The organism is Halomonas aestuarii, assembly GCF_001886615.1.
GTDB classification, from domain to species: domain Bacteria; phylum Pseudomonadota; class Gammaproteobacteria; order Pseudomonadales; family Halomonadaceae; genus Halomonas; species Halomonas aestuarii.
The window spans coordinates 1,802,900-1,856,286 of sequence record NZ_CP018139.1; the positions used below are offsets into that span (position 1 = coordinate 1,802,900).

At 69.1% G+C, this 53,387-nt stretch carries 55 protein-coding genes (2 of these 55 running past the window's edge); 18 read left to right on the forward strand and 37 right to left on the reverse strand.

Annotation, left to right across the window (positions count from 1 at the left end; genetic code table 11):
- The 3 genes from glnK to BOX17_RS08300 all read right to left on the reverse strand — a co-directional run.
- Window positions 1-201: the 5' portion of a P-II family nitrogen regulator gene (glnK, locus tag BOX17_RS08290; RefSeq protein ID WP_071943503.1), read on the reverse strand. 138 nt of this gene lie to the left of the window's left edge; the window shows 201 of its 339 coding nt (coding positions 1-201); the start codon lies at window positions 199-201; the stop codon falls past the left edge of the window.
- Window positions 202-354: 153 nt separating this feature from the next.
- The gene (locus BOX17_RS08295; RefSeq protein ID WP_071943505.1) at window positions 355-1,605 is read right to left on the reverse strand and encodes an ammonium transporter; all 1,251 of its coding nucleotides are present in this window, start codon (window positions 1,603-1,605) and stop codon (window positions 355-357) included.
- A 39-nt stretch (window positions 1,606-1,644) separates the two neighbouring features.
- Window positions 1,645-1,983, reverse strand: coding sequence for a P-II family nitrogen regulator (locus BOX17_RS08300; protein ID WP_071943507.1), 339 nt, complete (start codon window positions 1,981-1,983; stop codon window positions 1,645-1,647).
- 291 nt (window positions 1,984-2,274) lie between these two features.
- On the opposite strand from BOX17_RS08300, the gene BOX17_RS17165 reads away from it, so the two are divergent.
- Both BOX17_RS17165 and BOX17_RS08310 read left to right on the forward strand, forming a co-directional pair.
- Entirely contained in the window at window positions 2,275-2,676 is a 402-nt protein-coding gene (locus BOX17_RS17165; RefSeq protein ID WP_071943509.1) for an accessory factor UbiK family protein, read from the forward strand.
- A 73-nt stretch (window positions 2,677-2,749) separates the two neighbouring features.
- Window positions 2,750-4,252 carry a YifB family Mg chelatase-like AAA ATPase gene (locus BOX17_RS08310; protein WP_071943512.1) on the forward strand — a complete coding sequence of 501 codons (1,503 nt, stop codon included), beginning with the start codon at window positions 2,750-2,752 and terminating at the stop codon, window positions 4,250-4,252.
- A 37-nt stretch (window positions 4,253-4,289) separates the two neighbouring features.
- Here the strand turns inward: BOX17_RS08310 and BOX17_RS08315 are convergent, their stop codons facing one another.
- Window positions 4,290-4,772 carry a hypothetical protein gene (locus BOX17_RS08315; RefSeq protein ID WP_071943514.1) on the reverse strand — a complete coding sequence of 161 codons (483 nt, stop codon included), beginning with the start codon at window positions 4,770-4,772 and terminating at the stop codon, window positions 4,290-4,292.
- The gene (locus BOX17_RS08320; protein WP_083582115.1) at window positions 4,769-5,743 is read right to left on the reverse strand and encodes an alpha/beta hydrolase; all 975 of its coding nucleotides are present in this window, start codon (window positions 5,741-5,743) and stop codon (window positions 4,769-4,771) included. The genes BOX17_RS08315 and BOX17_RS08320 overlap by 4 nt, the downstream gene beginning before the upstream one ends.
- Window positions 5,744-5,976: 233 nt before the next feature.
- Between BOX17_RS08320 and BOX17_RS08325 the strand changes: the two genes are divergently transcribed.
- Window positions 5,977-8,151: a malate synthase G gene (locus tag BOX17_RS08325; RefSeq protein ID WP_071943516.1), complete on the forward strand. Its 2,175-nt coding sequence runs from the start codon at window positions 5,977-5,979 to the stop codon at window positions 8,149-8,151.
- 182 nt (window positions 8,152-8,333) lie between these two features.
- Complete coding sequence (locus BOX17_RS08330) at window positions 8,334-8,747, forward strand: PaaI family thioesterase (protein ID WP_071943518.1); 414 nt, start codon at window positions 8,334-8,336, stop codon at window positions 8,745-8,747.
- Here BOX17_RS08330 and BOX17_RS08335 read toward each other — a convergent pair whose 3' ends face one another.
- Window positions 8,748-9,128 (reverse strand): DUF423 domain-containing protein, encoded by a 381-nt coding sequence (locus BOX17_RS08335; RefSeq protein WP_071943520.1) that lies wholly within the window; start codon window positions 9,126-9,128, stop codon window positions 8,748-8,750.
- A 118-nt stretch (window positions 9,129-9,246) separates the two neighbouring features.
- Between BOX17_RS08335 and trmB the strand changes: the two genes are divergently transcribed.
- Entirely contained in the window at window positions 9,247-9,987 is a 741-nt protein-coding gene (trmB, locus tag BOX17_RS08340; RefSeq protein ID WP_071943522.1) for a tRNA (guanosine(46)-N7)-methyltransferase TrmB, read from the forward strand.
- 205 nt (window positions 9,988-10,192) lie between these two features.
- On the opposite strand, the gene BOX17_RS08345 is transcribed toward trmB, so the two are convergent.
- Window positions 10,193-11,107 carry an AEC family transporter gene (locus BOX17_RS08345; RefSeq protein ID WP_071943524.1) on the reverse strand — a complete coding sequence of 305 codons (915 nt, stop codon included), beginning with the start codon at window positions 11,105-11,107 and terminating at the stop codon, window positions 10,193-10,195.
- A 109-nt stretch (window positions 11,108-11,216) separates the two neighbouring features.
- On the opposite strand from BOX17_RS08345, the gene BOX17_RS08350 reads away from it, so the two are divergent.
- Window positions 11,217-11,726, forward strand: coding sequence for a hypothetical protein (locus BOX17_RS08350; RefSeq protein ID WP_071946769.1), 510 nt, complete (start codon window positions 11,217-11,219; stop codon window positions 11,724-11,726).
- Window positions 11,726-12,325: an SCO family protein gene (locus tag BOX17_RS08355; RefSeq protein ID WP_086830721.1), complete on the forward strand. Its 600-nt coding sequence runs from the start codon at window positions 11,726-11,728 to the stop codon at window positions 12,323-12,325. The genes BOX17_RS08350 and BOX17_RS08355 overlap by 1 nt, the downstream gene beginning before the upstream one ends.
- A 6-nt stretch (window positions 12,326-12,331) precedes the next feature.
- On the opposite strand, the gene BOX17_RS08360 is transcribed toward BOX17_RS08355, so the two are convergent.
- The 7 genes from BOX17_RS08360 to BOX17_RS08390 form a co-directional block, all read right to left on the reverse strand.
- Window positions 12,332-13,399, reverse strand: a complete 1,068-nt coding sequence (locus BOX17_RS08360; RefSeq protein ID WP_244272120.1) for an alpha/beta hydrolase family protein — start codon at window positions 13,397-13,399, stop codon at window positions 12,332-12,334.
- Window positions 13,392-14,078, reverse strand: a complete 687-nt coding sequence (gene bamJ / locus BOX17_RS08365; protein ID WP_071943528.1) for a BamJ family beta-barrel-assembly machinery protein — start codon at window positions 14,076-14,078, stop codon at window positions 13,392-13,394. The genes BOX17_RS08360 and bamJ overlap by 8 nt, the downstream gene beginning before the upstream one ends.
- Before the next feature lie 144 nt (window positions 14,079-14,222).
- Window positions 14,223-14,666, reverse strand: coding sequence for a universal stress protein (locus tag BOX17_RS08370; protein ID WP_071946773.1), 444 nt, complete (start codon window positions 14,664-14,666; stop codon window positions 14,223-14,225).
- A gap of 33 nt (window positions 14,667-14,699) precedes the next feature.
- Complete coding sequence (locus BOX17_RS08375; protein ID WP_071943530.1) at window positions 14,700-15,983, reverse strand: TRAP transporter large permease; 1,284 nt, start codon at window positions 15,981-15,983, stop codon at window positions 14,700-14,702.
- A gap of 30 nt (window positions 15,984-16,013) precedes the next feature.
- A complete protein-coding gene (locus BOX17_RS08380; RefSeq protein ID WP_071943532.1) occupies window positions 16,014-16,592 on the reverse strand; it encodes a TRAP transporter small permease in 579 nt (192 codons plus the stop codon).
- A 198-nt stretch (window positions 16,593-16,790) separates the two neighbouring features.
- A complete protein-coding gene (locus BOX17_RS08385) occupies window positions 16,791-17,807 on the reverse strand; it encodes a TRAP transporter substrate-binding protein (protein ID WP_071943534.1) in 1,017 nt (338 codons plus the stop codon).
- Between the two features lie 92 nt (window positions 17,808-17,899).
- Window positions 17,900-18,427 carry a TIGR02444 family protein gene (locus tag BOX17_RS08390; RefSeq protein WP_083582116.1) on the reverse strand — a complete coding sequence of 176 codons (528 nt, stop codon included), beginning with the start codon at window positions 18,425-18,427 and terminating at the stop codon, window positions 17,900-17,902.
- 54 nt (window positions 18,428-18,481) lie between these two features.
- On the opposite strand from BOX17_RS08390, the gene BOX17_RS08395 reads away from it, so the two are divergent.
- On the forward strand, window positions 18,482-20,428 hold the full coding sequence (locus BOX17_RS08395; RefSeq protein ID WP_071943538.1) for an ABC-F family ATP-binding cassette domain-containing protein: 1,947 nt from the start codon (window positions 18,482-18,484) through the stop codon (window positions 20,426-20,428).
- A 59-nt stretch (window positions 20,429-20,487) separates the two neighbouring features.
- Here the strand turns inward: BOX17_RS08395 and dtd are convergent, their stop codons facing one another.
- From dtd to thiD, 4 genes are all read right to left on the reverse strand, one after another.
- On the reverse strand, window positions 20,488-20,925 hold the full coding sequence (dtd, locus tag BOX17_RS08400) for a D-aminoacyl-tRNA deacylase (protein ID WP_071943540.1): 438 nt from the start codon (window positions 20,923-20,925) through the stop codon (window positions 20,488-20,490).
- Between the two features lie 71 nt (window positions 20,926-20,996).
- Window positions 20,997-21,620, reverse strand: a complete 624-nt coding sequence (locus tag BOX17_RS08405) for a chalcone isomerase family protein (protein ID WP_071943542.1) — start codon at window positions 21,618-21,620, stop codon at window positions 20,997-20,999.
- 82 nt (window positions 21,621-21,702) lie between these two features.
- Window positions 21,703-22,548 (reverse strand): universal stress protein, encoded by an 846-nt coding sequence (locus BOX17_RS08410; protein WP_071943544.1) that lies wholly within the window; start codon window positions 22,546-22,548, stop codon window positions 21,703-21,705.
- 83 nt (window positions 22,549-22,631) lie between these two features.
- Complete coding sequence (gene thiD, locus BOX17_RS08415; protein ID WP_425268708.1) at window positions 22,632-23,444, reverse strand: bifunctional hydroxymethylpyrimidine kinase/phosphomethylpyrimidine kinase; 813 nt, start codon at window positions 23,442-23,444, stop codon at window positions 22,632-22,634.
- 63 nt (window positions 23,445-23,507) lie between these two features.
- Between thiD and BOX17_RS08420 the strand changes: the two genes are divergently transcribed.
- A complete protein-coding gene (locus BOX17_RS08420) occupies window positions 23,508-23,939 on the forward strand; it encodes a YqaA family protein (protein ID WP_071943548.1) in 432 nt (143 codons plus the stop codon).
- Window positions 23,940-23,990: 51 nt separating this feature from the next.
- On the opposite strand, the gene BOX17_RS08425 is transcribed toward BOX17_RS08420, so the two are convergent.
- From BOX17_RS08425 to BOX17_RS08450, 6 genes are all read right to left on the reverse strand, one after another.
- The gene (locus BOX17_RS08425) at window positions 23,991-25,100 is read right to left on the reverse strand and encodes a TRAP transporter substrate-binding protein (protein WP_071943550.1); all 1,110 of its coding nucleotides are present in this window, start codon (window positions 25,098-25,100) and stop codon (window positions 23,991-23,993) included.
- A 215-nt stretch (window positions 25,101-25,315) separates the two neighbouring features.
- Window positions 25,316-26,719 (reverse strand): TRAP transporter large permease, encoded by a 1,404-nt coding sequence (locus tag BOX17_RS08430; protein WP_071943552.1) that lies wholly within the window; start codon window positions 26,717-26,719, stop codon window positions 25,316-25,318.
- Window positions 26,719-27,276 (reverse strand): TRAP transporter small permease subunit, encoded by a 558-nt coding sequence (locus tag BOX17_RS08435; protein WP_071943554.1) that lies wholly within the window; start codon window positions 27,274-27,276, stop codon window positions 26,719-26,721. Before BOX17_RS08435 ends, BOX17_RS08430 begins: the two co-directional genes overlap by 1 nt.
- A 117-nt stretch (window positions 27,277-27,393) precedes the next feature.
- Entirely contained in the window at window positions 27,394-28,230 is an 837-nt protein-coding gene (locus tag BOX17_RS08440; RefSeq protein WP_071943556.1) for an endonuclease/exonuclease/phosphatase family protein, read from the reverse strand.
- A gap of 1 nt (window position 28,231) precedes the next feature.
- On the reverse strand, window positions 28,232-28,864 hold the full coding sequence (locus BOX17_RS08445) for a thiol:disulfide interchange protein DsbA/DsbL (RefSeq protein WP_071943558.1): 633 nt from the start codon (window positions 28,862-28,864) through the stop codon (window positions 28,232-28,234).
- A 163-nt stretch (window positions 28,865-29,027) separates the two neighbouring features.
- Entirely contained in the window at window positions 29,028-29,648 is a 621-nt protein-coding gene (locus BOX17_RS08450) for a c-type cytochrome (RefSeq protein ID WP_071943560.1), read from the reverse strand.
- A 241-nt stretch (window positions 29,649-29,889) separates the two neighbouring features.
- On the opposite strand from BOX17_RS08450, the gene yihA reads away from it, so the two are divergent.
- Window positions 29,890-30,516, forward strand: coding sequence for a ribosome biogenesis GTP-binding protein YihA/YsxC (gene yihA, locus BOX17_RS08455; RefSeq protein WP_071943562.1), 627 nt, complete (start codon window positions 29,890-29,892; stop codon window positions 30,514-30,516).
- Here the strand turns inward: yihA and BOX17_RS08460 are convergent, their stop codons facing one another.
- The 7 genes from BOX17_RS08460 to argH form a co-directional block, all read right to left on the reverse strand.
- Complete coding sequence (locus BOX17_RS08460) at window positions 30,517-31,257, reverse strand: HAD family hydrolase (protein ID WP_071943564.1); 741 nt, start codon at window positions 31,255-31,257, stop codon at window positions 30,517-30,519.
- Entirely contained in the window at window positions 31,254-32,171 is a 918-nt protein-coding gene (locus BOX17_RS08465; protein WP_071943566.1) for a tyrosine recombinase XerC, read from the reverse strand. Before BOX17_RS08465 ends, BOX17_RS08460 begins: the two co-directional genes overlap by 4 nt.
- Window positions 32,168-32,884: a DUF484 family protein gene (locus BOX17_RS08470; protein ID WP_071943568.1), complete on the reverse strand. Its 717-nt coding sequence runs from the start codon at window positions 32,882-32,884 to the stop codon at window positions 32,168-32,170. Before BOX17_RS08470 ends, BOX17_RS08465 begins: the two co-directional genes overlap by 4 nt.
- 30 nt (window positions 32,885-32,914) lie before the next feature.
- A complete protein-coding gene (gene dapF, locus BOX17_RS08475) occupies window positions 32,915-33,748 on the reverse strand; it encodes a diaminopimelate epimerase (RefSeq protein WP_071943570.1) in 834 nt (277 codons plus the stop codon).
- The gene (gene lysA, locus BOX17_RS08480; RefSeq protein WP_071943572.1) at window positions 33,748-35,028 is read right to left on the reverse strand and encodes a diaminopimelate decarboxylase; all 1,281 of its coding nucleotides are present in this window, start codon (window positions 35,026-35,028) and stop codon (window positions 33,748-33,750) included. Before lysA ends, dapF begins: the two co-directional genes overlap by 1 nt.
- A 163-nt stretch (window positions 35,029-35,191) precedes the next feature.
- The gene (gene lptM / locus BOX17_RS08485; RefSeq protein ID WP_071943574.1) at window positions 35,192-35,389 is read right to left on the reverse strand and encodes an LPS translocon maturation chaperone LptM; all 198 of its coding nucleotides are present in this window, start codon (window positions 35,387-35,389) and stop codon (window positions 35,192-35,194) included.
- Entirely contained in the window at window positions 35,389-36,807 is a 1,419-nt protein-coding gene (argH, locus tag BOX17_RS08490; RefSeq protein ID WP_071943576.1) for an argininosuccinate lyase, read from the reverse strand. The genes lptM and argH overlap by 1 nt, the downstream gene beginning before the upstream one ends.
- A 261-nt stretch (window positions 36,808-37,068) precedes the next feature.
- Between argH and hemC the strand changes: the two genes are divergently transcribed.
- From hemC to BOX17_RS08510, 4 genes are read left to right on the forward strand one after another with little or no spacing between them, the layout of a single operon-like run.
- A complete protein-coding gene (gene hemC / locus BOX17_RS08495) occupies window positions 37,069-38,010 on the forward strand; it encodes a hydroxymethylbilane synthase (protein WP_071943579.1) in 942 nt (313 codons plus the stop codon).
- Window positions 38,010-38,804 (forward strand): uroporphyrinogen-III synthase, encoded by a 795-nt coding sequence (locus BOX17_RS08500; RefSeq protein ID WP_071943581.1) that lies wholly within the window; start codon window positions 38,010-38,012, stop codon window positions 38,802-38,804. Before hemC ends, BOX17_RS08500 begins: the two co-directional genes overlap by 1 nt.
- Before the next feature lie 6 nt (window positions 38,805-38,810).
- Window positions 38,811-40,358, forward strand: coding sequence for a uroporphyrinogen-III C-methyltransferase (locus BOX17_RS08505; protein ID WP_083582117.1), 1,548 nt, complete (start codon window positions 38,811-38,813; stop codon window positions 40,356-40,358).
- A complete protein-coding gene (locus BOX17_RS08510; RefSeq protein ID WP_071943583.1) occupies window positions 40,355-41,599 on the forward strand; it encodes a heme biosynthesis HemY N-terminal domain-containing protein in 1,245 nt (414 codons plus the stop codon). The genes BOX17_RS08505 and BOX17_RS08510 overlap by 4 nt, the downstream gene beginning before the upstream one ends.
- A 302-nt stretch (window positions 41,600-41,901) precedes the next feature.
- Here BOX17_RS08510 and ybiO read toward each other — a convergent pair whose 3' ends face one another.
- The gene (ybiO, locus tag BOX17_RS08515) at window positions 41,902-44,220 is read right to left on the reverse strand and encodes a mechanosensitive channel protein (RefSeq protein ID WP_071943585.1); all 2,319 of its coding nucleotides are present in this window, start codon (window positions 44,218-44,220) and stop codon (window positions 41,902-41,904) included.
- A 278-nt stretch (window positions 44,221-44,498) separates the two neighbouring features.
- Between ybiO and crcB the strand changes: the two genes are divergently transcribed.
- Window positions 44,499-44,888 carry a fluoride efflux transporter CrcB gene (gene crcB, locus BOX17_RS08520; protein ID WP_071943587.1) on the forward strand — a complete coding sequence of 130 codons (390 nt, stop codon included), beginning with the start codon at window positions 44,499-44,501 and terminating at the stop codon, window positions 44,886-44,888.
- Window positions 44,885-45,274 (forward strand): fluoride efflux transporter FluC, encoded by a 390-nt coding sequence (locus tag BOX17_RS08525; protein ID WP_071943589.1) that lies wholly within the window; start codon window positions 44,885-44,887, stop codon window positions 45,272-45,274. The genes crcB and BOX17_RS08525 overlap by 4 nt, the downstream gene beginning before the upstream one ends.
- Window positions 45,275-45,300: 26 nt before the next feature.
- On the opposite strand, the gene pgi is transcribed toward BOX17_RS08525, so the two are convergent.
- Genes pgi through pyk form a run of 3 tightly spaced genes read right to left on the reverse strand, consistent with a single transcriptional unit; the run spans window position 45,301 to window position 48,990 of the window.
- Window positions 45,301-46,992, reverse strand: coding sequence for a glucose-6-phosphate isomerase (gene pgi, locus BOX17_RS08530; protein ID WP_071943591.1), 1,692 nt, complete (start codon window positions 46,990-46,992; stop codon window positions 45,301-45,303).
- Between the two features lie 53 nt (window positions 46,993-47,045).
- Entirely contained in the window at window positions 47,046-47,525 is a 480-nt protein-coding gene (locus tag BOX17_RS08535) for a methylglyoxal synthase (RefSeq protein WP_071943593.1), read from the reverse strand.
- Entirely contained in the window at window positions 47,518-48,990 is a 1,473-nt protein-coding gene (gene pyk / locus BOX17_RS08540) for a pyruvate kinase (protein WP_071943595.1), read from the reverse strand. The genes BOX17_RS08535 and pyk overlap by 8 nt, the downstream gene beginning before the upstream one ends.
- A 380-nt stretch (window positions 48,991-49,370) precedes the next feature.
- On the opposite strand from pyk, the gene gap reads away from it, so the two are divergent.
- Together gap and BOX17_RS08550 are read left to right on the forward strand one after the other, a co-directional pair.
- Complete coding sequence (gap, locus tag BOX17_RS08545; protein ID WP_071943597.1) at window positions 49,371-50,369, forward strand: type I glyceraldehyde-3-phosphate dehydrogenase; 999 nt, start codon at window positions 49,371-49,373, stop codon at window positions 50,367-50,369.
- Between the two features lie 99 nt (window positions 50,370-50,468).
- The gene (locus BOX17_RS08550) at window positions 50,469-51,212 is read left to right on the forward strand and encodes a sulfite exporter TauE/SafE family protein (RefSeq protein ID WP_071943599.1); all 744 of its coding nucleotides are present in this window, start codon (window positions 50,469-50,471) and stop codon (window positions 51,210-51,212) included.
- Window positions 51,213-51,215: 3 nt separating this feature from the next.
- Here the strand turns inward: BOX17_RS08550 and BOX17_RS08555 are convergent, their stop codons facing one another.
- Together BOX17_RS08555 and nspC are read right to left on the reverse strand one after the other, a co-directional pair.
- The gene (locus BOX17_RS08555; RefSeq protein WP_071943601.1) at window positions 51,216-52,511 is read right to left on the reverse strand and encodes an aspartate kinase; all 1,296 of its coding nucleotides are present in this window, start codon (window positions 52,509-52,511) and stop codon (window positions 51,216-51,218) included.
- A 170-nt stretch (window positions 52,512-52,681) separates the two neighbouring features.
- Window positions 52,682-53,387: the 3' portion of a carboxynorspermidine decarboxylase gene (gene nspC / locus BOX17_RS08560; protein ID WP_071943603.1), read on the reverse strand. Its footprint extends 452 nt past the window's final position; 706 of the gene's 1,158 nt are visible here — the last part of the coding sequence; its start codon lies off the right edge, out of view; it ends in the stop codon at window positions 52,682-52,684.

The following is a 53,387-nucleotide window of genomic DNA, read 5'->3' on the forward strand; positions in this document are numbered from 1 at the left end:
GTCATCCACGGCCACCTCTAGCTTCACCTTGGGCAGGAAGTCGACGACATATTCGGCGCCGCGGTAGAGCTCAGTGTGACCCTTCTGGCGGCCGAAGCCCTTGACCTCGGTGACGGTGATGCCCTGGACGCCGATCTCGGAGAGCGACTCCCGGACGTCGTCGAGCTTGAACGGCTTGATGATGGCGGTCACCAGTTTCATGGTCTTGATCCTCGTCGTGTCCGTTGGTCGGTGGCGGTGGCCGCCACCCTGGCTGCGTTCATTGTGCCAGAGCATACACCCGCTGCGGGAGGAATAAAAAAGGCCCCCCGAAGGGGGCCGGGCGGAGCTTACGGGCTCGCGCGGGTCCTTGCCTCACTTCTTGGAGGCGCTGAACTCGGGGTAGGCTTCCAGGCCGCACTCGGCCAGGTCGACCCCTTCGTACTCTTCTTCCTCGGTGACCCGGATGCCCATCACGGCCTTGAGGATCAGCCAGACGATCAGGCTGGCCACGAACACCCAGAAGAAGATGCCGAGGATGCCGATGAGCTGCGGACCGAAGCTTGCTCCGCTGTTGGTCAGCGGCACGGCCAGCACGCCCCAGATGCCGACCACCCCGTGCACGGAGATGGCACCCACCGGGTCATCCAGCTTCAGCTTGTCCAGGGTCACGATGGCGATGACCACCAGCAGGCCGCCCACGACACCGATCATCACGGAGCCCAGTGCGCTGGGCGAGAGCGGATCGGCGGTGATGGCCACCAGGCCCGCCAGGGCGCCGTTCAGGGACATGGTCAGGTCGGCCTTGCGGAACCACAGCTTGGCCAGGATCAGCGCGGCGATCACGCCGCCGGCGGCGGCCGCGTTGGTGTTGACGAACACCTGGGCCACATTGTTGGCGGAGGACACGTCGGACATCTTCAGCTCGGAGCCGCCGTTGAAGCCGAACCAGCCCATCCACAGGATGAAGGTACCCAGGGTAGCCAGCGGCAGGTTGGCGCCGGGGATGGCGTAGATGCTGCCGTCCTTGCCGTACTTGCCCTTGCGCGGGCCGAGCACCAGCACGCCGGCCAGGGCCGCGGCGGCACCCGCGAGGTGCACGATGCCGGAGCCGGCATAGTCGGAATAGCCGACCTCGGCCAGCCAGCCACCGCCCCAGGTCCAGTAGCCGGACACCGGGTAGATGAAGCCGGTCATGACCACGGCGAAGGCCAGGAAGGCCCACAGCTTCATGCGCTCGGCCACGGCACCGGAGACGATGGACATGGCGGTGGCCACGAACACGACCTGGAAGAAGAAGTCCGAGCGCATGGAGTAGTAGGGGGCGTCATCGCCGCCGGCGAGCACCGCATCGACGCCGTTCTCGCTGCCGATCAGCGCGCCCAGGCTCGGCAGGATGCCTCCGGCCTCGCTGGAGTACATCACGTAGTAGCCCACCAGCAGGTACATGGTGCAGGCGATGGCGAACAGGGCGATGTTCTTGGTGAGGATCTCGGCGGTGTTCTTGGAGCGCACCAGGCCTGCCTCGAGCATCGAGAAGCCGGCGGCCATCCACATGACCAGTACGCCGCAGATCAGAAAGTAGAAGGTATCGAGCGCGTAGCTCAGTTCCGGAAGTTCACTCATGGGTGTCTCTCCACGTCAGGAATGGGAAGGGAGGGGCCGTCAGACGGCATCGGCTCCGCGCTCTCCGGTGCGGATGCGGATCGCGTCCTCCAGTGGCGTGACGAAGACCTTGCCGTCGCCGATCTTGCCGCTGTTGGCCGCGCTGCAGATGGCGTCTAGTACGGTATCGAGGCGCGCGTCGTCCACGGCGACCTCGACCTTGACCTTGGGCAGGAAGTCGACGACGTACTCTGCACCGCGATAGAGCTCGGTGTGGCCCTTCTGGCGGCCGAAGCCCTTGACCTCCGTGACGGTGATGCCCTGGACGCCGTTTTCAGCGAGTGCCTCGCGGACGTCGTCGAGCTTGAATGGCTTGATGATGGCGGTGATCAGCTTCATGTCGGATCTCCCCTACGGATGATGGGCGGCGCAATGCCACCGAGAAGTGGCTGCCCTGTCTTTGCGCAAACCGTGCCACTTTGCGGAATATTTTCGTGATTTCAGTGGACTGGGGGTGCATCTGGTGAAGGGAGGCGATGGGGTGCAGGAGGCCGATCGCGGTCATGCACTGTTCTGGTGCCATGTCGAAGTGCATCTGCACCATGGTCAAGCATAGCCGGATAATGCGCGGCGCCCGAGGCTTGCGTATCCTCTGGACAGGCATCCAAATCACGTTTCAGGAGAGACATCATGGTGAGCCACGACCGCATCAGCCGCCTGGCCCAGCAGATCGGCGACCGGCTGCAGGGCGCTTCCCAGGCCCCGGAAGAGGTGCAGAAGGGGATCCAGCAGGTGGTCAAGGGCGCCTTCGACCGCCTGGAGCTGGTGTCGCGGGAGGACTTCGACATCCTGATGGACGTGCTACAGCGCACCCGGGCCCGTGTCGAGGCCCTGGAGCAGCAGGTGGCGGCACTGGAGGCGGTGCTGGACACCGCCCCCGCGCGGGAGACGACGAGCGCATCGGCGCTGGCGCTGCCGGAGGAGCCGAGTGCGGCATCCACGCGCGAGCCGAATCAAGAGCCCGGCCCCGGTGCGAGCGCCGATGACGCGAACCCCGAGGAAGACGCCGGCGCCGGCGAGTCCAGCCGCTGATCCTCGCCCGGTATCGGGCGCCCCCCGCCGGCCTGGACTAGCCTGAGGGCAGACAGGCGGCGAGGGATCGCGCATGACGCTGGCAATCATCCACACCCGGGCGGGCCTCGGCCTCGAGGCGCCCGAGGTGCTGGTCGAGGTGCACCTGGCCAACGGGCTGCCCGGCATCACCCTGGTGGGACTGCCGGAGGCCGCCGTCAAGGAGAGCCGCGAGCGGGTCCGCAGTGCCCTGGTCAATGCTGGCTTTGACTTCCCCCTGCGACGCATCACCCTCAACCTGGCCCCCGCCGACCTGCCCAAGGAGGGCGGCCGCTTCGACCTGCCCATCGCCCTGGGGCTGCTGGTCGCCTCCGGCCAGGTGCCCCGCGAGGCCCTCGAGGGCGTCGAGTGCGCGGGCGAGCTGGCCCTGGACGGCCGGCTCAGGCCGGTGGCCGGGGTGCTGCCCATGGCCATGGCCACCCGCCATGCGCGCCGCCAGCTGATCGTGCCCCGGGCCAACGCCGACGAGGCTGCCCTGGCCGGGGACCTCGACGTGCTGCCCGCCGATCACCTGCTTGAGGTGGTGGCGCACCTGCTGGGGCAGGCGCCCCTTCTCCCGCACCGCTCGCCGGGCCCCGCCCCGGCGCTGGAACCGGGCCCCGACCTGGCGGACGTGAGGGGCCAGCACCAGGCCCGGCGTGCGCTGGAGGTCGCCGCCGCCGGCGGCCACAACCTGCTCTTCGCCGGCCCGCCCGGGACCGGCAAGACCATGCTCGCCAGTCGCCTGCCGGGCATCCTGCCCCCGCTCACCGAGCAGGAGGCCCTGGAGGTGGCGGCGATCCGCTCCGTGAGCGGGCTGCCCCGCGCCGAGCAGTGGGGGGTGCGCCCCTTCCGCGCTCCGCACCATACCGCCAGTGCCGTCGCCCTGGTGGGCGGCGGCTCCAAGCCGCGCCCCGGGGAGATCTCCCTGGCCCATCGCGGCGTGCTCTTCCTGGATGAGCTGCCGGAGTTCTCCCGGCACGTCCTGGAGGTGATGCGGGAGCCCATGGAATCGGGGCAGATCCACATCGCCCGGGCCAGCCACGAGCGACGCTTTCCGGCCGGCTTCCAGCTGGTGGCGGCCATGAACCCCTGTCCCTGCGGGCACCTGGGCGACCCGCGTCAGCCCTGCCACTGCACCGCGGCCCAGATCCAGCGCTATCAGGCACGGCTGTCCGGTCCGCTGCTCGATCGCATCGACCTTCAGGTGGAGGTGCCGGCGCTGGCACCCGAGCAGCTGACCTCCCGGGAGCCGGGAGAGTCCTCGAGGGTGGTGCGCGAGCGGGTGCTGGCGGCGCGGGCGAGGCAGGCGGCCCGCGGGGGGCTCAACGCGCAGCTGTCGGGACGGGCCTTGGAGGAGGCCTGCGCCCTGCAGGCGCAGGATCGGGCCTGGCTGGCCTCGGTGCTGGAGCGGTTGAAGCTGTCGGCCCGGGCCTATCACCGGGTGCTGCGGGTGGCCCTGACCCTGGCCGACCTGGCCGGAGAGGCGCGACCCGGGCGCGACCAGCTGATCGAGGCCATCGGCTACCGTCAGCTCGACCGGTTGCTCAAGGGGTGAAGGGCCGCGCGCTCACCGGGCGGTGATCATGGGGTGATCAGAGGGCCGTGGCGTCGAGGGCCCCGCTGATGTCGGTGCGCCAGGCGGGCTCGTCGCGTCCGGTGCGGCGCAGTTCCAGGCTCAGGCGATAGGGCAGCAGCTCGCGGTCCGAGAGCCGCAGGCGGGGGCCGTCGGCGACCAGGCGGGTCTCTAGGCGCCACTGGTTGTCATGGCCGCCCTCTGCCATGGCCTCACGCCACTCCAGGACCTGGGGTCCGCCCGAGACCGCCAGCAGGGCCCGGGTCAGGCTCTCGAGCAGGCGCTCGTCGGTGAGCCCCAGCCGCGCATCGACCTCCGGCATCGCCAGCAGCAGGACCTGATCGACCGCCGGGCTCGGCAGGGGCGGGGTCGCCGTGACCCGTTCGGCGGCGCGCTCGCTCAAGCCGAACAGGGCCTGGCGCACGGTGGTCGGCTGCTCCGGGGAGCCCGCACAGCCGGCGAGCAGCAGGGTCAACAGCAGCGGCATCAGGTGGCGCGTCATGGCGAATGCCGCTCCCCGACCGGGGCGCCGGCCGGCTCCAGCGTCTCGACGAAGCGGTCGAGCACCGAGAAGAGTTCGCGGCGAATCGGCTCGGCCTCGTTGACCAGGTGGTGGCGGGCCTCGGGATGGCGATGGATCTCCGCGTTGGGAAACTTGCGGGCCAGCACGCTGAGGTTCCATTCCCAGTCTACGGTGAGGTCCTGCTCGCCCTGCAGGATCAGGGTCGGGACCGGGCTCGGGGGCAGCGCCAACAGCTGCGGCATCCAGCGGCGCATGGCGCCCACCCAGTCCATCGCCAGGCGGTCGGCCTGGAGGGGGTCGCCCACGCGCAGGAAGTCCGCGAAGTCGGCATCCGTGGAGTTGGCGCGGAACTTGCGCGGGATCGAATCCACGAAGGGGCCCACCAGGCGGTGCAGCCAGCTCGACTGGTTCCAGCCCCAGGGGCGGACCAGCGGGGCCAGCAGCGCGAGTCCCGACCAGTGGCCGTCGTCTCCCCGGGTCAGGGCATCGGTGGCTAGGATTGCCGCGCCGGTACTCTGGCCGATGCCGAGCCAGGGACGGGGGGCCAGCCCCTCGTACTGCAGATGTTGCTGCAGGTGATGCAGGCAGCTGCCATAGTCATTGAAGTCGTCGATGGAGGCGCGCCGGCCGCTGGAGAGGCCATGGCCGGGCAGGTCCCAGAGCACGACCCGCCAGCCCCGCGCCAGCAGGCATTCCAGCAGGTGGCGGTAGAGGCCGAGGTGGTCGAAGTAGCCGTGCACCACGAAGGCCGTGCCGATGGGCGATTCGGGGCTCCAGACCTGGGTCCACAGGCGAAAGTCGCCGGCCTCCAGGTAGCCCACGTAGAGGCCCACCCGCTCGGCGAGCAGGGGCGCCAGGCCGTAGTGGCCCAGGTAGCGTTCCAGCTCCTGGCCGGACCGGTCGGCGGGGGCGAGGGGGCCCAGAGCCTGCAGGGGGGTGAAGTCGCTCATCGGTTTCTCCGCAATGCCCGTTCATGCTAGCGCCAAGGCGACGGCGCGACCAGCGAAGCCTTTGGCGACGGGCCATGGGCCTCATCATTTGGTCTAGCTTCCGGTGCCTCGAGGCGGCGATGGCTTTACATGTGGAAGTATTTTCCACAAAATTGACCCACGCAGTCATCTTTCCCTGTCCGGCCGGTCGGTGCCAGGGGGCACCGAACAGCCAAGCATGAGGAGTACGACCCATGACCCAACGCATCACTCGCCATCGCCTCCAGGTGGCCGCCGAGCTGGACCGCTTCATCAACGAACAGGCCCTGCCGGGGACCGGCGTCGATCCCGAGGCCTTCTGGCGCGGGGTGGATGCACTCTTCCATGACCTGGCCCCGCAGAACCGCGAGCTGCTCGCCGAGCGTGACCGCCTCCAGGAGAAGCTCGATACCTGGCATCGCGAGAACCCCGGCCCGGTCCGCGACATGGCCGCCTACCGCGCCTTTCTCAAGGAGATCGGCTACCTGGTGGAGGCGCCCGCCAAGGTCAGCGTGACCACGGCCAACGTCGATCGCGAGATCACCGCTCAGGCCGGCCCGCAGCTGGTGGTGCCCGTCAACAACGCCCGCTATGCCCTCAACGCCGCCAACGCGCGCTGGGGTAGCCTATACGACGCCCTCTACGGCACCGATGCCATCTCTGAGGACGATGGTGCCGAGAAGGGCACAAGCTTCAATCCGAAGCGCGCCGAGAAGGTCATCGACTACGCTCGCGGCGTGCTGGACCGTGCCGCCCCGCTGGCCACCGGCTCCCACCGGGATGCCGTCAAGTACGCCCTGCGCGACGGCCAGCTGGTGGTCTCCCTGGAGGACGGCCGCGAGACCGGCCTGCAGGATCCCGGCAAGCTGGTGGGCTTCAACGGAGATGCCGACAGCCCCGAGTCCATCCTGCTGGTCAACCACGGCCTGCACCTGGAGATCCAGGTCGACCCGAGCCACTCGATCGGCAAGACCGACCCGGCCGGCGTCAAGGACGTGATCGTCGAGGCCGCGCTGACCACCATCATGGACTGCGAGGACTCCGTGGCGGCGGTGGACGCCGAGGACAAGGTCGGCGTCTACACCAGCTGGCTGGGCCTGATGAAGGGCGATCTGGAGGAGCAGGTCGAGAAGGGCGGCAAGACCATCACCCGTCGCCTCAAGGCCGACCGCACCTGGCACACCACCGACGGTGGCACCGTCACCCTGCCGGGGCGCTCGCTGATGTTCGTGCGCAACGTGGGCCACCTGATGACCACCCCGGCGCTGCTCGACGCCGAGGGCAACGAGCTGCCCGAAGGGATCCTCGACGGCATCGTCACCGGCCTGATCGCCCTGCATGACCTGAGCAAGGGCGAGGGCGAGCCGCGCAACTCGCGCACCGGCTCCATGTACATCGTCAAGCCGAAGATGCACGGCCCGAAGGAGGTCGCCTTCGCCAACACGCTGTTCGGCCGGATCGAGGACATCCTCGGCATGACCCGCGACACCCTGAAGATGGGCATCATGGACGAGGAGCGTCGCACCTCCGCCAACCTCAAGGCGTGCATCGCCCAGGCGCCCTCCCGGGTGGTGTTCATCAACACGGGCTTCCTCGACCGCACCGGCGACGAGATGCACACCGCCATGGAAGCCGGCCCGATGATCCGCAAGGGCGACATGAAGCACAGCACCTGGATCCAGGCCTACGAGCGCAGCAACGTTCAGGTCGGCCTGGCCTGCGGCCTGCGCGGCCACGCCCAGATCGGCAAGGGCATGTGGGCCATGCCGGACCTGATGGCGGCCATGCTCGAGCAGAAGATCGGTCATCCCAAGGCCGGTGCCAACACTGCCTGGGTGCCGTCGCCGACCGCCGCGACCCTGCACGCGCTGCACTACCACCAGGTCGATGTCGGTGAGGTGCAGCGCGAGCTGGAGGCCCAGGGAGAGCCGGACCTGCTCGACGACCTGCTCACCATCCCGGTGGCCGAGAAGCCCGACTGGAGCGAGGAGGAGCTCCAGCAGGAGCTCGACAACAACTGCCAGGGCATCCTCGGCTACGTGGTGCGCTGGGTCGAGCACGGCGTGGGCTGTTCCAAGGTGCCGGACATCCATGACGTGGGGCTGATGGAGGATCGCGCGACCCTGCGGATCTCCAGCCAGCACATCGCCAACTGGCTGCGCCATGGGGTGGTCGACGCCGCCCGCGTCCAGGAGACCCTGGAGCGCATGGCCAAGGTGGTCGACAAGCAGAACGAGGGTGATCCGGAGTACACGCCGATGAGCGCCGACTTCTCCGCCTCCACCGCCTTCCAGGCCGCCAGCGACCTGATCTTCAAGGGCTGCGAGCAGCCCGCCGGCTATACCGAGCCGCTCCTGCACCACTGGCGCGCGGTGCACAAGGCCAAGTAAGGCCGTCCCACGCAGGAACGGGCCCACCCCGGGCCCGAACCTTCACGCCCCCATGGCGCTGCCATGGGGGCGTTTTCATGCGCACATGGCGTTGAAGCGCTCGACGTTTGGCGACTGTCGGGGGCGGGCGGGCTCCGCTATCGTGGGGGGCCGCCATCACCACCACCGCCTGGAGACGCGCCATGACCGTGATGACCGCCGCCGCCATCGAGGACTTCCTCGACGAGATCTTTCCCCAGCGCACCGGGACGATCGAGGGCGTCGACGAGATGCGCGCCACCATGAGCCTGGCCATCGAGGACGAGCACCTGCGACCAGGTGCCAGCGTCTCCGGGCCCACCCTGATGGGGCTGGCCGACGTCTGCCTCTATGTGGCGATCCTCGCCCAGATCGGCCCCGAGCCCATGGCCGTGACCAGCGACCTGCACTGCCGCTTCCTGCGTCGTCCTAGGGGCGATCGCGATATCATCGCCAACGCCCGCATCCTCAAGCTGGGCAGGCGCCTGGCGGTGGGGGAGGTGCAGCTCTTCTCGGCGGGCGTTGAGGCGCCGGTGGCGCTGGTCACGGCCACCTATGCGCTGCCGGACGGCGACTGATCAGGCGGGGCGGGCGCGTCCCGCCGCCGTCGCCAGGGTCAGCCAGCCGGCGATCAGCAGCACGCCCCCGAGCGGCGTGATCATGCCCAGTGACCCCAGGCCCGTGAGGGCCATGGCATAGAGCGAGCCCGAGAAGAGCCCCATGCCCGCTGCCCACAGCCCCAGGGCGAGTCGCTGGCCGGCCAGCGGCCGCGAGGCCCGCCAGGCCAGCACGGCGAGCAGGGCCAGGGTATGCCAGGCCTGGTAGCGCACGCCGGTCTCGAAGGCGGCCGCCAGCCGCGGCGCCAGCTGGCCCTCCAGCGCATGGGCGCCGAAGGCGCCGGCCATCACCACCAGGGCACCGGAAAGGGCGGCCCCGAACCACCAGCCTCGGTCCTGCATGGATGCGTCTCCGTGTTCTGGGTGGGTTGCCGTCTGGCCGCCCACCGTACCCCGGACGCGCGTTAGCCGCTACAATGTCGCCCCCGAATCACCCCTGGCAACGAGTTTCCTCCAGCCCATGAGCGACCCGCGACACGACGACAAGACGACCGGCCCCGAGGGGCCCGAGGCCCCGCTGCATCGACGCGGCATCAAGAGCTACGTGCTGCGTGCCGGCCGCATGACCCAGGCCCAGACCCGCGGGCTCGAGGAGGTCTGGCCGCGCCTGGGGCTGACCCTCGCCGATGGCCGCCAGGACCTCGATGCGCTGTTCGGACGCCAGGCCCCCCGGGTGCTGGAGATCGGCTTCGGCATGGGCGCCTCGCTGGTCGAGCAGGCCGAGCGCCATCCGGACACCGACTTCATCGGCATCGAGGTGCACGCGCCCGGCGTCGGCAAGCTGCTCGACGAGGCCGACAAGCGCGACCTGACCAATCTCCGGGTCTATCGCGAGGATGCCCTGGCCGTCCTCGAGCAGTGCCTGCCGGAGGCGAGCCTCGACACCCTGCAGCTCTTCTTCCCCGACCCCTGGCCCAAGAAGAAGCACCACAAGCGGCGCATCGTGCAGCCGGCCTTCGTCGAGCTCGTGCGCACCCGGCTCAAGCCGGGCGGCACCCTGCACATGGCCACCGACTGGCAGGCCTATGCCGAGTGGATGGCCGAGGTCATGCAGGCGGCCCCCGGCTTCGCCAACACCGCCGGCCCCGAGACGGCCCCCTTCGTGCCCCGCCCCGACTTCCGCCCGCTGACCAAGTTCGAGGCGCGCGGCGAGCGGCTCGGCCATGGCGTCTGGGACCTGATCTTCCGGCGGGTCGACTGACCGCTCGTGCCCCAGGCAGAAAAACGCCGCCCGGGAGGGCGGCGACAAGAACCGTGACTAGCAATGAGAGGGAGAAACCGGGGCAGGAGACTGGCGGGTTCCTGCCCGGCGTGGCGCCTCATCAACGCCACATAGAGAGGATAATCATTCTCGTTTGTTGCGTCAATGCAGACGAGACTTGTTCTCGTTTATTGTAGGGTGGCGCTTACCCGGCCAGCTTCAGCCAGAGTGGCAGGGTCACCATGGCGAGCAGCGTCTGGCCGGTGATCAACGCCGCCATCAGCTCGGCGTCGCCCCCCAGCTGGCGTGCCAGGATATAGGCCGAGGTGGCGGTGGGTAGGGCGGCGAAGAGCAGGGCCACGTCCCGAGTCACCGGGTCCAGGCCGAGCAGCAGGGCCAGGGCGAGCACGGCCGCCGGCATCAGGGCCAGCTTGACCAGGTTGGCGGCCCAGACCCCGCGATCGAGGCGCAACAGTGCGGCGGGGCGCAGGGCCACGCCCACGGCCACGAGGCCCAGCGGCAGGGCGGCGCGACCCAGCAGCTCCACTCCCGGCTGGCTCCAGCCGGGCAGGCCGATGCCGCTGAGGTTCAGGCCGATGCCGGCCAGGCAGGCCAGGATCAGCGGGTTGCGGGTCAGGGCGGTCAGGCTCTGGCCTAGGCTGGCCGAGCCCAGGGTGCCCGCGGCGATGAAGCTGGTCACGCAGAGCACGTTGACCACCGGGACCATCAGCGCCACGGCGACCGCCGCCACCGTGGTGCCAGCGCTGCCATGCAGGGCGGCGGCGCCCGCCACCCCGACATAGGTATTGAAGCGCAGCGCGCCCTGGAAGGCCGACGTGAAGGCGGGCGCCTCGAGCCGCAGTCGGTGGCGCAGGCCCCACAGCAGCAGCCCGAACAGGCACAGGGCGCCGAGCAGGGTCAGGGCGAGCCTCGCCACCGGCACCTGGCCGACATCGGCGGTGGCCAGGGTCGATACCAGCATGGCGGGAAACAGCAGGAAGTAGATCAGCCGCTCCATGCGGGGCCAGAAGTCGCCGCCCGGCTGGCGCCACCAGCCGAGTCCGGCCCCCAGCAGGATCAGCAGGAACAGGGGTCCCAGTGCATTGCCCACGCCTTCCATGACATCTCCTCGTGATGGCTGCCCTGCGACATCCTTGCGCACTTCGCCGCAGGCAAATGCTGATAAGCTTACCTGCAACCTGCCACCGATGGAGGCCCCGCTCTCCGCCATGCCCCAGCGTACCCTGTCATCGAGCGGCGCGGCCCGCCTGCCGTTGCTGCGCCTGCTGATCACCGTCACCCTGCTGACCCTCGCCGTGGCGCTCTGGTACCTGACCAGCTATAGCCTGCGTGACGAGGCCGAGGTGCGCTGGTATCCCCCCGCGGTGGACGACTGCGACCTGCACGCGGCGCCCTGCACCGCGCGACTGGGTGAGGGGGGCGAGCTGAGCCTGTCGGTCGCGTCGAACGGGGCCATCCGCCCCCTGGAGCCCCTGCCGCTGGAGGTGCGCGTGTCCGGGATGCCGGCCGAGTCCGTGCGGGTCGATTTCGTGGGACGTGACATGGACATGGGGCTGCATCGCTTCCCCCTCGAGGCCGAGGGGGAGGGCATCTTCCGAGGGGTGGGGCAACTGTCGATCTGTACCGAGACGATCATGCCCTGGCGGGCCAAGGTGGTGGTGGACACGCCCAGCGGGCGTCTGGGAAGCTGGTTCGACTTCGAGGTGCAGAGGCGGTGATGATGACGCGACGCGGGATCTGGTGGGGGCTCGGCTCGGTGCTGGTGATGCTGGTGGCGGTCGGCGTGGCCTTCTATCAGCAGCAGATGCAGCAGGCTAGCGGCGAGCCTCGGGGCGGACCGATCGAGCTGCCGTCGACCGAGGGCGACTTTTCCCTGAGCCAGCTCGAGGATGACCAGCTGGCGGTGGTCTTCTTCGGCTATACCTGGTGTCCGGACGTCTGCCCGATGAGCCTTGCCGTGGTGCGCCAGGTGATGGGGCAGCTTTCGCCCGAACAGCGTCGCCGGGTGGTCCCGCTGATGATCTCGCTGGATCCCGAGCGGGATACCCTGGCTCGGCTGGAGGAGTACCTGGCGTTCTTCGGCGACGGCTTCATCGGCGCCACCGCCAGCCCGGAGGTGCTCGCGCCGCTGGCCGACCGCTATGGCGTGGTTTGGCGGAAGGTGGAGACCCCGGATTCCGCCATGGCCTACACCATCGACCACAGCGCCTCGCTCTTCCTGGTCGACCGTGACGGCGAGATCCGCCGCCGGGTGCTGCACTCACCCACCTCGGGGCCGCTCCAGGCTGCCCTGGAGAAGGCTCTCATGGAAGGCTGAGCCGGCTCACGGCGCCTCGGGGGCTTCCTGCAGGCGCTCGATCATGGCCATCAGCGCGCCGGTCTGGGTGCCCCGGCGGGTGTCATGCAGGGGGTCGAGCTGCCAGGCACTCTCGGCGAAGCCCCACCAGTCCCAACAGCCCTGGGGATTGGGCAGGCTGGTTTCCGCCTGGGGATAGAGCACCACCCGTCGATTGCCGGCGGCCCGCTCGTTCAGGCCGCTGTGGCGCACGAAGGCCTCGCCGATCTGGTCGACATCCATGGCGCAGCCGTGCAGCGCCACGGTGAGGTCGCAGCCACCCGCCTCGCACCCTTCCGGCACGAACAGGTAGCCGGTGTCACCCAGCCCCCGGGCATCGAAGTCCGCCTGGTCGAACGTCACCAGCCGGCCGCCGGCCTCTCCCGTCTCGGGCGGCGAGAGGTCGCCATGTAGCCAGTCGAGTGCCTCTCCGGCGATGTCCAGGTCACAGGCCAGCAGATGCGAGCCACCGCCGCTGCGGCAGTCCGCGAGATCCTCTACGGGGGTATCCGCGTCGGCGGCCACCGGCCAGCCGTGGCCGGCCTCCTCGCTCTCCACGAACCTTAGCTGGTCCTCGGGCGAGGCCAGCCAGCCGCGGAACTGTTCGGCCAGGGCGCGTCCCAGCGCGGGGTCGACGATCTCGTCCTGGTCGCCATGCCAGACGAAGACCCTGAGGTCGGCGAGCGCCTCTGCTTCACCGACCAGGTCGCGCTGGCGATAGTCGCGGTGCCGCTCCTCCAGCGCCGCGGGGTCCGGCAGGCCCTTCTTGGTCCCCATGCACTGACCCAGGGCCAGGCTCAGGGAGCCACGGGCGCAGGCCCAGGGGCCGGCGGAGAGGACGCCCAGTCCGGCGAATTCCCGGGGCCAGGCCACCGCCAGCTGGGTGGCCATGTAGCCCCCCGAGGAGACGCCGAGCACGCTGACGTCATCCGGGGCGACCGCCAGCCGGGGCAGGGCGTCCGGCGCCGGCTGGGCGGCCACCGGGGACGCCAGCCCGAGGCCGAGGCCGATGGCCATCAGCCAGCGGGTGGCGGTCATCGGCACGAGATTACTCACCGGCGATATCGAGCAGCTCGACCTTGAAGATCAGGGTCTCGTGGGGACCGATGGGGCCCTGGCCCTGCGCCCCATAGGCGAGATCGGAGGGAATCGCCACTTCCCAGGTATCGCCCACGCTCATCAGCTGCAGGGCTTCCTGCCAGCCCTCGATGACCTGGCCGACCTGGAAGCTCACCGGCTCGCCGCGCTCGTAGGAGCTGTCGAAGACGGTGCCATCGATCAGCGTGCCCTCGTAGTGGACCTTGACCGTGTCGTCGGCCGCCGGGGTTGCGCCGTCGCCGGATTCCAGTTCGCGATACTGCAGCCCGGAATCGGTGACCGTGACGCCTTCCTGCTCGGCGTTCTCGGCCAGGTAGGCCTCGCCCTCGGCGCGGTTGGCGGCGGCCTTCTGCTCGGTCTCGGCCTGACGGGCGGCCATGGCCTGCTGCTGGAAGGCCGTCAGAGCCTCGGCCATCTCCTGGTCGCTCATCTCCAGCTCGTCGCCGTCGAAGACATCGCGAATGGCCTGGGTGAAAGCGTCGATGTCGAGATCCGACACGTCCTGCTTGATGCTCTGCCCCAGGGTCACGCCGAGGCTGTAGCCCAGCTTCTCGTCGTCGGTTTCCGGGGCGGCCAGGGCCAGAGGAGCAGCGGTCAGCAGGGCAGCGAGGGAAGCGGTGGTCAGCAGTGTCTTCATGAAGCAACCTTGTGGTCCGGCGCGGTGGCGCCGTGGGTGGATGTCTTGGGGAGTATCGGGATCATGGGACTCTAACAGGGCCGGGCCGGTTCCGCACCCGCGTGAGATGCGGGGGAAATCGGCCCGGCGATTGGCGCGTCAGGGTCAGATGATCAGGGTCGGGCAATGGGCGGAGCCTGCCACTCGCTGGGCGACGCTGCCCAGCAGCAGGCCCGCTTCGGCGTTGGTGCCCTGGGAGCCGATCACGATCAGGTCGCACTCCCGCTTGCGGGCGAAGCGCACGATGGTGCGGGACGGCCGGCCTCCCTTCACGAAGGAGCGTATCTTCTCGGCCGGCACCCCGAGCTCCACGGCCTGGGACTTGGCATGGACCGCGACCTCGGTGGCGTACTCCTTGAGCACGTCGTCGGGGAGGTCCAGCTTCTCGGGCCGCACCATGGAGAGCGAGGCCTCGAGCAGGCTGTGGTGCTTGAAGACACACAGGATGTAGAGCTCGGCACCGGTGAGCAGCTGCAGGCCCGCCGCCTTCTCGAGGGCCCTCAGGGCCCTCTTGGAACCGTCCACCGGGACCAGTATGCGATTGAACATGGTCATCGTACTCCTAAGGCCACTAAGCGGTGCTTACCGGAAAGCCAGGTCGCGAAGGAAGAGGGCGATCTGCGGGAACATGATCAACAGCGCCGCCGCCAGCACCAGGATGAAGATGAAGGGCGGCGTGCCCTTGATCACGTCCAGGTAGGGCCGCTTGAAGATGGCAATCGCGGTGAAGATATCGCAGCCGAATGGCGGCGTCGCCGAGCCGATGGCCACCTGCAGGGTGATCAGGATACCCACCAGCACCGGGTCCAGCCCCGTGGCCTCGACGGCCGGCGCGAAGATCGGCGTCAGCACCAGGATCACCACGATGGGGTCGACGAACATGCAGGCCACGAAGAAGGCGATGCAGATGGCGATCAGCACGCCGGTGGGGCCGGCCTCGTTGATCCCGGCGGCCTGCAGGAGCTCCTGGGGGATCTGGGCGAAGGAGATGATCCAGGAGAAGCCGTTGCCCACCGCCACCAGGATGAATACCACGGCGGTGATCAGGCCGGTGGACTTGGCGATCGCGTAGATGTCGTTGACCTTCAGTGAGCGGAAGATCAGGAACTCCAGGAAGATGGCGTAGAGCACGCAGGCCGCGGCCGCCTCGGTCGGGCTGAACACGCCGCCATAGATGCCGCCGACGATGATCACCGGGAAGCCCAGCGGCCAGAGCGCCAGCCGCACCGCGGAGAAGCGCTCGCCCCAGCCCGATTTCGGCTCGGTGGGGACGTTGCGCACGGTGGCGTAGATCACGCAATAGATGGAGAACATCAGCAGGATCAGCAGCCCCGGGCCGATCCCGGCGATGAACAGCTCGGCGATGGAGGTGCCCGAGATGACCCCGTAGATGATCATGCCGATGCTCGGCGGGATCAGGAAGGCGATATCACTGGCGTTGATGATCAGGGCCAGGGTGAAGGAGTCGGAGTAACCCGCCTTGAGCATCTTGGGCCGCAGCGGTGAGCCGACGGCCACCACGGTGGCCTGGGTGGAGCCCGACACTGCCCCGAACAGGGTGCAGGAGGCGGCGGTGCTGACCGCCAGGCCACCCTTCACGTGACCGATGAAGGACATGACCATGTTGATCAGGCGTTCGGCCGACTGGCCTCGCGTCATGATGTCCGCGGCGAGGATGAACATCGGCACCGCGATCAGCGAGGCCGGGCGGATGCCGGCCATCATCTGCTGGATCAGCGTGTCCATCTGGCCCAGGCCATTGAACATCATGTAGAAACCGATGACCGCCGCCGTGATCAGCGGGATCATCATGGGAAAGCCCAGCAGCAGCAGGGCGATCATGGTGGTAACCATTATTGTCGTCATCGTGCGTTCCCCCGGGCCTTCCGCCCTCCGTCAGACTTCCGTTTCCGTGTCCTTGTAGCCGTCGAGCACGCCGGTCGACAGGTAGACGTCCCGTGACGTCAGGTTCTTGATCGCGGTGAGCAGGTACTGGATGCCCGTGATCAGGAAGCCGAGCGGCGCCCATACGTAGATGGTCCAGATCGGGAAGCCCAGTGCCGGCAGGATCCTGCCCTTGGAGTGGAGATCCAGGATGTAGATGACCGAGTAGTAGAGCAGGAAGAACATCACCAGCGAGGTGAGGAACGCGATGATGATCATCAGCACCTTGCGGCCGCCGACGGGCAGGGCATCGTAGATCGCCGACATGCGGATGTGCCGGCCGTGGCGGGCGGCATAGCCGATGCCGGCGAAGGTGATCATGATGATCAGGATCCGGTTGATCTCGCCGGAGAAGTAGATGCTGTCGCCGAACACGAAACGCGCGATGACGTTGGCGATCGTGTTGAAGGCCATGAGCAGCACGCCCAGCGCCAGGATGACCGCCTCGAGCTTGCTGATGAAGGTATCGATGGTGCCAAGAAAGCCCGGTAACCCCGAGCGGTAGTGCTTTTCGGACTCTTCGTCGGTCATGTCCGCGCTCCCTATCAGCATGCGTTGCGGGAAGTTGAGGGTTCCCTGATGGTCAGCATACGCGTCGATATCCGGCTCCGAGGCCGGTGGCATCAACGCTGGGTGCACGCTGTCCCTGTCCGGAAATCTCATGTCCATAAACAACAGGGGGGTGGCCCGGGCAGGCCACCCCCCTGTCGAGGCCGAAGCCTGTGGTGCTTACTCTGCGCTCACGGCTTCCAGGTCGGCCTTGAACTGATCCAGCAGTTCCTTGCCGCCTTCGCCGGTCATGTTGATGAACTCTTCCTCGACCTGGGGAGCACGCTCCTTGAAGGCCTGGATCTGCTCATCGGTGAGGCGCGTCACGGTGACCTCGTCGGAGGCCGCCTGGATCTTGGCCAGTGACTCCTCGGCCAGGCCCTGGATGTGCTCGATGGTGTGGTCGTAGGCCGCATCGGAGGCATCACGCACCAGCTGCTGGTCTTCCTCCGAGAGGCCCTCGAAGAAGTCCTGGTTGGCCATCATCGCGGTGGTGAACCAGCCGTGCTTGGTGAAGGTCAGGTTCGGAGAGACCTCATAGAGGCCGCCGGACTCGATCCAGAAGATCGGGTTTTCCTGGCCGTCGATGATGCCGGTCTGCAGGCCACCATAGACCTCGCCCCAGGGAAGCGGCGTCGGCGTCGCGCCGAAGGCGCTGTACGTCTCCGCCAGCAGCGGGTTGGTCATGGTACGGATCTTCTTGTTCTCGAAGTCCGCCGGCGAGGTGATCGGCTCGTCGGCGGTGACCACCATCTCGCCTTCCGGATACATCTGCAGCAGTTCCAGGCCCTGCTGGGCATAGAGCTCCGGGAACATCTCGTTGATGGCCTTGCTCTCGTCGAAGAACTTGAGCACATGGTCCATATCGGTGGGCATCAGATAGGGAATGAAGAAGATCTGTGCCTCGGGGATCAGGGCGCCGGTGAAGCCAGGAGACTGGTTGACGAACTGCAGGATGCCGTTCTGGGTCTGCTCCATGATGTCGTCGGACTCACCGAGTTCACCGAAACGGTAGATCTGCAGGGAATGGTCGGAGTTTTCCTCGATGTAATTCTTGAAGGCTACGGCGAAGACGTCCTGGACATCGCCTTCGTACTCCTCGTGGGCATAGCGCCAGTTGTCGGCCATCGCAGCGGTGGACATGCCAACCATCAGTACGCCGATACCGGCACTCGTCAACAGCTTGTGTGACTTCATTCTTGTGGTTCCTCTGCAGGTTTGGCCCGCGATGGAGATGTTCCCATCGACAGGTATCCGGTGAACATCACATTCACGCAGTTAGTTTCAGGCTAGCTTGGCGTCCATGAGGGGTCAAGCTGGCCTTCCAGGGCATCAAGGGCGCTAAGGTGTGGTTTTTTCTGCACTTGCAGGCGGCTGGCGAGGAAGTCCGCCAGGCGGGGAGGCGGCGTCGGCAGTCGGGAAAGCCCGGCACCGGCCAGGGCCAGTCCCTCCAGGCGACGCAGGGCCTCGCGCTCGGCCTGGAGCTCCGCCTGCTGGATCGAGCGGCGCAGCTCGGCGACGCCCTCGTGTTCCCGGGCCTCGGGTTTCAGGGCTCGCCGCAGGCGGCGCAGGGGGGCCGTCACCTCCCGCTGCCAGCGACGGGCCTCATCGGGGCGCGCATCGCATGCCAGGCCGTGATGATGGAGCCAGCAGTGCCAGAGCAGCTCGCAGACATCGACGCTGGCCTCGTCCTGCAGCGACAGGCAGGCCGCCTCGATGCCCTCGCGCCCGTAGAGGGCAAGGGCGAACTCCCAGAGCGGGGCCTGTTGCAGTCGGTCCCGCAGAGCGGAGGGCAATTCGGTAGAATCGTGGGTCATGACACGCTGTCGCCCCGTGGGCGGCGGCCTCACTGACTGCCGAGTGGAGCCTGCATGATCGCACTGCGCCAAGTTTCCCTGCAACGCGGCACCCAGACCCTGCTGGAGGGGGCCGACCTGACCCTGCATGCCGGCCACAAGGCGGGGATCGTCGGGCCCAACGGCGCGGGCAAGTCCAGCCTGTTCAAGCTGCTGCTCGGCGAGCTCTCCCCGGACAAGGGCGAGCTGGAGATGAGCGGCGGGCAGCGCATCGCCCACATGGACCAGGAGGTGGAGGCCCTGGAGCGCTCCATCGTCGACTACGTGCTCGACGGCGACCGCGAGCTGCGTCGCACCCAGGCGGCCTTGGCGCATGCCCACGAGCGAGGGGAGGCCCACCGCGAGGCCGAGCTGCACGGGGCCATCGAGGCGCTGGACGGCTACAGCGCCCCGGCACGTGCCGCCCAGCTGCTGGTGGGGCTGGGCTTCGTGCAGGCGGACCTGGACCGGCCGCTGTCGGCCTTCTCCGGCGGCTGGCGCATGCGCGTCAATCTCGCGCGCACCCTGTTCAAGCCGTCCGACCTGCTGCTGCTGGACGAGCCCACCAACCACCTGGACCTGGATGCGCTGCTGTGGCTCGAGCAGTGGCTCACCCGCTACCCCGGCACCCTGCTGCTGATCTCCCACGACCGCGACTTCCTCGATGCGGTGTGCGACCACATCGTGCACTTCGACCGCCAGGCGCTGGTGCTGTACCGCGGCAACTATTCCACCTTCGAGCGGACCCGCGCCGAGAAGCTGGCCCTGCAGCAGGCCGAAGCCGCCAAGCAGCAGGCCCGCCGGGAGGAGATCGAGCGCTTCGTGGCGCGCTTCCGCTATAAGGCGACCAAGGCGCGCGCCGCCCAGAGCCGCCTGAAGATGCTCGAGCGCATGGGCGACATCGCGGTGGCCCATGCCGACTCGCCCTTCCACTTCACCATTCCCTCGGCCGATCGCGCCTCCCACCCGCTGCTGGTGCTGGACGAGGCGCGCCTGGGCTATCGTGACGAGGACGGCCACGAGACGCCGCAGCTCGATGGCGTCAAGCTGACCCTGCTGCCGGGGCAGCGCATCGGGCTCCTGGGGCCCAACGGGGCCGGCAAGTCCACCCTGATCAAGTCGCTCACCGGCGACCTGCCGCTGCTGGCCGGACGGCGGGTGCCCGGCGAGCACCTGGCCATCGGCTACTTCGCCCAGCACCAGCTGGAGGGGCTGGACCTCGCCTCCACCCCTTTCCAGCACGTGCAGCGCCTCTCGCCCACCGCGGCGGACCTGGACATCCGCAAGTTCCTGGGCGGCTTCGGGTTCCATGGGGACGATGTCTTCGCCGAGGTGGGACGCTTCTCCGGCGGCGAGAAGGCACGCCTGGCGCTGGCCCTGGTGGCCTGGCAGAAGCCCAACCTGCTGCTGCTGGACGAGCCCACCAACCACCTGGACCTGGAGATGCGCGAGGCGCTCACCGAGGCGCTGGCGAGCTTCGAGGGCACGGTGATCATCGTCTCCCACGACCGGCACCTGCTGCGGGCCACCGTCGACGAGTTCTGGCGGGTGGCCGACCATGCCGTCACCCCCTTCGATGGCGACCTGGAGGACTACCGGGCCTGGCTCAAGAGCCGCCTGGAGGGAGAGCGCCGCGAGGCCCGGGCCGACAAGGCCGAATGCCAGGCCGAGGGGGCCGCCCCCCGGGAGGATCGCAAGGCGGCCCGCCGGGCGGCGGCGGAGCTGCGCGAGAAGCTACGCCCGCTGAAGCGCGACCGCGACCGGGCCGAGAAGGCGATGGAGAAGGTCCAGGCCGAGCTCGCCGAGGTCGAGGCGGGCCTGGGGGAGGCCGAGCTCTACACCGACACGGCGAGGAAGGAGGAGCTGACCGAGCGCCTTGGGCGCCAGGGCGAGCTCAAGTCGCGACTGGAGGCCCTGGAGCAGGACTGGCTCGAGGCCGAGGAGGCGCTGGAGGCCATGGAGGCGGAACTCAACGAGGCCTGAGCCCGGCGCTCAGGCGGCCGCAGCGCCGACTGTCATTGCGCGGTGCGTTCGGTGCGCCATCAGCTCTCCAGCAGGAAGGTGACGGGCCCGTCGTTGACCAGCGATACCTGCATGTCAGCGGCGAACTCGCCGCTCGCAACCGACGGCCAGGACGCCCTGGCGCGATCGAGCAGGTAGTGGAAGAGGCGTTCCCCCTCGGCGGGGGGAGCGGCACGGGAGAAGCTGGGCCTCAGTCCCTTGCGGGTGTCGGCGGCCAGGGTGAACTGGGAGACCAGCAGCAGCCCGCCCTCGGCCTGCTGGACATTGAGGTTCATCTTGCCGGCCGCATCGGCGAAGACCCGATAGTGGAGAAGCTTGTGCAGCAGCCGGTCGGCCGAGGCCTCGTCGTCGCCTTTCTCGACGCCCACCAGGGCCAGCAGTCCCGGGCCGATGGCGCCCACCTCGCGATCGTCCACCTCCACGCTGGCGCGTCGCACGCGCTGAATCAGGGCCTTCATCGGGCGGGATCTCCTTGCTGATGTCCGGGGCGGCCCAGCCTAGCATGGCCTCCCCCTGCATGACGCGCCGGTCAGCGCCCCAGCAGGTCGTCCCGGAAGCCCTCGCCCAGCGGGTCGTCTCCCAGCCAGATGCCGAACAGCGCGCTGGCCAGCGCCAGGTCGCTCCCCTCGTAGAGGGTTTCGCCATTCAGGGCGAGGGTCAGGGCGTCGCCATCCCAGCCCAGGGCGTAGCGGTCGCCGGGTGAGACGTCGCGGTAGCGGTCGTTGAAGGCCGTGAGATTCGGCGCCAGCCGGGCGAACTCTTCCCCAGGCAGTGCCTCCTCTACGCGCTCGCGGGTGACCTCGGCGAAGTCGCTCGCCTCGATGGCGTGGAAATACTCCAGCTCCAGTCGGCGCGGGACGTCGGACAGCGGGGCAGGAACGGGAAAGCCGGTGGCCTGGTAATAGGCGCCGGCATAGGCATCCCAGATCATGTAGCGGAAGAGGCCGTGGCCGATGCGCTCGTAGCGGCGCTCGCCGGTCTCAAGGGTGGCGGGGAAGCGGGCGCCCTTGATCTCGACGGGTGCTTTCTCGACGGACGCTTTCTCGACGGACGCTTTCTCAACGGGCTCTGTCGCGACGGATTGGGCGGCCGCGGGCAGGGCGGTCGTCAGGGTCGCCAGCAGCAGGAGGCCGCGGGGGGTGGGCAGGGGCATGGTGAACCTCGCACGTCAGGGTATTGCCTGGACAGACAATAGCCTTTCGTAAAGGTTCTGTATAGCTTTTACCAGATCGCTTTTACCAGGCGCGGCAAAGCATGATGTCGCAGTGGGGTTCCGACAGCAGGCGCTCGGTGATCTGGCTGTGGCGCCCCAGCTGGCCGCGACTACCCAGCGCGAGCAGGTCCGGCGGCTGGCGACGCAGGCGGGTCATCAGCACCTCCATGGGGTCGCCCTGCTCGAGCACCAGCTCGAGCTCCGGGACATCCTCGAGCTCGCTCATCAGCTGCTCGGTCTCGCGCTCGAGCTGGGTGCGCAGCCGCTCCACCTCGCGGTCGCGCCAGCGGGCGTAGTCGCTGTCCGAGCCCAGCTCGCGTTCGCCGGGGATGTCCCAGGCGTGCAGCAGGGTCAATCGAGCCTCCGGGAAGCGCTTGAGGGTCTCGCGCAGGGTATGCCGGGAGGTCAGCGAGAAGTCCACGGGCACCAGGATGTTGTTCCACTCCTGGGTCGCCAGGTGGCTGACCGAGAGCACCGGGCAGGGGGCACTGCGCAGCACCCGGGCGAGGGTGGTGCCGGCCACCAGGTCGGGCTGTCCGCGCTTGCGATGGGCCCCCAGGATGATCATGTCCGCCTGGCGCTCGTGGGCCTCGCGGATGATCTCGGCATAGGGGGCGCCGGCCATGGTCTGGATCAGGCTCTGGGGCTCGGGCAGGGCATAGTCCTCGCGAATGTCGGTGAGGGTCGCGCGGATGTCCTCCACCACGGCTTCCTCCAGGTCATGGAGCACGCGGCGGGGCAGGTAGGGGTCGAGCACGTGGATGATGTCGAGTCGGGCACCGCTCTCCACGGCGAGGCGCACGGCGCGGGCGAAGGCGGCGCGGTTCTCGGCGGAGAGGTCGCTGGCGAACAGCAGGGTCTGGCTCATGATGGCTCCCTCCCGGGCAGGAAGATCCCGATGGCACCCCTCTCAGCATGGGTGGCCCCGGGAGCGCGCGCAAGGCCGCTGCCCTACCACCAGGCATGGAAGTGGTGCACCGGCCCGTGCCCCTGCCCCACGTGAAGGCGATGACTTTCCTCCAGCGCCCGCGACAGCCAGGCCTTGGCGGCGGTCACCGCGTCGGGCAGGGCGTCGCCCTGGGCCAGGCGGGCGGTGATCGCCGAGGAGAGGGTGCAGCCGGTGCCGTGCAGGTTGCCGGTGGCGATGCGCCGCCCGTCCAGCCACGTCAGGTTATCGCCCGTGACCAGCAGGTCGGGGCAGGTCTCGCCCCTCAGGTGGCCGCCCTTGAGCAGCACCGCCCCGGGTGTCAGGGCCCTCAGCCCGGGGACCATTGCCTCCATGCCGGCGCGGTCGTGCGGCACCGGGCAGTCGAGCAGCACGGCTGCCTCCGGCAGGTTCGGGGTGATCAGGTCAGCCAGCGGCACGAGGCAGTCGCGCACCGCGGCGATGCCGGCATCGTCGACCAGGGTATCGCCGCTCTTGGCCACCATCACCGGGTCGAGCACGACCCAGCGCGGCCGCCTGGCGCCCAGGGCATCCCGGATCACCTCGGCGACCCGGCGGCTGGCCACCATGCCGACCTTTACCGCGGCGATGTCGATATCGTCGAGCAAGGTGTCGAGCTGGGCGGCGATGAAGTCCGCGGGCACCGGGTGCACCCCGGCGACGCCGCGGGTGTTCTGCGCGGTCAGGGCGGTGATCACGCTGGTACCATAGCTGCCCAGGGCCGAGAAGGTCTTGAGGTCGGCCTGGATGCCGGCGCCGCCGCCGGGGTCCGAGCCGGCGATGGTCAGGGTGTTGGGTATGGGACGGGAGTGGGCCATCATCGTCACGTCATTGCGGTCGAAGGAGGCCGTCAGCCTACTGCAGGGAGGGGGGACGGTGCCATGCTGATGCTCTTCCTCGTGGCGCTGGCCAGCGCCACCCTGCTGCCCGGCGGCTCCGAGGTGTGGCTGGCGCGGCTCTGGTGCCAGGGCGAGCCCGGGTGGTGGCTCTGGGCCGTGGCCAGTGTCGGCAATACGCTCGGGAGCCTGATCAACGTGGGGCTGGGACGCTATGCGCGGCACTTCGAGGGGCGGCGCTGGTTTCCCGTCTCCCGGCAGGGGCTGGCGCGAGCCGAAGGCTGGTACCTGCACTTCGGCGAGTGGAGCCTGCTGGCCAGCTGGGTACCGGTGGTCGGCGACCCGCTCACCGTGCTGGCCGGCATCCTGCGGCTGCCCTGGTGGCGGGCCACGCTGCTGATCGCCCTGGCCAAGGGCGCGCGCTATGCCCTGGTGCTGTGGCTGGCCGGCGCCTGGCTGGCGCCGCTGTGCGCCTGAAACGACAAGGGGCCGCCCGAAGGCGGCCCCTGGCTGGCGGCACCGGCGAGATCACTCGCTGGTGGTGTCGCCTTCCGGGTTGCGGGCGTTGTAGTAGGCCTGCTCGGAGATGGCGTGATAGTTCACGACCTTGTCCTGGAAGGCCTTGTAGGAGTCGTAGATCTTCTGGGCCATGTCGCTGGACTCGGCGAGTTCGGCGACCACCTCGGCGGAGTACTCCTTGGCCTGGGCCAGGACATCGGCCGGCAGGCGGCGCAGTTCGACGTCGTGCTCGTTGACCAGGGTCTCGAGGGCGTCGTTGTTGCGCGCGGTGTACTCGTCGAGCACGTCGGCATTCACGTCACGCACCGCGGTGCGCAGGATCGCCTGCAGGTCGGCGGGCAACTCGGCAAAAGCCTCATCGTTGACGATCGCCTCGAACATCACGGTCGGCTCGTGCCAGCCGGGGTAGTAGTAGTAGTCGGCGGCCTGGTGCAGGCCGAAGGCCAGGTCGTTGTAGGGGCCGATCCACTCGGTGGCGTCGATGGCGCCGGACTGCAGGGAGGTGAAGATCTCGCCGCCCGGCATGTTGACGATGGCCACGCCCATGCGGTTCATCACCTCGCCGCCGAGGCCCGGCATGCGCATCTTCAGGCCGTCCAGGTCGTCGACGGAGTTGATCTCCTTGTTGTACCAGCCGCCCATCTGGACGCCGGAGGCGCCGGCGGCCATGACGTCGACGCCGAAGTCGTCATACAGCTCGTTCCACAGATCCAGGCCGCCGCCGTAGTGCAGCCAGGCGTTCATCTCCTGGGCGTTCATGCCGAAGGGCACGGCGGCGAAGAACTGGGCCGCCGGGGCCTTGCCCTTCCAGTAGTAGGACGCGGAGTGGCCCATCTCGGCGGTGCCCTCGGCGACGGCGTCGAAGACCTCGAAGCCCGGCACCAGCTGGCCGGCCCCGAAGACCTCGATGGTCAGGCGGCCGTCGGACATCTCCTCGACCAGCTTGGCGAGGCGCTCGGGCCCCTGGCCCACGCCCGGGAAGTTCTTCGGCCAGGAGGTGACCATCTTCCACTCGAAGGTCTCCTGTGCCTGGGCGGTGTTGTCGACGCTGGAGACCAGCATCAGGCCGGTGGCAGCGCCGGTCATGGCCACGGCCATGGCGAGTGATCTGAGTTTCATGCAATGCCTCTCGTTGTGTTGTGGCAATAGGCGTAGAGAGGCCCCCCTGGGCGGTTGACCCGCAGAGGGGCTTGGCGTGCCCGTCGTGAGCGACGCGCACGCGCGGACTCATGACGGGATCACTATAGCGAATCGGGCCGTCCGGGTGGCTAACTCTCAGTCCACGTTCTGCCGGTGGCGGCGTGCCGCCCGGGCCAGGCCCGGGCGGAGGCAGGCTAGAACTGCGCCGGCAGCCAGGTGGCGAGCCCCGGGAAGAAGGCCAGGGCCAGCAGCATGGCCAGCTGCAGCGCGATGAACGGCATGACGCCCTTGTAGATCGCCGAGGTGGGCACCGACTCCGGCGCCACGCCGCGCAGGTAGAAGAGCGCGAAGCCGAAGGGCGGCGTCAGGAAGGAGGTCTGCAGGTTGATGGCGATCATGATGCCCAGCCAGATGGGGTCGAGGCCCATGGCCAGCAGGATCGGACCGACGATGGGCACCACCACGAAGGTGATCTCGATGAAGTCGAGGATGAAGCCGAGCAGGAAGATCACCAGCATCACGATCAGCGTGGCCCCGACCACGCCGCCGGGCATGTTGTCGAACAGGTGGGTGACCAGCTCCTCGCCGCCGTAGGCCCGGAACACCAGCGAGAAGAGGGCGGCGCCGATCAGGATCAGGAACACCATGGTGGTGACGTGGGTCGTGGAGCGCAGCACCTCGCGGAGGGTGGCCAGGTCCAGGCGCCGATAGGCCAGGGCCAGCACCAGGGCCCCGAAGGCCCCCACCGCCGAGGCCTCGGTCGGGGTGGCGAAGCCGCCGAGGATCGAGCCCAGGACCACCACGATCAGCACGATAGGCGGCACCAGGCCCTTGAGGAGCAGCAGGCCGAGGCCGCCCTCGTGGCCGAGCTCCTCCATCAGGTCCCGGCGATCGACGGCCGGAGCGGAGCTCGGCTTGAGCCAGGCGGTGACGGCGACATAGGCGATGTAGAACACCACCAGCAACAGGCCGGGCACCAGGGCGCCCATGAAGAGGTCGCCCACCGAGACCGTCTTGGGGCTGAAGATGCCCATGGAGAGCTGCGCCTGCTGGTAGGCGGAGGAGAGCACGTCCCCCAGCAGCACCAGGGCGATGGAGGGCGGGATGATCTGGCCCAGGGTGCCCGTGGCGCAGATGGTGCCGGTGGCCAGCGGCATGCTGTAGCCACGCTTGAGCATGGTCGGCAGCGACATCAGGCCCATGGTGACCACGGTGGCGCCGACGATGCCGGTGGAGGCCGCCAGCAGCATCCCGACCAGGGTCACCGAGATGCCGAGCCCGCCGCGCAGCGAGCCGAACAGCAGGGCCATGGCCTCGAGCAGGGTCTCGGCGACCTTGGATTTCTCCAGCAGCACGCCCATCAGGACGAAGAGCGGCACCGCCAACAGGGTCTGGTTGGTCATGATGCCGTAGAGGCGATTGGGGAAGGCGCCCAGGTAACCGGGATCGAAGTGGGCATCGATGCCCAGGGTCTGGAGCCCCAGGCCGAGGCCGGCGAAGGCCAGCGCCGTGCCGGCCAGCGACAGGGCTACCGGGAAGCCGGCCATCAGCACCATGCAGATGACGACGAACAGGACCAGCGGCATGAACTCCAGCATTACAGGCGCTCCTCATGGGCTTCGTCGTCATGGGTGGCGGCGAGGCGCCCGGTCATCACGTAGGCATTCTTCACGGCCTCGACCAGGGCCTGCAGGATCATCAGGCCGGCGAACAGCGGGATCAGCGTCTTGAGCAGGAAGACGCCGGGGATGCCGCCGGAGTCGGGCGAGCCCTCGAAGATCGCCCAGGACTTGCTCACGTATCCGAGGCTCGACAGGATCACGAAGACCATCACCGGCAGCAGCAGGAAGAGGGTGCCGCAGAGGTCGACCAGTGCCTTGCGCTTCGGCGTCATCGCCCGGTAGAAGATGTCCACTCGCACATGGCCGTCGTGCTTGAGGGTCCAGGCGGCGGCCAGCATGAATACCACGGCGTGCATGTACATCACCGATTCCTGCATGGGGATGCTGTTGAAGCTGAAGGCGTAACGCAGCACCACGATCAGGAACTGGATAAGCATCATCGCCATGATCAGCCAGGAGAGGCTACGGCCTAGCCGCTCCGAGGCGTTGTCCAGCCAGGCGATGAAGCCCGGCAGCTCGCGGGATTGGGCCATGGGATTGGTCTCGCTGTGTCGGTCTGAGCGTTTGAAGGGGGCGGATGATCGCACATGGGCTGACCGTATGCCGCCCCGTTGGTTAACGCTGACTATACGGTATGGGGCCGGTGCCCGTCAGCGTCGCCGTCGCTCGGCGTCGCCCCGACCGGTGGTCAGGCAGGTCTCCAGGCAGGCGTCCGGCAGCCGCACGTCCACGGCGATGGGCAGGTGGTCAGAGAAGAGGTGTTCGAGCACCCGCACCTCGTCTGCCTGCAGGGAGTCGGAGAGCAGGATGTGGTCCAGCGCCCGGCGGGGCTGCCAGGAGGGGTAGCTCAGCGGGGGACGCACCGGATGCAGCGGCAGGGAGGAGCGGAAGCGCTCGTGGCCGTGGAGCTGGTCCGGCGTGCAGTTGAGATCCCCCATCACCACCACGTGGCGCAGGGGCCGGATGATCTCGCTGAGGTAGTCGAGCTGGCGCACCCGGCCACGATGGCTCAGCGCCAGGTGGGCGACGAACAGGTGCAGGGCGTCCGGTCCCTCGCCGAAGCGGGCATGGATGGCCCCGCGGCCGGGCAGGGTGCCCGGCAGGCGGTGCTCCTCGATCCGGGCCGGCGTCAGCCGCGAGAGCAGCCCGTTGCTGTGCTGGGCGATGCGGCCCAGGTTGCGGTTGAGCTGCTGGAAGTGGTGGGGGAAGCCGGCGTGGGTGGCGAGGTACTCCACCTGGTTGACATGGCTGGAGCGGAAGCTGCCCCCGTCGGCCTCCTGGAGGCCGACGATGTCGAAGCGGCCGAGCACCTCGCCGATCATGTCCAGGCGACGCAGCCGCTTCGGGTGCGGCAGCAGGTGCTGCCAGCTGCGCGTCAGGTAGTGGTGGTAGGCCGAGGTCTGGATGCCCACCTGCAGGTTGAAGGTGAGCAGCTTCAGGTGACCGCCGTCGAGCAGCGGTGTCCGTGCCTCGGCCAGCTGTGTCATCTCAGTCAGCACGCTCCTCGCGGACCTTCTCGACCAGCGCGCCGGCGATCTGCGGCATGTTGTCGAGGCTGCCGGCCGTGCTCGGCGACACCAGGTAGCGGCCGTCGACGACCAGGGCCGGCACGCCCATCAGCTGCATCTGGCGCATGCGGGCATGGGCCTGGTTCACCGTGCCCTTCACCCCGAAGGAGTTCAGCGCCGCCAGGGCCTCTTCCTCGCTGACCCCGTAGTCGCTGAAGAAGGCGGCGATATCGTCGGGGGTGTTGAGGCGGCGACCCTCCTCATGGATGGCGTGGAAGAAGTCGTCGTGAAGCGCGTCGCCGATCCCCAGCTGCTGGGCCGCATAGAAGGCGAAGGCATGCGTGTTCCAGTCCCCGCCCATGGTGGCCGGCATGCGCTGGAAGGCCACGTCCTCGGGGAGCTCGGCAACCCAGGCGTTGAGCGGGTCCTCGAGGTTGTAGCAGTGCGGGCAGCCGTACCAGAAGGCCTCGGTCACCTCGATGCGTCCGTCCTCGACCTGGGTCTCCACCGGGTTGTCGAGCACCTTGTAGTGCTCGCCCTCGACGAGGGGGGCGGCCGATACCAAGGATGACAGGCCGAGGCCGGCCAGGGCAACCATCAGGGTCTTCAGCATGGGGGCTCTCCTAGGGTGCAACACCTTGAATGAAACATGATCCGGGTGCCGGCGGGCGGCACGTCGCTGGGTTTGATGTCCCACTGGCGGACGGGTTCCCCGGAGACGCCGAAGGCGGCCAAAGGCCGCCCTCGGAGTGCCGGGTCCACGCGCCGGGGCAGGCTCAGTGCAGGCCGCGCACGTAGTTGGCCACGGCGGTCATGTCGCCATCGCTCATCTTGCTGGCGATGTCGCGCATCATGGCGGCCGGGTCGTTGGCCCGCTCGCCGGCGGCAAAGGCCTGCAGGGTGGAGACCACGTAGTCGCTCTTCTGGCCGGAGAGCGCCGGATAGACGGCGCTGCCGATTCCCTGGCCGGTCGGGGTGTGGCAGGCCGAGCAGGCCGGGATGCCCTTGGCCATGTCACCGGCCCGGTAGAGCTGGCGGCCACGCTCGACCAGCGCCTCGTCGGCATCGGCCTGGCCCAGGGCGGGGTCCTTGCCGGCGAAGTACTTGGCCACGTCCCAGGCGTCCTGGTCGGAGAAGTTGTCCACCTGGCCGGCCATCTGCGGCACCATGCGGTTGCCGTCGCGGATGTCCATGATCTGCTTGGCCAGGTAGGAGGTCTGCTGGCCGGCCAGGTTGGGGAAGGCGCCGGACGGGCTGATGCCCTCCTGGCCATGGCAGGCGGCGCACGCCTGCGCCTTTTCCCGACCCGCTGCCGCATCGGCATCCGCTTGAAGGTCCGCATGGGCCACGCCGACCGCGCCCATGGTGATTGCCAGGCTTGCCAGTAGCTTTCTCATCGCAGTTCCACTTTCCCGTTACGTTGTTGGCCGGTACGTACCCCGGGTGCTGCCCGGGCTTGGTCCGGGTGCCCTGTGGCCGGTCGTCGCCGACGCCCTGTGGTCGGTCGCTGACGGCCGGAGCACGGTGGTATACTTGCGCGCCCCGGGTCGCAGACAAAGACACTGCATTATAACGGAACACCCGAGCCGCGGGAATGCAAGCCGTGGTGCCCTTGATCAACGTCAGGATTCTCCCGCCATGTCGCGACTCAACTATCAGGCCTCCCGCTTTCTCACCAGCGCGCCGACCCTGGCCAAGTGTCCGCCGGATGACGGGGCCGAGGTGGCCTTTGCCGGTCGATCCAATGCCGGCAAGTCCAGTGCCATCAATGCCTTGACCCGCCAGAAGGCGCTGGCCCGCACCTCCAAGACGCCGGGACGCACCCAGCTGATCAACTTCTTCGTGCTGGGCGAGGATACCGGCCATCGGCTGGTCGACCTGCCGGGCTACGGTTACGCCAAGGTGCCGGAGCAGGTCAAGCTGGAGTGGCAGCGCCATCTCTCCGACTACCTGCGGCGCCGGGGCTCGCTGCGTGGCCTGGTGCTGGTGATGGATGTGCGCCACCCGCTCTCGGAATTCGACCAGACCCTGCTGGGCTGGGCCGACGAGGCGGACATGCCGGTGCACATCCTGCTGACCAAGGCGGACAAGCTGAAGAGCGGGGCGGCGAAGAGTGCCCTGCAGCAGGTGCGCTCAAGGCTTCGCGAGTGGGAGGACCTGGTCAGCATCCAGCTGTTCTCCGCCCTCAAGAAGCAGGGCGTCGAGGAGGTGCATGAGCGCCTCGACCAGTGGCTGCTCGATGCGCCGGTGCCCGCCGGCGACTGACTAGCGCGTCGCCAGCCGTTCCAGCAGGGCCGGCAGCTCCCGGACATGTCGCAGGGGGTGCACGCCCTCGGGCAGCGAGCCTGCCGGCGGCGCCTCCGGGGCGATCCAGACGGCCCGCATGCCCAGGCGCAGCGCCGGCATCACGTCCTCCTTCCAGGAATCTCCCACATGCAGGGCCCGCGAGGGCGCCGTCTCGAGGCGTGCCAGGGCGGCCAGGAAGGGCCGGGCATCGGGCTTGGGGGCCTGGATCTCGCCGGCGGCGATGGCCACCTCGAAATGGCGGTGCAGGGCCAGGCGATGCAGCGCCAGGTTGCCGTTGGTGATGGCCCCCAGCCGGTAGCGGCGGCCGAGCCCCTCGAGCAGGGGCTCGACCTCGGGGTGGGGCGAGACGTCGAGGCGCAGCGCATGGAAGCGGTTCATGGCGGCGGACGCCCAGAGCCAGGCGGCGCTGCGCGTCAGGCCGAATGCCATCAACAGCTCCACCAGGGCGCGTTCGCGCAGCCAGCTGAAGTCGCCCCGCCGCAGCGGGTGTTGCTCGGCCAGTCGACGGCGGGCGGCCAGGTAGGCCGCCTGGGGGTAGCGGTCCGAGAAGCGGCCGAGCCCCGACGCTCCCCGGCGCGCCAGCCAGTCCGCCAGGGCCTCGTCGAGCCAGGCATAGTGGCCCGTCTCGGTTCGCTCCATCACCCCACGGTTGTCCCACAGGGTGTCGTCCAGGTCGAAGGTGATCGCCCGCAGGCTCATGACGGCTCGCCTTCATCGCCGCGGCGACGGCGGGCCCGCGGGTGGGCGGCGTCGTAGCTCGCCGCCAGGTGCTGCCAGTCGAGCCGGGTGTAGACCTGGGTGGTGGCGAGGTCCGCGTGGCCCAGCAGCTCCTGCACCGCCCGCAGGTCCTGGCTCGATTCCAGCAGGTGGCTGGCGAAGGAGTGACGCAGCCGGTGCGGGTGGAGGTGCTCGGCGAGCCCCCGGGCCTTCGCCAGCTGGGCGAGGCGCAGCTGGATGGCCCGATGCCCCAGCCGCCCCCCGCGGACCCCCACGAACAGCGCCTTCGTGTCACGCTCGGCCAGCTGGCCGCGTACGGCCAGCCAGGCGTCCAGGGCCTGGCGGGCCCGGCGTCCCACCGGCACCTGGCGGGGTTTGCCGCCCTTGCCGAGCACCCTGACCCGCTGCGGCTGGAGGTCGCCGAGGTCCAGTGCCGCCAGTTCGGCCAGGCGCAGCCCGCTGGAGTAGAAGAGTTCCAGCATTGCCTGGTCGCGCCGGGCCAGGGGCGAGCCGTCGTGGGGGGTGTCGAGGAAGCGGGCCAGCTGATCGACGTCCAGGGGCCGGGGCAGGTGACGGGGCTGGCGCGGGGCCTGCACCAGGGTCGCCGGGTTGTGTGGCAGCCGTCCCGCCTCCACCAGGTGGCCGGCGAAGCGCGAGATCGCGGCCCGCCGCCGGGCCAGGCTGCGTGGGCCCAGCCCGCGCAGGCGCTCGCCGCCGAGGAAACGGCGCAGCAGGGCGGCATCGAGGCGGGCCCAGTCGTCGATGGCCTCGGCCTCGAGGAAGGCCCTCAGGGCCGAGAGGTCCCGCCGGTAGGCGTCCGCCGTGGCCGGGCTGGCGGTCCGCGCCAGGCCGGCGAGGAAGGCCTCGATCTCGCCCTGCAGCGTCCGGCCCGTCACGGCGAGGAGGGAGCCAGGCGGACCAGCAGGCGGGACACCACTTCGGCCACGTACTCGGTGAACAGGGTGTCCATGCTGGCGCGGAAGTGGTCCGGGTCGGGGCTGGCCAGGACCAGGTAGCCCAGCGGCTCGCCCAGGGTCAGCCTCGACAGCGCGCAGGAGCCGGCCTTGGCGGGCGCCGGCACATGGGGCAGCAGGCGCTTCCAGTCGGTGGGGGTCAGGCGCGTGCAGCGGCTGGGGCGGCCGTCGAGCAGGGCCGAGAGGCGCTGCCCGGCGTGGTCGTCGAGCACCTGCCGCGGCGCCTGGGGAGGCCGCGGTTCGTCGTCGGTCAGGCTGGCCGGGCACCACAGCGCCACCGCCGGGGTGTGGAAGTGTTCACTCATCTGGGTGGCCAGCGCCTGGCCCAGGGCGTCGTTGTCCTCGGCCTCGAGCAGGGCGAGGACCAGATCCCGGGTGCGGCGATACTGGCCCTCGTTGTGGCGCGCCGATTCCAGCAGCTGCTCGAGGCGCCATTCGGCCTGCTCGGCGCGGGAGCGCAGGTCATGGACCAGCCGCTCGAGCAGCGAGGTGGCGCCCCGGGCCTCGGGATGGGGAACCTTCAGCTGCTGCAGCAGCCCCTCGCGGCCGACGAAGAAGTCCGGGTGACAGGCCAGCCACTGGGCCACCCGGTCGGGGTCGAGGGTCTTGCGCGGGTCGGGGGCGGCACCTGTCATGGGAACTTCTCCTCTGGTGGCGTGGGCGACTCAGTTCAGGACGACGCGGCCGTCGAAGACGCGCTCGGCGGGACCGGTCATGATCAGCGGGGCGTCGTCGCCGGCCCACTCGATGCGCAGGTCGCCGCCGCGCAGGTGGACGGTGACCGGGCTCTCCAGGAGCCCCTGGCGAATGCCGCTGGCCACGGCCGCGCAGGCGCCGGTGCCGCACGCCAGGGTCTCGCCGCTGCCCCGTTCGTAGACGCGCAGGCGAATCTCGTGGGGGGAGACCACCTGCATGAAGCCGGCGTTGACCCGTCTGGGAAAGCGCGGATGGGCCTCGATGGCGGGCCCCAGCCGCTCGACGGGCGCGGACTCGACGTCCTCGACCCGCAGCACGGCATGGGGGTTGCCCATGGAGACCACGCCCACCTCCAGCCGCTCCCCGTCCACGTCCAGCGCATGGACGAGCCGGTCCTCGGGCGCGTCGAAGGGCAGGGCCTCGGGGGCGAAGCGCGGGGCGCCCATGTCGACGCTGACCTGGCCGTCGTTCTCGACCACCAGGGTCAGCGGGCCGCCGGCGGTCTCGACGTGGATCTCGTGCTTGTGGGTCAGGCGCTGGTCGCGCACGAAGCGGGCGAAGCAGCGTGCCCCGTTGCCGCAGTTCTCCACCTCGCTGCCGTCGGCGTTGTAGATCCGGTAGCGGAAATCCATGTCCGGGTCCCGGGGCGGCTCGACGACCAGCAACTGGTCGAAGCCGACGCCGAAGCGGCGATCGGCCAGGCGGCGGATCTCGCCGTCGTCGAGGCGCGCCCGCTGGGTGACCAGGTCGACCACCATGAAGTCGTTGCCGAGACCGTGCATCTTGGTGAAGTGCAGCAGCATCAGCGTGCCTCCCCCTCGTCGTCGGGCAGCAGGGCCTCGCCGGCCCACAGGTCCTCCAGGCGCTCGCGGCGACGCACCAGGTGGACCCGGTCGCCGTCCACCATCACCTCGGGGGGGCGCGGGCGGCTGTTGTAGTTCGAGGCCATCACGAAGCCGTAGGCCCCGGCGGAGCGCACGGCGAGCAGGTCGTCGGCGGCGATGGCCAGGTCGCGGTCCTTGCCCAGGAAGTCGCCGGTCTCGCAGACCGGGCCGACCACGTCGTAGGTGGCGGTGTCGCGGGGCCGGCGGGTATCCACCGGCAGGATGGCCTGCCAGGCCTGGTAGAGGGACGGACGGATCAGGTCGTTCATGCCGGCATCGACGATGGCGAAGTTCCTGGTCTCGCCGGGCTTGAGGAACTCGACCCGAGTCAGCAGCACCCCGGCGTTGGCGGCGATGGAGCGGCCCGGCTCGAACAGCAGGGTCAGACGCTCGCTGCCCGGCCATCTCGACAGGCGCTCCAGCAGGGCGGTGGCGTAGTCGAAGGGCGCCGGAGGATGTTCGTGGCGGTAGGGCACGCCGAGGCCGCCGCCTAGGTCCAGGTGCTCGACCTCGATGCCGCGCTCGCGCAGGCGCTCGAGCAGCACCAGCAGCCGGTCGAGGGCATCGAGGAAGGGCGAGAGCTCGGTGAGCTGGGAGCCGATGTGGCAGTCCAGGCCGACCACCTTCAGGTGGGGCAGCTCGGCCGCCAGCTCATAGGCGGCCAGCGCCCCGTCCACCGGGATGCCGAACTTGTTGTCCTTGAGTCCCGTGGAGATGTAGGGGTGGGTGCCGGCGTCGACGTCCGGGTTCACCCGCAGCGAGACCGGCGCCACCATGCCGAGCCGCGCCGCCACCGCGTCGAGGCGCTCCAGCTCGGGGCGCGACTCCACGTTGAAGCACTTGATGCCCGCCTCCAGCGCGCGGGCCATCTCGGCCTCCTGCTTGGCCACGCCGGAGAAGACTACCCGGGCGGGGTCCCCCCCGGCGGCGAGCACGCGTTCCAGCTCTCCCACGGAGACGATGTCGAAGCCGGCGCCCATCCTCGCCAGCAGGCCCAGTACCGCCAGGTTGGAATTGGCCTTCACCGCGTAGCAGATCAGGTGCGGGTGGCTGCCCAGCGCCTCGGTGTAGGCGCGGAAGTGGCGGGCCAGGGTCGCCCGGGAATAGACGTAGCAGGGCGTGCCGAACTCGTCGGCGATGCGGGGAAGCGGCACGTCCTCGCCGTAGAGGACGCCGTCGCGGTATTCGAAGTGGTCCATGCTAGCTCTCGCCTCGGAGAAACGCGGATTTATTGCTGCGCTCGATATCCTGGCCGCCGGCGGTGCCGAGGCGTCGGACCGTCACAATCCTCATTGAGCAGCCAGTCAACTCCGGTTGCTGTGCTCCGGCGGCGATCAGCCTATCTTTCGCTCGCGACATAAATCAGCGCTTCTCTTGGGAATCGGTGTCGTCCTGCCGGGGTGCGTCGTCGTCCGACGCCGCCTGCTGGCCGGCAGGGTCGTAGCGTTCGGCGGCCGCCTCGTCGCCGGGCGGGTAGAGCGGGCCCTTCTGGCCGCAGCCGGCCAGGACCAGGCCGAGGGCCAGGGCGAGGGCCAGGGCGGCAGGGAGGAGCCGTCGCATCAGGCCTGGCCCCCCAGGCTCGCCAGGGCGTCACGCGCCCGCTGGGCCGCGGCCCGCACCTGGTCCGGGGCGGTGCCGCCGATGTGGTTGCGGGCGGCCACCGAGCCCTCGAGGGTCAGCACCTCGAAGACGTCGGCCTCGATGGTGTCCGAGAACTGCCGGAGCTCCTCGAGGCTCATCTCGGAGAGGTCCTTCTTCTCCCTGAGGCCGAAGGCCACGGACTGGCCGACGATCTCGTGGGCGTCGCGGAAGGCCACGCCCTTGCGCACCAGGTAGTCGGCCAGGTCGGTGGCGGTCGAGAAGCCGCGACGGGCGGCCTCGGCCATGCTGGCCTTCTTCGACTCGATGGCCGGCGCCATGTCGGCGAAGGCGCGCAGGCAGCCCTTGACGGTGTCCAGGGTGTCGAACAGCGGCTCCTTGTCCTCCTGGTTGTCCTTGTTGTAGGCCAGCGGCTGGGACTTCATCAGGGTCAGCAGGCCCATCAGGTGGCCATAGACGCGGCCGGTCTTGCCGCGCACCAGCTCCGGCACGTCGGGGTTCTTCTTCTGCGGCATGATCGAGGAGCCGGTGCAGAAGCGGTCGGGCAGGTCGATGAAGTCGAACTGGGCGCTGGTCCACAGCACTAGCTCCTCGCTCATCCGCGACAGGTGCATCAGCAGGATGCTGGCGAAGGAGGTGAACTCGATGGCGAAGTCCCGGTCGCTCACCGCATCGAGGCTGTTCTCGGCAGGCCGCTCGAAGCCCAGCAGCTCGGCGGTGACGTGACGGTCGATGGGGTAGGTGGTGCCGGCCAGCGCCGCCGCCCCCAGCGGCAGCACGTTGACCCGCTTGCGACAGTCGAGCAGGCGCTCGTGGTCGCGGGCAAGCATTTCCTGCCAGGCCAGCAGGTGGTGCCCGAAGGTCACCGGCTGGGCGGTCTGCAGGTGGGTGAAGCCGGGCATGATGGTGTCGGCCTCGCGGTCGGCCAACTCGATCAGCCCCTCGCGCAGGCGCGCCAGCTCGGCGGCGACGACGTCGATCTCGTCACGCAGGAAGAGGCGGATGTCGGTGGCCACCTGGTCGTTGCGCGAGCGGCCGGTGTGCAGCTTCTTGCCGGTGATGCCGATCTTGTCGGTGAGCCGCGCCTCGATGTTCATGTGCACGTCTTCCAGGGCGACCGACCACTCGAACTCGCCGCGCTCGATCTCGCCGCGGATCTCGCCGAGGCCCTCGATGATGGCGTCGCGCTCCGCATCGGTCAGCACGCCCACCCTGGCCAGCATGGTGGCGTGGGCGACGGAGCCCTGGATGTCGTGGAGGGCGAGGCGCTGGTCGAAGTCGACCGAGGCGGTGAAGCGTTCGACGAAGGCGTCGGTGGGCTCGCTGAAGCGGCCCCCCCAGGACTGGTTGGTGCCGGGGGTGGAAGGACTCGGGCTCATCGGGCTGGACATCCTGCTTGACGATGGGAGTGGGTGACGGCCGGGGACCGGCCGCAGCACCGCCGCAACGGCGCTGCCTTGACATGGCGGAAAGTGTACCAGAGTCCGCGGGGCTGGCGAGGGGCGTCGGGGCAAGGTCGTCGGGGCCCGCCCCGATTTTTCCTGCCTCGCGTGGTGCTTTATGATGACGCATATCCATATCATCACCGGGCGCCGGCGCACCCTGCGCTTTCGGCAGGCCAACCGGTACGGGAGAACCACGTGCAAGCCATCACCACCCTGCGAATCGCCACCCGCAAGAGTCAACTGGCCATGTGGCAGGCCGAGCATGTCCGCGACCGCCTGATGGCCGCCCATCCCGGCCTGCAGGTCGAGCTGGTCGCGATGTCCACCCGCGGCGACAAGATTCTCGACACGCCGCTGGCCAAGGTCGGTGGCAAGGGGCTCTTCGTGAAGGAGTTGGAGGAGGCGATGCTCGACGGTCGTGCCGACATCGCCGTGCACTCCATGAAGGACGTGCCGATGCACTTCCCCGAGAGCCTGGGTCTCTCCGTGATCCTCGAGGGCGCCGAGCCCACCGACGCCTTCGTCTCCAACCACTACGCCTCGCTGGATGAGCTGCCCGAGGGGGCCCGCATCGGGACCTCGAGCCTGCGCCGCGGCCTGCAGATGCGCGAGGCGCGCCCGGACCTCGAGGTCTTGAGCCTGCGCGGCAACGTCCAGACCCGGCTCGGCAAGCTGGATGACGGCGAGTTCGATGCCATCCTGCTGGCCACCTCCGGCCTGCGTCGCCTGGGGCTCGAGGAGCGCATCACCATGGAGCTGCCGCCCGAGGTCTGCCTGCCGGCCTGTGGTCAGGGGGCGCTGGGCATCGAGTGCCGCCTGCACGACCCCGAGCTGCTCGCCCTGCTGACGCCCCTGGACGACGAGGTCACCGCGACCCGGGTGCGGGCGGAGCGCGCCATGAACACCCGCCTGGAGGGCGGCTGCCAGGTGCCCATCGGCGGCCACGCGGTGTTCGAGGATGACGGCCATACCCTCTGGCTGCGGGCCCTGGTGGGCAACCCGGAGGGGACTCGCGTGCTGCGCGCCGAGGGCCGTGGTTCCATCTACGAGCCGGAGGCGCTGGGCATCCGCGTGGCCGAGGAGCTGCTCGACCAGGGTGCCGGCGAGATCCTCGCCGAGGTCTACGGCGCCGGCTGATGGCGGACCTTCCGGTACTGATCTCCCGCCCGGGCGAGCGGGCAGGCCCGCTGGCCGCCGCCATCGAGGCCCGCGGCCTGCCCGTCGAGCGCCTGGAGATCATGCACCTCGAACCGCTGCCGGAAACCCCGGCGGTGCGTACCGCCTGGCTGGACATCGACCACTTCCACAAGGTGGTGGTGGTGAGCCCCTTCGCCGCCGAGTGCCTGGCGGCGGCGCTGGATCACTACTGGCCCCAGCTGCCGGTCGGTATCGACTACTATGCGGTAGGGGCGTCCACCGCGGCCATCCTGCACCGGCGCCTGGGGGTGCGTGTGCACGTGCCGTCGCCGGTCGCCGGCGAGGACACCAGCGAGGCGCTGCTGCGCCTCGCCTCGCTGCAGGCCCTGGAGACGCGGCGCGTGCTGCTGGTGGCCGGCGAGGGCGGGCGGGCCCTGCTCGCCGACACCCTGGCCGCGCGGGGCGCCAGGGTGACCCGCCTGGCGGTCTATCACCGCCGTCTCCTGGATCCCTCGCGGTCCATGCAGGCGCGGCTGGCAGAGGGCAATTACCGCGCACTGGTGGTCAGCAGCGGAGAAATCCTCGAACATCTGGCAAGATGGTGTTCGGATGCCGCCTTGAACCAACCGCTAATCGTTTCCAGTGCGCGGTTGGCTACACTGGCCGGCAGGCTGGGGTTTCGTTTCCCCGTCGTGGCGTCGGGTGCCACACCTGCCGCTCTGGCGGTCGCGGTCGCCAGGAGCAGCGCCCCTGAGGAGGCCGATGTCGATCATGATGATCTCGAAAAGGGCTAGCGACAGATGAGCAAGCAACCAAACGAGCAGGACGAACAGCAGACGCCGTCCGGTGCGGAATCGGCGACCTCGGACAGCCAGGCGGGTGGCGAGGCCGACAAGGGCGGCGGTTCGTCCTCCCGGCGCTCGCGTCGTCGGGGCAAGGGCGGGTCATCGGCGCCGGCCGCCGGAGAGGCCAAGCAGGAGGCCACCGCCTCCGCGAAGGCGTCTAGCGAGCCGGCCGCTGCTGCCGCGACCCCTTCCTCCAGCGCCGCCGCGCCGGCGAAGGAGGAGGCTGCCGCGGGCAGTGCCGCCGACAAGGCCGACAAGAAGGCTGACGACAAGAAGGCCGCCTCCGCCGACCAGCCCAAGAAGGACACGACCGCCGCCGGCAAGTCCGGGGCGCAGGGTGCTTCCTCCGGCAAGCCGGCAGCGCAATCCCCGTCCACGGCCAAGGCGGAGACCGCCGGCAGCGGACAGTCCCCGGGTGGCCCGGCCGCCACCGCGACGAGTGACGGCGGCAAGGGTGGCGGCAAGTCCGGGGTCCTGGCCCTGGTGCTGGTGATCCTGCTGGCCATCGGCGTGGCCTTCTTCGGCTGGCAGGCCTGGCAGAAGCTCGAGGCCCAGCAGCAGCGCCTGGCCTCGCTGCCCGCCGATGTGGCCAGCCAGTCCGCCCTGGGCGACCTGCAGGGTAAGCTGGAGAGCGCCGAGTCCGAGCGCAACGCGGCCCTCGACTCCGCCATCTCCGATCTTCGCGGCGAGTTTGCCGACTATCGTGGCAGCGTCGACGAGACCCTGGACAAGGTGCTTGACGAGCTCTCCCGCGAGCAGGACACCGACGAGCGCGACTGGCTCCATGCCGAGGCGGCCTACCTGCTGCGCCTGGCCAACCAGCGCCTGCAGCTGGAGCGCGATGTCGAGGGCGCCGCGGCCCTGCTGCGCACCGCCGATGCGCGCCTGCTCGAGGCCGACAACCCCGCCCTGATGCCGGTGCGCCGCGAGATCGCCTCCGAGCTCGCCGCCCTGCAGTCCGTGCCGAAGGTCGACCGCACCGGTCTCTACCTGGCACTCAACGCCCAGCAGGAACAGATCGCCGGCCAGCCGCTGGCGCAGGACATCGAGGAGATCACCGGCGACGCCACCATCGAGGAGGCGCCCACCGGCGGCTGGCAGGAGCAGCTGTCGCGCTTCGGCAACGAGCTCAAGGACCTGGTCACCGTGCGCAAGCATGACCAGGCGCTCGAGGCGCTGATCGGTCCGGAGCAGGAGTCCTACCTGCGCCAGAGCGTGCGCCTGGTGCTCGAGCAGTCCCAGCTGGCGCTGCTCAAGGAGGAGCAGGACCTCTACGAGGCCAGCCTCGACAAGGTCCTGACGCTGATCCGTGGCTACTACGATACCGATGTCGAGGGCGTCCAGTCGGTGATCTCGCGCCTCGAGGAGCTCAAGCAGCGCAGCATCCGCCCCGAGCTGCCGGACATCAGTGGCTCCCAGCAGGCGCTGGCGACCTTCATCGAGCATCGCTTCGAGAGCCGCGCTGCCGGACAGGCCAGCGGTGGCCAGGGAGATGACGCATGAGAAAGCTGATCCTGATCGTGGTCCTGGGCCTCGCGCTCGGGGCGCTGTTCGGCCAGCTGATGATGTCGGTGCCGGGCTACTGGCTGGTGCGGGTGGGCGACACCTCCTACCAGACCTCCTTCTGGTTCGGCCTGGTCATCCTGCTGGCCGTCTTCATCGTGCTGCACTTCGGCCTGCGCCTGCTGATGCGGCTGACCCGTCCGGTCAGCCGCTTCAAGGTGTGGAACAGTCGCGCCCGCAATCGCAGCGCCATGAAGCGCACCGTGCGGGGGCTGGTGGCCCTGGCGGAGGGTCGCTGGAAGCGCGCCGAGAAGTCGCTGGTCAAGGCCGCCGATGACTCCAGCACGCCGCTGGTCAACTACCTCTCCGCGGCCCTCGCCGCCCACTACCAGGGGCGCTACGAACAGGCCGACACCCTGCTCAAGCGCGCCCACCTCAGCACCGAGGGCGCCGATACCGCGGTGGGCATGATGCAGGCCCAACTGATGCTGGATCGCCAGCAGTACGAGGAGGCGCTGGCGATCCTGACCCGCCTGGACCGCCATCTGCCGAATCACCCCCAGGTCCTCAAGCAGCTCAAGCAGGCCTACCTCAGCGTCAGCGACTGGGATGGGCTGCGCCGCCTGATGCCCCGGATGGGCGCCCTGCAGCTGATCTCCCGCGAGGAGCGCGAGCAGCTCGAGCAGCGCGCCTACCGCGAGCTGATCGGCCAGGAGGCGCGCAATCCCGGCGACATCGAGCGGGTCCGCAACCTCTGGGCCGACATGCCCGACCACCTGCGCACCAACACCGACCTGGTCGTGCTCTATGCCGAGGCGCTGGTGCGGGGCAACCAGGAGGGCATCGCCGAGCGACTGCTTCGCCATTCGCTCAAGGAGCACTGGGACAGCCGCCTGGTGCTGCGCTACGGCCTGCTCGACGTGGATGCCCGTCGCCAGCTGGTGGTGGCCGAGAAGTGGCTGCAGGAACGGCCCAACGATCCGGACCTGCTGCTCACCCTGGGGCGCCTGGCGCTGCGCAATTCCTACTGGGGCAAGGCCCAGGAATACTTCGAGGCGAGCCAGCGCCAGCGGCCCAGCGGCGTGACCTGCGCCGAACTGGCCCGGCTCTACGCCAACCTGGGCGAGCACCAGAAGAGCCAGCTCTTCTACCGCCAGAGCGTCGAGCTGCTCGACAAGTCGCTGCCGGCGCTGCCGCAGCCCAGCGAGGAGTCCGACAAGGAGAAGCGCAAGACGGCCTGAGGCCGCTCGACCCGCGACTCCTCCTCCACGGGGCGCCGGACGGCGCCCCGTTTTGCTGTCCGGCGAATGCCGGCTGACACCCGGCAGGCCGCCTGCATCGTCGGCATCGCGGGTGCCCGGCACCCGGTCGCGGGCCTGACCGGCTCCGTCCCGCTCGTTGGCTCAGGGCGCCGGCGATGCCCATCCGTCGAGGCGGATGACGCTCCCGCGAGGCGCGTCGTCGCCTGCACATACGCCAGCGGGGCTGCCGAAAGGCAGCCCCGCTGGCGTATGGGGAACGGGAGCCCGGGGGCTCCGCTCCGCTAGACGTCGTCCTCGCTGGGCTGGCGATGGTCGGGGTCGGCGATCTCCTGGATCCCCTCGGCAGGCTCATCGGCACGGGCGGCCTCTGGCCGACGTTCCCGCGCCGAGGACTCCAGCACCCGCACGTTGGCCGCCGGTGAGCGGCCCTGCTTGTCCTCGCCGAAGTACAGCGTGGTGTGCGGGAAGGGGATCTCGATGCCGGCCTCGTCGAAGCGCAGCTTGACCAGGCGGTTGTAGGCACGTCCCACCGCCCACTGGTCGCCGGGCGTGGTCTTGATGACCACCCGGATGTTCACCGAGCTGTCGGCCAGGGCTACCACGCCGGCCACGGTGAGGGGCTCCAGCAGCTTGTGGCCATGCTCCTCGGAGGCCTTGAGGTCTTCGAAGGCCAGCTTGAGCTGGTCGATGGCCTCGTCGATGCTCTCGCGGTAGGCGATGCCGTACTCGCCGACATGGTTGCCGAACTCGCGCATGTAGTTGGACACGGTGTCCACGCTGGAGAAGGGCACGATGTGGTAGGTGCCGGAGAGGTCGCGGATGCCCACCGAGCGGATGCTCAGCTTCTCGGCCGTGCCGGTGATACCGCCCACCGTGACCACGTCGCCGGTGTTCATGGCGTTCTCCACCTGGATGAAGATACCGGTGATGATGTCCTGCACCAGCTTCTGGGCACCGAAGCCGATGGCCAGGCCCAGCACCCCGGCACCGGCGATCAGTGGGCCGATGTTGATGCCGATCTCGGAGAGCACGATCATCGCCGTCATGGTGATCAGGGCGATGGCCAGGGCGTTGCGGAACAGGGCCAGCAGGGTCTGGGCCCGCGCCGACGGCACGCCGCCGCCGGTCTCGGGACTGAGCTTGTGCTCGATCAGGCTGGCCAGGCCCAGCCAGACCGCCGCGGCCACCACCAGGATCACGAACACGCTGACGGACTTGCCGATGAGCTCGCGGCCGGCCTCGGAGGCGTACCAGCCCGCCAGGTCGAAGGCCCCCCAGGCGCTCAGCACCACCATGATCACCGTGATCAGGATGATCGCACGGATGATGCGCAGGGCATTGGGCACGTAGCTGTTGAGGCGGGGCTCGAGCATCGGCAGCTTGCGCCGCAGGTCGTCGGAGAGCCGGATCCGGCGCCCGATGGTCTGGGTCAGGAAGGACGACACCAGCATGCCAACCACCACGGTCGCCAGGGTCTTGAGAGTGGCGAAGAGCACGTAGGGCAGGGCGTCCGCGGGCCGGGTCAGGGTGAGGCCCAGGACCATCACGAAGTAGGCCAGGGCGAACAGGTGCCAGGTGCGCGCGAACAGCTGCAGGGAGACCCGGGTGGCGGCCATGCTCGCCTTCCGGGCCTTTTGGTCGAGGGCGTCACGCAGCCGCCTGCGGTTGCGCAGGACCACCACCACGGCGTAGAGGAAGGCGCCGATCATGATCAGGGTGCCGACGCTCTGGCCCAGGGTGGGGGCCAGGTAGGCGCTGATCAGCGGCACCACCACCATCAGCCCGTAGCCGACCAGGCCGATGAGCCGGGCGATCCAGCGGTTCCAGTAGGAGGCCTCGTCGGCGGAGATCGGCAGCAGGCGCAGCCCCTCGTAGCGGGACGAGAACAGCATCCGCACGCCCGCCTTGAGCAGCTCGATCACCAGGAAGGCGTTAAGGAACAGGGAGGCACGGGTGGAGAGCGCGCCGGTCTCGCCGACCGCGAAGGTCGCGACCAGGTTGCCACCGACATAGGCGAGCGCCACCACCAGCACGTCGATCAAGGCGGCCAGGGCCACGCAGAGCACCAGGCGCAGCACCGGGTTGAGCCCCTGGCCGTTGAGCGACCACTGGCTGATGCGGGTGAAGACCGGCTTGGCCAGCCGGCGGATGATCAGGAAGAGCACGACGGTGGCCAGGATCACCAGGCCCAGGTTGATGGTCGCCTCGGTGAAGGCCGCCATGTCGAAGCTGCTGGCCGCCTCGGCGCTGCCTGAGAACAGCCCGGAGACCGCCTCCGCCACGTTGGACAGCTGGGTGCCGACGTCGCCGGCGATCTGGCTGGTGGCCTGGGCCAGCTGACGAGGCAGGGAAGGCTTCTCGGCGGCGGCCGAGGACGCTGCGCTGGCCGCCTCGGCCGCCGGGGTATCGGCGGCCAGGCCGCGCAGCTGCTCGATCAGCTGCTGCCGGCTCTCGGCGTTCTCGAGCAGGTCGGCCAGGGTGGAATAGGCCGGCGGGGCGTTGCCGGGGTCGGCTTGCTGGGCCTGGGCCGGGATGGCGAATGCCACCAGGGCCATCAGCAGCCAGCCGAGGATGGCAGTAAGGGCTCGCATTGGGATCACGCGGTGACCTCCGTCTCTTGGCGTGTTGGCGATGAGGTGTCGGGGCGTTTGCTCTCTGTCGGCATGATAAGGGTTCGGGGTCACGACCACGACCCGGCTACCGTGAGGCAATTTTATGTACAAACATTGTACATCATGGCTCGGGTATGCCACTATCGTGTCATTGCAGCGGCCCGGGTCGCTGCCCCGAGCAAGGCAAGCATGCGATACTCTTGGCCACCCCACGCGGGTGGCTTTTTTTCGTGACGATGTCCTGACGTGCATTGCTGGGGAGTGGGATGGATCTCGACCCGTTGACACTGCTGGCCGTGGCCGCCGGAGGCGGGCTCGGTGGCATGGCGCGGCTGGCCGTGGGCAACGCCGTGGCGCATCGCCTGGGGGCCGGCTTTCCGTGGGGAACCCTCGCGGTCAACCTCAGTGGCGCCCTGCTGATGGGGGTGCTGGCCGGCCTGCTGGACCCGACATCGTCTTCCCCGGGACCGGCGTGGTCGCTGCTGGCCGTCGGCCTGCTGGGGGGCTATACCACCGTCTCCTCGTTCAGCCTGCAGACCCTGACCCTGGTCCAGCAGGGCCGGGGTGTCGCCGCCATGGCCTACGGCCTGGCGACCCTGGTGGCGGGGTTCGCGGCCCTGCTGGTCGGTGTCTGGCTGGCGGGAGGTCCGGGATGATCGCCTGGCGGGCCTATGGCGTGGTGGGGCTCGGCAGTGCCCTGGGCGCCGCGCTGCGTTACCTCGTCGGATTGGCGCTGGCGGGTCCGGCCTTCCCCTGGGCCACGCTGGCGGTGAATGGCCTCGGCTCGTGGCTGATCGCCGGCTTCGCCGCCTATGCCGCCCACCGGACCAGCGGCCGGGTGGCGCGCTGGCAGCCCTTCCTGGTCGGGGGGTTCTGCGGCGGCTTCACCACCTTCTCCCTCTTCGGCCTCGAGACGCTCCAGCTGCTGGCGGCCGGTCGTCCCTGGCTATCGCTGGGCTATGTGCTGGCCAGCGTGCCGCTGTGGCTGGCGGCGGCCTGGCTGGGGCACCGGGCCGGCCAGCGGGCGGCGGCGCGGGACTGACCTCGTCCCGCCGTCAGGGACCGGGCTCAGCCCTTGGCGCCCCGCTTCGCGGCCTTGTTCTTCTCAGACGCGTTCTTCCCTGATGTTTCCGGCGCCGGCGCGTCACCTCCGGCTCCGGCCTGCTCGGCCGGCGGGGTGAAGTGCTCGCGCAGCAGCGCCAGCAGGCCCTGGGTGGAGGCGTCGAAGTCCTGGCTCCGGGCATCGATGCGCTCGCTGATCTCGCCGGCGATGCGCTTGCCCAGCTGCACGCCCCACTGGTCGAAGGAGTTGATGTTCCAGATCACCCCCTGGACGAATACCTTGTGCTCGTAGAGCGCGATCAGCGCGCCGAGGTTTCTCGGCGTGAGCTCGTCGAGCAGCAGCACGCTGGAGGGACGATTGCCCGGGCAGCTGTAGGGGTCGAGCCGGCTGCCGGTCTGGCTGCCCTCCATGAAGGCATTGGCCTGGGCCAGCATGTTGGTGAGCAGGGCGAAATGGTGGTCCTCGACGCCGGGCTCGGGCTTGAGCGAGGCGATGAAGTCGATGGGCACGTAGCGGGTGCCCTGGTGCAAGAGCTGGAAGAAGGCATGCTGGCCGTTGGAGCCGGTCTGTCCCCAGACGATCGGCCCGGTCTTGTAGTCCACCGGGTGGCCGAAGATGTCCACCGACTTGCCGTTGGACTCCATGTCGAGCTGCTGGAGGAAGGCCGGCAGCTGATGCAGCGCCTGGTCGTAGGGCACGATGGCCTGGGTCTCGGCGCCCTGGAAGTTGATGTGCCAGATGCCGATCAGCGCCATCAGCACCGGCATGTTCTCGGCGAAGGGCGCGGAGAGGAAGTGCTGGTCCATCGCGTAGGCGCCCTCCAGCAGCTCCATGAAGCCGTCGAAGCCGATGGAGAGCGCGATGGGCAGCCCGATGGAGGACCACATGGAGTAGCGCCCGCCGACCCAGGCCCAGAACTCGAAGACGTTCTCCTCGCGGATGCCGAAGGCCATGGCCGCCTGGCGGTTGGTGGAGGCGGCGACGAAGTGCGCCCCCACGTCGGCGTCCGGGCCGGCCTGCTCCAGGAACCAGCGCCGTGCGGTATGGGCGTTGAGCAGCGTCTCCTGGGTGGAGAAGGTCTTGGTGGAGACGATGAACAGGGTGGTGGCCGGGTCCAGGCGGCTGAGCACCTTCTGGATGTGGGCGCCGTCGACGTTGGAGACGAAGTGGAAGCCGAGCCCGGGCTGGCGATGCTTGAGCAGCGCCCGGCAGGCCATGTTGGGGCCGAGGTCCGACCCGCCGATGCCGATGTTGACCACGTCCGTGATGCGCTGGCCATCAAAGCCCGTCCACTCGCCGTTGCGTACCGCCTCGGAGAAGGTGCGGATCTGCTCGCGGGTGCGCTGGATCTCCGGCATCACGTCCTGGCCGTCGACCATCAGCGGCCCCTCGCCGAGGTTGCGCAGGGCGGTATGCAGCACCGGGCGGTCCTCGGTGACGTTGATGATGTCGCCGGAGAACATCTGGGCGCGGCGCTGGACCAGGGCCGAGTGCTCGGCGAGCTCGATCAGCTTGTCCAGCACCTCGTCGGAGACGGGCTGCTTGGAGTAGTCGAGGAAGAGCCCGCCGACGCGCAGGCTCATCTTGTCGAAGCGCTCGGGGTCAGCGGCGAAGTAGTCGCGGATGCGGTCGTCGGCGGTCTTCGCCTGCAGGCCCTTGAGGGCCTGCCAGGTGACGCTGCGGGTGAGTTGGAACATGGGTGACCTCTCGGGGTGTCGTTGTCGTCGAGCGGCGCGTGATGCGTGGCGGGCTACCGGTCGCTGCGGGCCGATAGCCAGGCGCCGGCATCGGGAATGGTCATCTCGTAGTCCCGGTCGAGCCAGGGGGAGCTGACCAGGAAGTCGGCGCTGGCCGGGTTGCAGGCCACCGGGATGTTCCACAGGGCCGCCAGGCGCAGCAGGGCCTTGACGTCGGGGTCGTGGGGCTGCGGCGCGAAGGGGTCCCAGAAGAACACCAGCAGGTCGAGCCCCTGCTCGGCGATGCGGGCGCCGATCTGCTGGTCGCCGCCCAGGGGGCCGCTCATCAGGCCCTCCACCTCTAGGCCCAGCTGGCGCGAGATGCGACCCGCGGTGGTGCCGGTGCCGATCAGGGCGTGGCCGGCCAGGGTCTGCTGCCAGCGGGCCACCCACTCGAGCAGTTCGTCCTTCTTGCCGTCGTGGGCGACCAGCGCGATGCGCTTTCTGGCCGGCAGGGTCCGCGTCACGTTCCGCGGGGGGCGGATCTCATTCATGGCGGGCCTCCACGGCGAGGGCCTTCAGGGTGTTGGTGCCGCCGTGGGCGTTCATGTGGTCGCCCCGGGTGAGGATCACGTGGTCGCCGGGCGCGGCGATGCCCTGCCGGATCAGCAGCGCCAGGGCCTGGTCGTTGAGCTCGGTGGCGCCCATCTCGCTGGTGTCGAAGGGCAGCGAGACCACTCCGCGGTAGAGCGCCATGCGCCGCTGGGCGATCGGGTTGTGGGCCAGCCCGACGATGGGCAGCCCCGAGCTGATCCGCGAGGCGATCAGCGGCGTGTAGCCGGACGCGGTCATGCAGGCGATGGCGGCCACCCCGGCGAGGTGGTTGGCGGCGTACATGGCGGACAGCGCGATGGTCTCGTCGATCCGGCTGAAGCCCTCGTGGATGCGGTGGCCGGACTCCTGGATGCGCCGTTCGCGCTCGGCGCCCAGGCAGACCCGGTCCATCGCCTCCACGGTCTCCACCGGGAAGTCGCCGGCGGCGGTCTCGGCGGAGAGCATCACCGCATCGGTGCCGTCGAGCACGGCGTTGGCCACGTCGAAGACCTCGGCCCGGGTGGGCAGCGGCGAGTCGATCATCGACTCCATCATCTGGGTGGCGGTGATCACCGCGCGGTTCAGCGTGCGGGCGTGCTTGATGATGCGCTTCTGGGTGCCGATCAGCTTGGCGTCGCCGATCTCCACGCCCAGGTCGCCGCGGGCCACCATCACCGCCTCGCTGGCGCGGATGATGCCGTCCAGGGTGTCGTCGTCGGCCACGGCCTCGGCGCGCTCGAGCTTGGCCACCAGGCCGATCTCGGCGCCTGCCTCGCCGAGCAGCTCGCGGGCCTCGACCATGTCGGCGGCGCTGCGCGGGAAGGAGATCGCCAGGTAGTCGACGCCGATCGCCACGGCGGTGGCGAGGTCGGCCTTGTCCTTGGCGGTCAGCGCCGGGGCGGAGAGGCCGCCGCCCTGCTTGTTGATGCCCTTGTTGTTGGAGAGCCGGCCGCCCACCACCACGCTGGTGTGGATCAGGTGGTCGGCGACCCGGTTGACGTCGAGCACCAGCCGGCCGTCGTCGAGCAGCAGGCGGTCGCCGGGGCCGACGTCGTCGGCCAGGGTCTTGTAGTCGCAGCCGACGCGGGTCTCGTCGCCCTGGTCGCTGCCCAGGCCCATGTCGAGGATGAAGGACTGGCCCTCCTCGAGGGTCACGGCGCCCTCCCTGAAGCGGGCGATGCGGATCTTGGGGCCCTGGAGGTCGCCGAGGACGGCGACACTGCGCCCCAGGCGCTCGGCGATCTCGCGCACCCGGGTCAGGCGCTGGCGGTGGTCGTCGGGGCTGCCGTGGGAGAAGTTGAGGCGCACCACGTCGACGCCGGCTTTGAGCATCGCCTCCAGCACGCCCTCCCGGTCGCTGGCCGGGCCCAGGGTGGCGACAATCTTGGTGCGGCGGATGGGGGTGTGCAGCGGGGTGGTCGACATGTCGGTGCTCCTCCGGAGACAGTGCTTGTTATCTGGTCACCATACCGTCTTAGCGGTAAGTTTACTACATTGCCGCTCGACCCCGAGGGCCCGGGGCGCACTCCCCTGGAAGGGAAAGAGTGGCGTGGAATGGCGCGCCGTGCCCTCAGGCATCTGCCGCGGGGCGAGGGTTCGAGCCGCACCATATGTTGTAAAGTTACTAAAAAGTTCTTGAGCGCTGGGCGCGACTGGTCCACATTATAGGGCACATGATACGTGGCCCACCGCGCAGGGAAGGGCGCGCCGACGGGCTCGCCATGAGCCGGACGCCCGCCAGGACACCTCTCGCCCATCGGCTCAGCCACGACGACAGAACGCACTGGACCGAGGAGAATAACGCCATGACGCTCAAGATCGCCATCAACGGCTTCGGCCGCATCGGCCGCAACGTGCTGCGGGCCCTCTACGAGAACGGCTACCGCGATCGCGTGAAGGTGGTCGCCATCAATGACCTCGGCGATCCGGCCCTGAATGCCCATCTGCTGCGCCATGACACCGTGCATGGTCACTTTCCCTTCGCCGTCGATCACGACGAGGAGAGCATGACCGTGGACGGCCAGCGGATCGCCATCCTCTCCGAGCGAGACCCCGCCGCCCTGCCGTGGAAGGCCCTGGGGGTCGACCTGGTGATGGAGTGCACCGGCCTGTTCGTGAAGCGCGAGGCGGCCGCGAAGCACATCGCGGCCGGCGCGGAGCGCGTGCTGATCTCCGCCCCCAGCCCGGATGCCGACGCCACGGTGGTGTACGGCGTCAACGAGGACGTGCTCACCGCCGAGCACAAGGTGGTCTCCAACGCCTCCTGCACCACCAACTGCCTGGCCCCGGTCGCCAAGGCGCTCAACGACGCGGTGGGCATCGAGAACGGCCTGATGACCACGGTGCACGCCTACACCAACGACCAGAACCTCTCCGACGTCTACCACAAGGACCCCTACCGGGCCCGCAGCGCCACGCACTCTATGATCCCGACCAAGACCGGCGCGGCGGCGGCGGTGGGGCTGGTGCTGCCCGAACTCGCCGGCAAGTTCGATGGCCTGGCGGTGCGCGTGCCGGTGATCAACGTCTCCCTGGTGGACCTGACCTTCAATGCCGGTCGCGACACCACCAAGGAAGAGATCAACGAGATCGTCGCCCGGGCGGCCGAGGCGTCGCCGGTGCTGGCGGTCAATGCCCAGCCGCTGGTCTCCATCGACTTCAACCACGACGCGAACTCCTCGACCTTCGACACCAACCACACCCGGGTGAACGGCCGCCTGGTCAAGGTCATGGCCTGGTATGACAACGAGTGGGGCTTCTCCAACCGCATGCTGGACACCGCCCTGGCCATGCACGATGCCTGAGCTGGCCAAGCCTTGACATCGGGGCCCGCCGGGGCTTCGATAGGGACGCCGGAGCGACACGCCGCTCCGGCGTTTTCATGTCCATGACAGGGTGTCCCAGTGCTACCTGACTATTCCTGTCTTGCGTGGACAGTGATCATCTTCTCAACCTACCTGACCGGCGTATCCAAGGGCGGTTTCGCCGGCGGATTCGGGACGCTCTCGGTACCCCTGATGGCCCTGGCCATCGGCCCCATCGAAGCGGCCGGTCTGCTGCTGCCCCTCCTGCTGGTCATGGATGCCTTCACGGTCAAGGCCTGGTGGGGGCATCATGACGTGGCGGAAGTGCGGCGACTGGTGCCGGGGATGGCCATCGGTGTCGTGATCGGCACCCTGGCGATCGGCAGTCTCGATGAGGATGGGGTGCGCTTGCTGTTGGGCCTGATGTCGCTGGTGTTTGCGCTCTACATGCTGGTTCGTCCCGCGGTGTCACGGCCCATCTCATCCAACTGGGCGCTGCCTTCGGGCATCGGCTGCGGCTTCACCAGCTTCCTGGCCCATGCCGGGTCACCGCCCCTCAATCTCTACCTGATTCCTCGACACTTGAGCAAGGAGTCCTTCATCGCCACCATCGCGATCGCCTTCGCCGTGGTGAACCTGATGAAGCTCGGCCCTTACCTCTGGCTGGGCGAGATCAACCTCACGAGTGCCTGGGCCTCTCTTGTGCTGGTGCCGGTGGCCTGGTTCGGGGTGAAAAGTGGCATCTGGCTGCAGCACCGGGTCAGCGAGTGGCTCTTCTATCGCCTGGTGGTCCTGGCCATGGCCATCGTCGGCGTGCAGCTGGTGGTCCAGGCGCTGGGATGAGCCTCACGCTGGGATATGCCAGGTCGCCGGACACTCCCTCGAGTGGAACAGATACTGGGCGGTGGTGGCGTTGCGCCGCTCGGCGAGGACCTCGCGTCCCTCGCTGAGCCCCGCCAGCAGGGATGCTGTCGGGTATCTCACGGTCAGCAAGGTCAGGTCGTCCCGGCGCACCACCGCGAAGTCGGCACACAGCGATGCGACCAGCGGCTCCAGGCGGGCGGGGTGACTGTCCAGGCAGAGCGAGAGGCGCATGGCCCCGGCATCGATCAGGCCGGCATGCAGGCCGGCCGTCACGAGTCGGCCCAGGATGTCGTGCTGGCGGGCTTCGTCCATGAAGGCGAAGTCGTGCGGGCGGATCTCCAGCAGTGTCTGCTCCTCGCGGAGCATGAAGGCGGGTACATCGCCATCATGGAAAGCATCCCCGCCGATGGTGCTGCCCGGGGCCTCGAGGGTCAGGAAGGAGCGCACCGTCAGCGGGATCGCCTTCTGCTGAAGGGGGGCCAGGGTCTTGGGGTGGATCACCGTGGCGCCGTGCCAGGCCAGCTCGATCGCCTCGCTGAAGGAGATCCGACCGAACTGAACCGCATTGTCGAAGCGTCGCGGGTCGGCGTTGAAGAGTCCCGGCACGTCCTTCCAGATCGTCACCCCCTCGGCCGCCAGGCAGTGGGCGAGGATCGCCGCGGTATAGTCCGAGCCCTCGCGGCCCAGGGTGGTCGAGGCGCCCTTGGCGGTGCCGCCGATGAACCCCTGGGTGACGCGGATCCGGCCGTCTTCGACGTCCAGGCCGCGCACCCGCTCGGCCGTGGCCGCCCAGTCGACGTTCGCCTCCTGATGGGTGTCATCGGTGACGATCAGCTCCCGGGCATCGCGCCACTCGGTCGTCAGGCCGACCTCGTCGAGCCAGGCGCTGACGATGGTGGTGGAGAGCAGCTCGCCGAAGCAGACGGTCTGGTCGTAGTGGAAGGGCCGCTCGCGTCCCGCATGGGCCCGGTGACGCCGGTCGAGATCGGCGATGAGCGCCTCGACCCTCTGGGCCACGGGATCCGCAGACGCCCCGAAGAGCGCCTCGACGGTGGCGAGGTGGTCGCGGCGCAGACGCTCGAGCCGATCGCGGTAGTCGTCAGGGTCGTTGCCCCGGGCCGCCGCGAGCAGCGCCTCCAGGGCATTGGTGGTCTTTCCCATGGCCGAGACCACCACGACCAGCGGGCGTTCGGGGAAGTGGGCGAGCAGCCGGCCCAGATGGCGGATAGCGTCGGCATCCCGGATCGAGGCGCCGCCGAACTTGAAGACCTGGGTCATGGTGAATCCTCGCACTGTGGCATGACGTCTCTGTCGATACCTTGCGCGAAAGTCGCGAGCGAGAAAAGTGCGAGTCGCCGCCCGGCAGCGTGAATCGATGAGAGGGGCGAAACGACGACAGGCACCCGAGGGTGCCTGTTTGCGTCCTGTCCAAGTGCTTCCGGACGGCGTCAGCTCAGCCGCTGGCGGTAGTCCTCGTAGCCGAAGGTCTTCACCGTGCGCACCTCTCGGCTCGCCTCATCGATCCGGCAGATCGACGGCAGGCGCATGCCGTTGAAGGTGGTGGTCTTCACCATGGTGTAGTGCGCCATGTCGGTGAACACCAGCCGGTCGCCGATCGAAAGCGGCGCATCGAAGCTGTACTCCCCCACCACGTCGCCGGCCAGGCAGGTGAGCCCGCCCAGCCGGTAGGTGTGGGCCTTCTCGCCGGGCTCGCCGGCACCGAGGATCTCCGGCCGGTAGGGCATCTCCAGCACGTCGGGCATGTGCGCCGTGGCCGAGGTGTCGAGGATGGCGATGGTGCCGTCGTTCTCGACGATGTCGAGCACCGAGCAGACCAGGTAGCCGGTGTTGAGCGCGATCGCCTCGCCGGGCTCCAGGTAGACCTCGAGGTGCGGGCGGCGCGCCTTGAAGTCGCGGATCACCCGCACCAGCCGTGCCACGTCGTAGTCGGGGCGGGTGATGTGGTGGCCGCCGCCGAAGTTGACCCAGCGCCTGTCGGCCAGGAGGTGCCCGAAGCGGGCCTCGAAGGCCTCCAGGGTGTGCTCCAGGGCGTCGCTGTTCTGCTCGCACAGGGTGTGGAAGTGCAGGCCCTCGAGGCCGGCGAGATCCACGCCCTCCAGATCCACGGCCCGGGTGCCGAGCCGGGAGCCCGGC

What these genes read in the sequence shown, in the direction of transcription:
- BOX17_RS08295 (WP_071943505.1), bottom strand. Translation starts at nt 1,605, where the DNA reads ATGAGTGAACTTCCGGAACTGAGCTACGCGCTCGATACCTTCTACTTT.
- BOX17_RS08300 (WP_071943507.1), bottom strand. Translation starts at nt 1,983, where the DNA reads ATGAAGCTGATCACCGCCATCATCAAGCCATTCAAGCTCGACGACGTC.
- BOX17_RS17165 (WP_071943509.1), top strand. Translation starts at nt 2,275, where the DNA reads ATGGTGAGCCACGACCGCATCAGCCGCCTGGCCCAGCAGATCGGCGAC.
- BOX17_RS08310 (WP_071943512.1), top strand. Translation starts at nt 2,750, where the DNA reads ATGACGCTGGCAATCATCCACACCCGGGCGGGCCTCGGCCTCGAGGCG.
- BOX17_RS08315 (WP_071943514.1), bottom strand. Translation starts at nt 4,772, where the DNA reads ATGACGCGCCACCTGATGCCGCTGCTGTTGACCCTGCTGCTCGCCGGC.
- BOX17_RS08320 (WP_083582115.1), bottom strand. Translation starts at nt 5,743, where the DNA reads ATGAGCGACTTCACCCCCCTGCAGGCTCTGGGCCCCCTCGCCCCCGCC.
- BOX17_RS08325 (WP_071943516.1), top strand. Translation starts at nt 5,977, where the DNA reads ATGACCCAACGCATCACTCGCCATCGCCTCCAGGTGGCCGCCGAGCTG.
- BOX17_RS08330 (WP_071943518.1), top strand. Translation starts at nt 8,334, where the DNA reads ATGACCGTGATGACCGCCGCCGCCATCGAGGACTTCCTCGACGAGATC.
- BOX17_RS08335 (WP_071943520.1), bottom strand. Translation starts at nt 9,128, where the DNA reads ATGCAGGACCGAGGCTGGTGGTTCGGGGCCGCCCTTTCCGGTGCCCTG.
- trmB (WP_071943522.1), top strand. Translation starts at nt 9,247, where the DNA reads ATGAGCGACCCGCGACACGACGACAAGACGACCGGCCCCGAGGGGCCC.
- BOX17_RS08345 (WP_071943524.1), bottom strand. Translation starts at nt 11,107, where the DNA reads ATGGAAGGCGTGGGCAATGCACTGGGACCCCTGTTCCTGCTGATCCTG.
- BOX17_RS08350 (WP_071946769.1), top strand. Translation starts at nt 11,217, where the DNA reads ATGCCCCAGCGTACCCTGTCATCGAGCGGCGCGGCCCGCCTGCCGTTG.
- BOX17_RS08355 (WP_086830721.1), top strand. Translation starts at nt 11,726, where the DNA reads ATGATGACGCGACGCGGGATCTGGTGGGGGCTCGGCTCGGTGCTGGTG.
- bamJ (WP_071943528.1), bottom strand. Translation starts at nt 14,078, where the DNA reads ATGAAGACACTGCTGACCACCGCTTCCCTCGCTGCCCTGCTGACCGCT.
- BOX17_RS08370 (WP_071946773.1), bottom strand. Translation starts at nt 14,666, where the DNA reads ATGTTCAATCGCATACTGGTCCCGGTGGACGGTTCCAAGAGGGCCCTG.
- BOX17_RS08375 (WP_071943530.1), bottom strand. Translation starts at nt 15,983, where the DNA reads ATGACGACAATAATGGTTACCACCATGATCGCCCTGCTGCTGCTGGGC.
- BOX17_RS08380 (WP_071943532.1), bottom strand. Translation starts at nt 16,592, where the DNA reads ATGACCGACGAAGAGTCCGAAAAGCACTACCGCTCGGGGTTACCGGGC.
- BOX17_RS08385 (WP_071943534.1), bottom strand. Translation starts at nt 17,807, where the DNA reads ATGAAGTCACACAAGCTGTTGACGAGTGCCGGTATCGGCGTACTGATG.
- BOX17_RS08390 (WP_083582116.1), bottom strand. Translation starts at nt 18,427, where the DNA reads ATGACCCACGATTCTACCGAATTGCCCTCCGCTCTGCGGGACCGACTG.
- BOX17_RS08395 (WP_071943538.1), top strand. Translation starts at nt 18,482, where the DNA reads ATGATCGCACTGCGCCAAGTTTCCCTGCAACGCGGCACCCAGACCCTG.
- dtd (WP_071943540.1), bottom strand. Translation starts at nt 20,925, where the DNA reads ATGAAGGCCCTGATTCAGCGCGTGCGACGCGCCAGCGTGGAGGTGGAC.
- BOX17_RS08405 (WP_071943542.1), bottom strand. Translation starts at nt 21,620, where the DNA reads ATGCCCCTGCCCACCCCCCGCGGCCTCCTGCTGCTGGCGACCCTGACG.
- BOX17_RS08410 (WP_071943544.1), bottom strand. Translation starts at nt 22,548, where the DNA reads ATGAGCCAGACCCTGCTGTTCGCCAGCGACCTCTCCGCCGAGAACCGC.
- thiD (WP_425268708.1), bottom strand. Translation starts at nt 23,444, where the DNA reads ATGGCCCACTCCCGTCCCATACCCAACACCCTGACCATCGCCGGCTCG.
- BOX17_RS08420 (WP_071943548.1), top strand. Translation starts at nt 23,508, where the DNA reads ATGCTGATGCTCTTCCTCGTGGCGCTGGCCAGCGCCACCCTGCTGCCC.
- BOX17_RS08425 (WP_071943550.1), bottom strand. Translation starts at nt 25,100, where the DNA reads ATGAAACTCAGATCACTCGCCATGGCCGTGGCCATGACCGGCGCTGCC.
- BOX17_RS08430 (WP_071943552.1), bottom strand. Translation starts at nt 26,719, where the DNA reads ATGCTGGAGTTCATGCCGCTGGTCCTGTTCGTCGTCATCTGCATGGTG.
- BOX17_RS08435 (WP_071943554.1), bottom strand. Translation starts at nt 27,276, where the DNA reads ATGGCCCAATCCCGCGAGCTGCCGGGCTTCATCGCCTGGCTGGACAAC.
- BOX17_RS08440 (WP_071943556.1), bottom strand. Translation starts at nt 28,230, where the DNA reads ATGACACAGCTGGCCGAGGCACGGACACCGCTGCTCGACGGCGGTCAC.
- BOX17_RS08445 (WP_071943558.1), bottom strand. Translation starts at nt 28,864, where the DNA reads ATGCTGAAGACCCTGATGGTTGCCCTGGCCGGCCTCGGCCTGTCATCC.
- BOX17_RS08450 (WP_071943560.1), bottom strand. Translation starts at nt 29,648, where the DNA reads ATGAGAAAGCTACTGGCAAGCCTGGCAATCACCATGGGCGCGGTCGGC.
- yihA (WP_071943562.1), top strand. Translation starts at nt 29,890, where the DNA reads ATGTCGCGACTCAACTATCAGGCCTCCCGCTTTCTCACCAGCGCGCCG.
- BOX17_RS08460 (WP_071943564.1), bottom strand. Translation starts at nt 31,257, where the DNA reads ATGAGCCTGCGGGCGATCACCTTCGACCTGGACGACACCCTGTGGGAC.
- BOX17_RS08470 (WP_071943568.1), bottom strand. Translation starts at nt 32,884, where the DNA reads ATGACAGGTGCCGCCCCCGACCCGCGCAAGACCCTCGACCCCGACCGG.
- dapF (WP_071943570.1), bottom strand. Translation starts at nt 33,748, where the DNA reads ATGCTGCTGCACTTCACCAAGATGCACGGTCTCGGCAACGACTTCATG.
- lysA (WP_071943572.1), bottom strand. Translation starts at nt 35,028, where the DNA reads ATGGACCACTTCGAATACCGCGACGGCGTCCTCTACGGCGAGGACGTG.
- lptM (WP_071943574.1), bottom strand. Translation starts at nt 35,389, where the DNA reads ATGCGACGGCTCCTCCCTGCCGCCCTGGCCCTCGCCCTGGCCCTCGGC.
- argH (WP_071943576.1), bottom strand. Translation starts at nt 36,807, where the DNA reads ATGAGCCCGAGTCCTTCCACCCCCGGCACCAACCAGTCCTGGGGGGGC.
- BOX17_RS08500 (WP_071943581.1), top strand. Translation starts at nt 38,010, where the DNA reads ATGGCGGACCTTCCGGTACTGATCTCCCGCCCGGGCGAGCGGGCAGGC.
- BOX17_RS08505 (WP_083582117.1), top strand. Translation starts at nt 38,811, where the DNA reads ATGAGCAAGCAACCAAACGAGCAGGACGAACAGCAGACGCCGTCCGGT.
- BOX17_RS08510 (WP_071943583.1), top strand. Translation starts at nt 40,355, where the DNA reads ATGAGAAAGCTGATCCTGATCGTGGTCCTGGGCCTCGCGCTCGGGGCG.
- crcB (WP_071943587.1), top strand. Translation starts at nt 44,499, where the DNA reads ATGGATCTCGACCCGTTGACACTGCTGGCCGTGGCCGCCGGAGGCGGG.
- BOX17_RS08525 (WP_071943589.1), top strand. Translation starts at nt 44,885, where the DNA reads ATGATCGCCTGGCGGGCCTATGGCGTGGTGGGGCTCGGCAGTGCCCTG.
- pgi (WP_071943591.1), bottom strand. Translation starts at nt 46,992, where the DNA reads ATGTTCCAACTCACCCGCAGCGTCACCTGGCAGGCCCTCAAGGGCCTG.
- BOX17_RS08535 (WP_071943593.1), bottom strand. Translation starts at nt 47,525, where the DNA reads ATGAATGAGATCCGCCCCCCGCGGAACGTGACGCGGACCCTGCCGGCC.
- pyk (WP_071943595.1), bottom strand. Translation starts at nt 48,990, where the DNA reads ATGTCGACCACCCCGCTGCACACCCCCATCCGCCGCACCAAGATTGTC.
- gap (WP_071943597.1), top strand. Translation starts at nt 49,371, where the DNA reads ATGACGCTCAAGATCGCCATCAACGGCTTCGGCCGCATCGGCCGCAAC.
- BOX17_RS08555 (WP_071943601.1), bottom strand. Translation starts at nt 52,511, where the DNA reads ATGACCCAGGTCTTCAAGTTCGGCGGCGCCTCGATCCGGGATGCCGAC.